This is a genomic window from Paenarthrobacter sp. NPDC089322, assembly GCF_040684895.1.
GTDB lineage: Bacteria > Actinomycetota > Actinomycetes > Actinomycetales > Micrococcaceae > Arthrobacter.
The window spans coordinates 287,575-329,775 of record NZ_JBFBGW010000004.1; the positions used below are offsets into that span (position 1 = coordinate 287,575).

41 protein-coding genes (1 of these 41 only partly in view) are annotated in these 42,201 nt (G+C 63.8%); 21 read left to right on the forward strand and 20 right to left on the reverse strand.

Annotated features, from left to right (window positions below; genetic code table 11):
- The 5 genes from AB0N65_RS06995 to AB0N65_RS07015 form a co-directional block, all read right to left on the reverse strand.
- On the reverse strand, positions 1 to 602 hold the 5' portion of the coding sequence (locus AB0N65_RS06995) for an FAD-dependent oxidoreductase (protein WP_364159496.1). Its footprint begins 508 nt before the window's first position; the window shows 602 of its 1,110 coding nt (coding positions 1–602); its start codon is at positions 600 to 602; its stop codon lies off the left edge, out of view.
- 152 nt (positions 603 to 754) lie between these two features.
- Complete coding sequence (phnE, locus tag AB0N65_RS07000) at positions 755 to 1,609, reverse strand: phosphonate ABC transporter, permease protein PhnE (protein ID WP_364159499.1); 855 nt, start codon at positions 1,607 to 1,609, stop codon at positions 755 to 757.
- Positions 1,606 to 2,382 carry a phosphonate ABC transporter ATP-binding protein gene (locus AB0N65_RS07005; protein ID WP_364159501.1) on the reverse strand — a complete coding sequence of 259 codons (777 nt, stop codon included), beginning with the start codon at positions 2,380 to 2,382 and terminating at the stop codon, positions 1,606 to 1,608. Before AB0N65_RS07005 ends, phnE begins: the two co-directional genes overlap by 4 nt.
- Complete coding sequence (locus tag AB0N65_RS07010) at positions 2,382 to 3,299, reverse strand: phosphate/phosphite/phosphonate ABC transporter substrate-binding protein (protein WP_364159503.1); 918 nt, start codon at positions 3,297 to 3,299, stop codon at positions 2,382 to 2,384. Before AB0N65_RS07010 ends, AB0N65_RS07005 begins: the two co-directional genes overlap by 1 nt.
- 38 nt (positions 3,300 to 3,337) lie before the next feature.
- Positions 3,338 to 4,537, reverse strand: a complete 1,200-nt coding sequence (locus AB0N65_RS07015; protein WP_364159505.1) for a TIGR03364 family FAD-dependent oxidoreductase — start codon at positions 4,535 to 4,537, stop codon at positions 3,338 to 3,340.
- 163 nt (positions 4,538 to 4,700) lie between these two features.
- Between AB0N65_RS07015 and AB0N65_RS07020 the strand changes: the two genes are divergently transcribed.
- The 3 genes from AB0N65_RS07020 to AB0N65_RS07030 are packed head-to-tail and all read left to right on the forward strand — an operon-like array spanning position 4,701 to position 6,657.
- The gene (locus tag AB0N65_RS07020; protein ID WP_364159507.1) at positions 4,701 to 5,468 is read left to right on the forward strand and encodes a GntR family transcriptional regulator; all 768 of its coding nucleotides are present in this window, start codon (positions 4,701 to 4,703) and stop codon (positions 5,466 to 5,468) included.
- A 27-nt stretch (positions 5,469 to 5,495) separates the two neighbouring features.
- Positions 5,496 to 6,167: a phosphonatase-like hydrolase gene (locus AB0N65_RS07025; protein WP_364159509.1), complete on the forward strand. Its 672-nt coding sequence runs from the start codon at positions 5,496 to 5,498 to the stop codon at positions 6,165 to 6,167.
- A gap of 49 nt (positions 6,168 to 6,216) precedes the next feature.
- Positions 6,217 to 6,657, forward strand: a complete 441-nt coding sequence (locus AB0N65_RS07030) for a DoxX family protein (protein WP_364159512.1) — start codon at positions 6,217 to 6,219, stop codon at positions 6,655 to 6,657.
- A 30-nt stretch (positions 6,658 to 6,687) separates the two neighbouring features.
- Here AB0N65_RS07030 and AB0N65_RS07035 read toward each other — a convergent pair whose 3' ends face one another.
- Entirely contained in the window at positions 6,688 to 7,758 is a 1,071-nt protein-coding gene (locus AB0N65_RS07035; protein ID WP_364159513.1) for a Gfo/Idh/MocA family oxidoreductase, read from the reverse strand.
- Positions 7,759 to 7,907: 149 nt separating this feature from the next.
- Here AB0N65_RS07035 and AB0N65_RS07040 point away from each other — a divergent pair, with 149 nt between their 5' ends.
- Genes AB0N65_RS07040 through AB0N65_RS07050 form a run of 3 tightly spaced genes read left to right on the forward strand, consistent with a single transcriptional unit; the run spans position 7,908 to position 10,912 of the window.
- Complete coding sequence (locus AB0N65_RS07040; protein ID WP_364159514.1) at positions 7,908 to 8,990, forward strand: biotin/lipoyl-binding protein; 1,083 nt, start codon at positions 7,908 to 7,910, stop codon at positions 8,988 to 8,990.
- A 3-nt stretch (positions 8,991 to 8,993) separates the two neighbouring features.
- A complete protein-coding gene (locus tag AB0N65_RS07045; protein ID WP_364159515.1) occupies positions 8,994 to 9,734 on the forward strand; it encodes an ABC transporter ATP-binding protein in 741 nt (246 codons plus the stop codon).
- Positions 9,731 to 10,912 (forward strand): ABC transporter permease, encoded by a 1,182-nt coding sequence (locus AB0N65_RS07050; RefSeq protein WP_364159517.1) that lies wholly within the window; start codon positions 9,731 to 9,733, stop codon positions 10,910 to 10,912. The genes AB0N65_RS07045 and AB0N65_RS07050 overlap by 4 nt, the downstream gene beginning before the upstream one ends.
- Here the strand turns inward: AB0N65_RS07050 and AB0N65_RS07055 are convergent.
- The 6 genes from AB0N65_RS07055 to AB0N65_RS07080 form a co-directional block, all read right to left on the reverse strand.
- Positions 10,890 to 11,582 (reverse strand): ABC transporter ATP-binding protein, encoded by a 693-nt coding sequence (locus tag AB0N65_RS07055; protein ID WP_364159519.1) that lies wholly within the window; start codon positions 11,580 to 11,582, stop codon positions 10,890 to 10,892. The genes AB0N65_RS07050 and AB0N65_RS07055 overlap by 23 nt on opposite strands.
- 2 nt (positions 11,583 to 11,584) lie before the next feature.
- A complete protein-coding gene (locus AB0N65_RS07060) occupies positions 11,585 to 13,039 on the reverse strand; it encodes an FtsX-like permease family protein (RefSeq protein ID WP_364159521.1) in 1,455 nt (484 codons plus the stop codon).
- Positions 13,040 to 13,253: 214 nt separating this feature from the next.
- Positions 13,254 to 14,351: a sugar-binding protein gene (locus AB0N65_RS07065; RefSeq protein WP_364159523.1), complete on the reverse strand. Its 1,098-nt coding sequence runs from the start codon at positions 14,349 to 14,351 to the stop codon at positions 13,254 to 13,256.
- 54 nt (positions 14,352 to 14,405) lie between these two features.
- Positions 14,406 to 15,674: a multiple monosaccharide ABC transporter permease gene (mmsB, locus tag AB0N65_RS07070; RefSeq protein WP_364159525.1), complete on the reverse strand. Its 1,269-nt coding sequence runs from the start codon at positions 15,672 to 15,674 to the stop codon at positions 14,406 to 14,408.
- Positions 15,675 to 15,720: 46 nt separating this feature from the next.
- On the reverse strand, positions 15,721 to 17,280 hold the full coding sequence (mmsA, locus tag AB0N65_RS07075) for a multiple monosaccharide ABC transporter ATP-binding protein (protein WP_364159527.1): 1,560 nt from the start codon (positions 17,278 to 17,280) through the stop codon (positions 15,721 to 15,723).
- 130 nt (positions 17,281 to 17,410) lie between these two features.
- The gene (locus AB0N65_RS07080; protein ID WP_364159529.1) at positions 17,411 to 18,601 is read right to left on the reverse strand and encodes an ROK family transcriptional regulator; all 1,191 of its coding nucleotides are present in this window, start codon (positions 18,599 to 18,601) and stop codon (positions 17,411 to 17,413) included.
- Positions 18,602 to 18,916: 315 nt separating this feature from the next.
- Here AB0N65_RS07080 and AB0N65_RS07085 point away from each other — a divergent pair, with 315 nt between their 5' ends.
- Positions 18,917 to 19,762 (forward strand): carbon-nitrogen hydrolase family protein, encoded by an 846-nt coding sequence (locus tag AB0N65_RS07085; protein ID WP_364159531.1) that lies wholly within the window; start codon positions 18,917 to 18,919, stop codon positions 19,760 to 19,762.
- Here the strand turns inward: AB0N65_RS07085 and AB0N65_RS07090 are convergent.
- From AB0N65_RS07090 to alr, 3 genes are all read right to left on the reverse strand, one after another.
- Positions 19,759 to 20,019 carry a hypothetical protein gene (locus AB0N65_RS07090; protein WP_364159533.1) on the reverse strand — a complete coding sequence of 87 codons (261 nt, stop codon included), beginning with the start codon at positions 20,017 to 20,019 and terminating at the stop codon, positions 19,759 to 19,761. The genes AB0N65_RS07085 and AB0N65_RS07090 overlap by 4 nt on opposite strands.
- A gap of 162 nt (positions 20,020 to 20,181) precedes the next feature.
- A complete protein-coding gene (locus tag AB0N65_RS07095) occupies positions 20,182 to 21,780 on the reverse strand; it encodes a PucR family transcriptional regulator (RefSeq protein WP_364159535.1) in 1,599 nt (532 codons plus the stop codon).
- Positions 21,770 to 23,002, reverse strand: a complete 1,233-nt coding sequence (gene alr, locus AB0N65_RS07100) for an alanine racemase (protein ID WP_364159537.1) — start codon at positions 23,000 to 23,002, stop codon at positions 21,770 to 21,772. The genes AB0N65_RS07095 and alr overlap by 11 nt, the downstream gene beginning before the upstream one ends.
- Positions 23,003 to 23,197: 195 nt before the next feature.
- On the opposite strand from alr, the gene AB0N65_RS07105 reads away from it, so the two are divergent.
- Positions 23,198 to 24,628 (forward strand): amino acid permease, encoded by a 1,431-nt coding sequence (locus AB0N65_RS07105; protein WP_364159601.1) that lies wholly within the window; start codon positions 23,198 to 23,200, stop codon positions 24,626 to 24,628.
- Positions 24,625 to 26,313 (forward strand): FAD-dependent oxidoreductase, encoded by a 1,689-nt coding sequence (locus tag AB0N65_RS07110; protein ID WP_364159539.1) that lies wholly within the window; start codon positions 24,625 to 24,627, stop codon positions 26,311 to 26,313. Before AB0N65_RS07105 ends, AB0N65_RS07110 begins: the two co-directional genes overlap by 4 nt.
- A gap of 70 nt (positions 26,314 to 26,383) precedes the next feature.
- On the opposite strand, the gene AB0N65_RS07115 is transcribed toward AB0N65_RS07110, so the two are convergent.
- From AB0N65_RS07115 to purU, 3 genes are all read right to left on the reverse strand, one after another.
- Positions 26,384 to 26,905 (reverse strand): gamma carbonic anhydrase family protein, encoded by a 522-nt coding sequence (locus AB0N65_RS07115; RefSeq protein ID WP_364159541.1) that lies wholly within the window; start codon positions 26,903 to 26,905, stop codon positions 26,384 to 26,386.
- A 72-nt stretch (positions 26,906 to 26,977) separates the two neighbouring features.
- A complete protein-coding gene (locus AB0N65_RS07120; protein WP_364159544.1) occupies positions 26,978 to 27,643 on the reverse strand; it encodes a class I SAM-dependent methyltransferase in 666 nt (221 codons plus the stop codon).
- A gap of 25 nt (positions 27,644 to 27,668) precedes the next feature.
- On the reverse strand, positions 27,669 to 28,517 hold the full coding sequence (gene purU, locus AB0N65_RS07125) for a formyltetrahydrofolate deformylase (protein ID WP_364159546.1): 849 nt from the start codon (positions 28,515 to 28,517) through the stop codon (positions 27,669 to 27,671).
- Positions 28,518 to 28,747: 230 nt separating this feature from the next.
- On the opposite strand from purU, the gene glyA reads away from it, so the two are divergent.
- From glyA to AB0N65_RS07150, 5 genes are all read left to right on the forward strand, one after another.
- Positions 28,748 to 30,049: a serine hydroxymethyltransferase gene (glyA, locus tag AB0N65_RS07130; RefSeq protein ID WP_364159603.1), complete on the forward strand. Its 1,302-nt coding sequence runs from the start codon at positions 28,748 to 28,750 to the stop codon at positions 30,047 to 30,049.
- Between the two features lie 135 nt (positions 30,050 to 30,184).
- Entirely contained in the window at positions 30,185 to 31,078 is an 894-nt protein-coding gene (locus AB0N65_RS07135; RefSeq protein WP_364159548.1) for a bifunctional methylenetetrahydrofolate dehydrogenase/methenyltetrahydrofolate cyclohydrolase, read from the forward strand.
- 150 nt (positions 31,079 to 31,228) lie between these two features.
- Complete coding sequence (locus tag AB0N65_RS07140; protein ID WP_364159550.1) at positions 31,229 to 32,158, forward strand: ABC transporter ATP-binding protein; 930 nt, start codon at positions 31,229 to 31,231, stop codon at positions 32,156 to 32,158.
- 21 nt (positions 32,159 to 32,179) lie between these two features.
- Entirely contained in the window at positions 32,180 to 33,046 is an 867-nt protein-coding gene (locus AB0N65_RS07145; RefSeq protein WP_364159552.1) for an ABC transporter permease, read from the forward strand.
- A complete protein-coding gene (locus AB0N65_RS07150) occupies positions 33,043 to 33,876 on the forward strand; it encodes an ABC transporter permease (protein WP_364159554.1) in 834 nt (277 codons plus the stop codon). Before AB0N65_RS07145 ends, AB0N65_RS07150 begins: the two co-directional genes overlap by 4 nt.
- 27 nt (positions 33,877 to 33,903) lie before the next feature.
- Here AB0N65_RS07150 and AB0N65_RS07155 read toward each other — a convergent pair whose 3' ends face one another.
- Positions 33,904 to 35,229: an MFS transporter gene (locus tag AB0N65_RS07155; protein ID WP_364159556.1), complete on the reverse strand. Its 1,326-nt coding sequence runs from the start codon at positions 35,227 to 35,229 to the stop codon at positions 33,904 to 33,906.
- A gap of 34 nt (positions 35,230 to 35,263) precedes the next feature.
- Complete coding sequence (locus AB0N65_RS07160; protein ID WP_364159558.1) at positions 35,264 to 36,388, reverse strand: C45 family peptidase; 1,125 nt, start codon at positions 36,386 to 36,388, stop codon at positions 35,264 to 35,266.
- Between the two features lie 135 nt (positions 36,389 to 36,523).
- Here AB0N65_RS07160 and AB0N65_RS07165 point away from each other — a divergent pair, with 135 nt between their 5' ends.
- The 7 genes from AB0N65_RS07165 to AB0N65_RS07195 all read left to right on the forward strand — a co-directional run bounded on the left by AB0N65_RS07165 (position 36,524) and on the right by AB0N65_RS07195 (position 42,085).
- Positions 36,524 to 37,558: a LacI family DNA-binding transcriptional regulator gene (locus AB0N65_RS07165; protein ID WP_364159560.1), complete on the forward strand. Its 1,035-nt coding sequence runs from the start codon at positions 36,524 to 36,526 to the stop codon at positions 37,556 to 37,558.
- Between the two features lie 71 nt (positions 37,559 to 37,629).
- Positions 37,630 to 38,196, forward strand: coding sequence for a hypothetical protein (locus AB0N65_RS07170; protein WP_364159562.1), 567 nt, complete (start codon positions 37,630 to 37,632; stop codon positions 38,194 to 38,196).
- Between the two features lie 10 nt (positions 38,197 to 38,206).
- Positions 38,207 to 39,040, forward strand: a complete 834-nt coding sequence (locus AB0N65_RS07175; RefSeq protein ID WP_364159564.1) for an exodeoxyribonuclease III — start codon at positions 38,207 to 38,209, stop codon at positions 39,038 to 39,040.
- A gap of 20 nt (positions 39,041 to 39,060) precedes the next feature.
- Complete coding sequence (gene trpS, locus AB0N65_RS07180; RefSeq protein WP_364159566.1) at positions 39,061 to 40,215, forward strand: tryptophan--tRNA ligase; 1,155 nt, start codon at positions 39,061 to 39,063, stop codon at positions 40,213 to 40,215.
- A gap of 4 nt (positions 40,216 to 40,219) precedes the next feature.
- Positions 40,220 to 40,897 (forward strand): 2'-5' RNA ligase family protein, encoded by a 678-nt coding sequence (locus AB0N65_RS07185; protein WP_364159568.1) that lies wholly within the window; start codon positions 40,220 to 40,222, stop codon positions 40,895 to 40,897.
- Positions 40,824 to 41,909, forward strand: coding sequence for a YihY/virulence factor BrkB family protein (locus AB0N65_RS07190; protein WP_364159570.1), 1,086 nt, complete (start codon positions 40,824 to 40,826; stop codon positions 41,907 to 41,909). Before AB0N65_RS07185 ends, AB0N65_RS07190 begins: the two co-directional genes overlap by 74 nt.
- Positions 41,910 to 41,932: 23 nt before the next feature.
- Positions 41,933 to 42,085, forward strand: a complete 153-nt coding sequence (locus AB0N65_RS07195; protein WP_364159572.1) for a hypothetical protein — start codon at positions 41,933 to 41,935, stop codon at positions 42,083 to 42,085.
- Positions 42,086 to 42,201: the final 116 nt, after the last annotated feature.

The window sequence follows — 42,201 nt, forward strand, 5'->3', positions numbered from 1 at the left end:
TTGTTGGTCCAGGCACCGGCTGTGACCACCACACGTCGCGCGGCGTATTCGACGTCTTCCGTCACCACAACCACAGACTCTCCGCCGGTGACGCGGATGGCCTGGACCGGCGTCGAGTACTTGAAGATGGCACCGCGGGCCTCGGCTGCAGTCCGAAGCGCAACCAGCGCATCGGCTGAACGGACGCGGCCGGAACCGGGCACGAAGAGCACATCGGTGCTGAAGTTCATGCCCTGCCAGCGGTCGGCGGCCTCGTTGGCCGAGATGAAGTAGCTTTCGACGCCGCGTTCTTGATGGGCTGCGTGGATCTGTTCCAGCTTGGGGAGGTTGCCGTGGTTTGCGAGCCCCACGAGGTCCAAGAGGGGAGCACCGTGCTCGGCGGCCAGTTCGTCCCAGAGGATTTTGGACTCGGCGAGCAGATCCAGGTAGTCGGCCTCCGGGTAGGCGGTGTTGAAGTTGCGGGTTGCGCCGTGGGAGGCGCCCATGTGGTGGCCTGCCTCGAAGCGCTCCAGGAGCACTACGGACTTGCCGCTGCGGGCCAGCTGCCAAGCGGCCGCCGACCCCATGGCTCCTCCGCCGACAACTACGACGTCAACCTGCATCCCTGCTCCATCCTTCGCTCGACTCGCTGCACAACCTCAGCCTCCATTCTGCCCCCACTCACCCAAGTAGGTCGCAATTGTGCGCGTTTAGACGGGGCTAAACGCGCACAATTGCGACCTAGTTGGGTGCGGGCAGGCGGGGCGGGACAGCCCTACGCAGCCAACCGCCGACGGATCCACGCCGAGAACTGGTCCACCACAATGATCAGCACCAGCACGATCAGGATGTGCGTCAGCATGGAGTCGAATTGGAATGACTTGATGGACTGGTTGATCAGGAGCCCGATGCCACCCGCGCCCACCAAGCCAAGGACCAGCGAGGACCGGACGTTCACGTCGAAGCGGTAAAGCAGCAGGCCCACAAATTGGGGGACCACCATGGGCAGCGTGGCATTGGCTACCTGCTGGATTCGGTTGGCGCCGGCAGTGCGGAGTGCTTCCTGCGGTCCGGCGTCGATCTCCTCCATGGACTCCGCCCACAGCTTCCCCATCACACCTGTGTTGTGGCAGATCAGCGCGAGCACGCCCGCGAACGGACCCAGACCGACGGCGGTAACGAAGATGAGCGCAAACACGATGTCGGGCACAGCCCTGAAGAAGGACAGCACAGCCCGGGCCGCTTGGTAGACCAACCGGTGCGGACTCGTGTTCTCGGCTGCCAGCGCGGCGAGGAGCAACGCGAACGGCACGGACAACGTGGTGCCCAGCAGGCCGATCCATAGCGTGACAAGCGTCGCTTCAAGGCCCGGCTTGAGCGTCTTTTCCCAGCTGAGGTCCGGCGGGAACGCATCGGCCACGAACGCGGCCATACCTTTCCAGCCATCCACCAGCAGCTCCGGTTTGAACTCCGTCCCTTCGATGGCCACAGCGTGAAGTCCGACGACGGCGGCCGCCACTGCCGCCGTCGTAATCCACCGCAGCGGCTTCTTCGGGCGGACAAGTGCCACGCGGGTTTTGCTGGACGGGTCCCGCCGTACGACGGCGGGGTTCAGGGTTTGGGGTGTCATGCTGCAACAGTCCTGTCTGAAACGTCCCGGTCCGGGGCGTAGAGGGTATCAAGGTGCTCGGCCGTGACCTCCGCGGACGGAAGATCAAACGTCATGGAGCCTTGGAGGAGGCCGATGGACCTGTCGGCGTAGCGCAGCGCGAGGTTGGGCTGGTGCAGGACGGCGGCAACTGCCAAGCCTTCGGAGTGCGCGAGCTCGCGCAGTAGCGCCATGACCTGCTCGGCAGCGTGCGGATCGAGCGCGGACACCGGCTCGTCAGCGAGTACGACGTCGGCCCGCTGACAGAGTGCCCGGGCTACGGCCACGCGCTGCTGCTGTCCGCCGGAAAGGCGCCCGACCCGCTCGAAGGCACGGTCCGCCAGGCCGACGCGGTCCAGGCAGTCGAGGGCTTCCTGCTGGATGTCCGCCGGGAACAGCAGGGGTGTCAGGGAACGGACGGTCGGAATCCGGGCAAGTGCCCCGGCACAAACGTTGTCCAGGGCGGTGCGCCGGGGGACGAGGTGGATTTTCTGGAAGATCATGGCCATGCGTTGGCGCAACTGCTGAAGTTCCCGTCCCTGCAAACCTTCCAAGGGAGAGCCGCCGATGCTGATGCTGCCCGCGTCAGGTTCAGTGATGCCCATGACACAGCGCAGGGTGGTGGATTTGCCGGAGCCGTTGGCGCCGAGGAACGCGACCAGTTCCCCGGCGCCTACGGAGAAGTCCACGCCGTCCAGCACGGTCCGGCCGTTGAAGGACTTACGCAAGCCCTCCACTGATAAGAGCGCCGACACTATAGATCCTTCTCTGTAAGGCTCATGGTTTCCGCCAGTTCGAACAGCGGCGTGTAGTTGTCCTTGGTGACCTCGAGCAGCGGACCGGGAGGGGTGACGTCCAGGAACTCGCCAACCTTGGCCACATCCGTGGGCTCAAGCGAAAGGAAGGCATCCTTGACGGCTTTCTTGAAGGCAGGATCGGCGTCGCCGCGGACGGTGATGGGGTCGTTCGGGATGGGGTTGGAGGTCCAGACCTGGCGGAAGTCGTCTTTCTTGAAGGTACCTTCGGCGATTGCTGTGGCCAGCGTCTGGGAGTTGATCTGGGCAGCGTCCACCTTGCCGTTGGTCAGTGCCAGCAGGGCTTCGGGGTGGCCGCCGGTGTAGTCCATTTTGAGGTCGGCATCGGCGATCCCGGCTTCCCGGAGGCCGAAGCGGGGGAGCACGTCGCCGGACGTGGAGCCGACGCTGCCGAGCGCGAGCGACTTGCCTTTGAGGTCGCCGATGGCCTGGATAGGGCTGTCTTTCGGGACCCAGATGCCTGCCGTGTATGTGCTGAGCTGCTTGTCCGCGGTGCCGAAGGACACGAGCGGTTCGGCGCCGGCCTGGGCGTCCGCGAACACGTAACCGAGGGGGCCGAACTGGCCGAGATCGAGCTTGCCGTTGCGCATGGCCAGGACCTCTGCGGCGTAGTCCTCCACCACTTGGACGCTCACAGGGCATTCGAGCTTCTTGGACAGGGCTGCTGCCAGGACATCGTAGGCGGGCTTGAGCTTGGCAGGGTCCTCGTAGGGCTCGATGCCGAACTTGATTTCACCGTTGGGGCAGGTGGCTGAGGCAGCTTCGGAGTTGGCCGACTGTGCGGAGCCGCCGCAGGCAGTCAACGCCAAAACCGAGGCGAGGGCGAGGGCGGAACCGGCGAAGAGCGTGGTTTTCATGGATTTCCTCAAGATGCGAAGGGAAGGGGATGAACGGGCTAGAACAAACGTGAGATATTGCGGTGTGCCAGGCCGAAGGACAGGGTCATGCCAACGCCGGACGTCACGGAAACCACGGTGACGCGGGGGTGGACATCGCGGACCAGGATCGGCGCGACATCGGAGGATGCATAAATGCCCTGCCACCGCTGGATGATCTCCAGCGGTTCACCGATCCTGGCGGCGATCTCGGTGTTGAGGGCGGTAGAGACCGCCTCGTCCAGGAATGGATCGGCGGTGTGGTGGTAGTGGTGCGAGTCGCCCAGGATCACGGTGCCATCCGGGCGTTGGGTAAACATGACGTTGGCGCCTATCTCCAGGAGGTCGGGACGCGTCTGCCTGACCTCGTCCCGCAAGGAAGCCGCTGCGGGCATCTCGGTGAACGCCGGGTACCGGAGCATGGACGTTGCGGTCAGGACGGCCGGAGCGAATTCGACACCGCCCGGTTTGGCCGCGAGCGACATCTGCAGGGCGCAACGCTGGATTTCATGCTCAGCCGCAAGCTCCGGGAAGAGGTAGTCCACGTCGTGGCCGACACACACAAAAACCCGCTTTGCAGTGAAGTCACCACGGGAAGTCTGCACCGTGGCCAGGTCACCGTCCCGGCTGAAGCCCAGCGCGGATGTGTTCCAGTGAAGTTCGACGCCGGGCTGCCGGCTAAGCCATTCGGCCAACTTTGCCACCGTGGTGCGGGGGTCGACGCGAAGGTCGTCCCGGAGGAAAGCGCCGCCAAGGAGATCGGGCCATGCGCTGGAAGTATCCGCGGCGGAAGCACCCGTGCCGGAGCCCAGGCGGGCGCGCGTTTCGTCGGGGGAGAGCAGTTCGACCTGTCCAGGTTCGCGCACTGCGACAAGTTCCCGGAGTACAGCAAGCTCCGCGTCAGTGCGGGCGAGGACTACGGCGCCGGCTTCTGAGGCCCAGAATCCGGCGCGCTCGGCGAACTCGAGCCAATACTTACGTGAGGTCTGGGCGAGTTCGTATAGTTCGCCCGATTGTGCGGTGATGCAGCAGTGGCCGAAGTTCCGGACGGAGGCGCCGGCCGCGTGGTGATCGCGCTCAATGATGGTGACCGTCAGGCCGTTGGCAACAGCGTGGGCGGCATGCGCCAGACCAACGATCCCGGCGCCAACAATGACGACGTCGATCGGCCGGACGGACACGCTGCCGGTGGCTGTGGAGGAGGTGCTTGGGTTGTTCACACCAATGAGACTCGCGGCTGGACGGGGCCGAATCAAGCCGGATTGGCACTTGTATATACAAGTTAATCTGAATTTAACGTCTGTTCATTTGAGTTCATTTCAAATTCATCGTGCAGCGCGGAAAACCGCCGTTTCGAACAAAACCGACTTGTATTATCAACTTGTGACTACGCAACAAAACGCTCCCCTCCACGTCCGGCTCAGCGAGGAATTCATGCGCCGGATCGCGGACGGCGACTGGCCTCCGGGTTTCCAGTTGCCCAGCGAGGCGGAGCTGTGCCGGGAATTCGGAACGTCGCGCGGACCCATCCGGCAGGCGCTCGCCTTCCTGCGCGCCGAAGGGGCCGTTACCGGTGGTCGGGGGCGTCCTCCCATGGTCCGGGCATCCGTGCCGTCGCAGTCGTTCTCCACGTTCAACTCATTTACGGAATGGGCCACCGGGATCGGCAAGAAGCCCGGCCAGCGGACCTTGGAAGTTGCGCGCCGTGAGGCCAGCCCCGAGGCTGCCGAGGCGTTGGGCCTCGAGCCTGGAACTACGGTCGTGGAGGTCCTGCGGCTCCGTTACCTGGACGACGTCCCGGCCATGATCGAGCGGACCACGTTCATCCTGGATGTGGGCCGGAAGCTGTTCGATTTCGATACCGACTCCGGTTCCATCTTCGCGTTCCTCAAGGAACAGGGAGTGGACCTGCACAGCGCCAGGCACACCATTGACGCCGTGGCCGCCAGCGACGAGGACGCCGAACTGCTCGAACAGCCCGAAGGAATCCCACTCCTGCGCGAACGCCGCGTCACCCGTTCAGCCGACGGGCAGCCCCTCGAATACTCCGAGGACCGCTACCTGCCGGCGCTGACGAACTTCACCATCGACAACACCGTGGAACGCCGGGCCGCCTTGGTCCGCATCCACACGGATTCGCATCCTCAGTGATGCTGATCCCCATAGAAGGAGCTACCCATGATCCAACTCGTTGCCTGCGACATGGCCGGAACCACCATCGACGAACACGGGGACGTCTACGTCGCCCTTGCCCGCTGCGTTGAGGAAACCGGCGCAATCACCACCCCGGAGGCCGTTCAGGAATGGATGGGCGCAGACAAGGTGGAAGCCATCACCGCACTCATCACAGCCGGCGGCGGCTCGGCGACTCCCGGCGTTGTGGACGCTGCGTTCGTGCGTTTCAAGGAATTGCTCGCCGAGTTCTACGACGCCAACCCGCCTGTTGCCCTCGCTGGCGTGGAGGATGCGTTCCGCGAACTTCGCCGCCGCGGCGTCAAGGTGGCGCTGACCACCGGCTTCTCGCGCGACGTCGCGGAACCGCTCCTTGAGCGGCTGGGTTGGAGCGTTTCCGACGACAACCTGCTGGACGCCGTCGTATGTTCTGACGAAGTGGCCGCGGGGCGTCCCGCTCCGCACATGATCCACCGCGCCATGGAACTGACCGGGGTGCAGGACGCGCGGGCGGTGATCGCTGCCGGCGACACCGTGAACGATCTGGCCGCCGCAAACAACGCAGGCGTCACCGCGGTCGGAGTGCTCACAGGAAAACTGGGCCGCGAGGAACTTGCCGCCTACCCGCACCACCACATCCTGGACGGCGTCAAGGACATCCCGGCGCTGGTCTCCTGAGCTGTTCCGCGTTTGGCGCCGCACTGGTGGGCATGGAAGATTGGATCGCGTGAAATTCCTTCACCCCTCACCCAAGTCCTCAGCCCGCGGCGTCACGATCCTGCGGGTGGTGTTCGGTGCGCTGCTTATGGTGCACGGCATCCAGAAGCTCATGGCCGGTCACGCCGCGTTCGCTGCGTCCGTCGCCGCAATGGGTGTGCAGAAGCCCGAGACCGTGGCGTGGCTCGTCATCGCCGGCGAGGCCGGACTGGGCCTGCTGCTGGTGCTCGGTGCGCTGACCCGTGTGGCAGGTTTCCTTGCGGCAATCCTGTTTGCGGGGATCTGGTTCGTAACGGAAGCGGGCAAGCCGCTGATTACGGACGCTTCCGGGGTGACCGCGGAGTTGCTCATCATCTACTTCGCAGTGTCCGTCGCGTTTGTTTTCCTCGGCCCGGGCGCTTTCTCCCTGGACCGGAAACTGGCAAAGCAGTCCGCCCGCCCAGGGCGTTAACACAGTCGGGTTAACCCACGACGGCGGCACTTACCGTGCGTCGTTGGGGTACCTGATGCCGAGCTGGGACCGCACGCCGTCGAACAAGCGCATGACGTTGATGGAGTCCTCAAGCGGCATGACGGGGCTCTCCGTGAGTCCTTGCTGCACGCACCGGGTCACTTCGCGGAGTTCGTAGGTGTAGCCGATGCCCACGACGTCGAAGCGTTCGTGCCGGGGTTCGTCCCAGCCCACCCGGATAAGCAGTTCACGGGGGTTGTTGACGGAGCCCACCGTCCGCAGGAACCCCAGACCTCCGGCCACGGTAGCCGTACGCGGTCCGTGGGCCATCAAGGACGACGTCAATTGCGCCTGGGCTCCGGTGTCGTAGCCCAGGGTCAAGGCGTTCTGGGTGTCCACGCCGTCCTCGTTCAACGTGCCAATTGCGGTGACGGACTGCGGAAATCCCAAAGTGCCGAGGGCCCAGAGCAGCGGGTAAACCGTGATGTCCAGGAGCGCGCCGCCGCCATCGTTGAGCGCCCAGATGCGGGCCGCCGGATCGTAGGGCGCGGGGAAGCCAAGATCAGCACTGACCCATTGGACGTGCCCGATTTCCCCGGACGCCGCGATCGAGAAGGCCCGCTGCATGCTCGGGAGGAAGCGGCTCCACACGGCTTCCATGAAGAACACGTTCATTTCACGTGCCAGCTTCGCCAGTTCCGCGGCTTCACGTGCGTTGATGGTGAGTGCCTTCTCGCACAGCACATGCTTGCCCGCGCGGAGTGCTGCAGAAGCGATCTGGAAGTGCTGGGCATGGGGGGTGGCTACGTACACAACGTCCACCTGCTCGTCGTCGAACAATCGCTGGTAGCCGGGAACACCGCCGTCGTCCCCGTACGCCTTGGCGAAGCCAACAGCCTGCGCGAACGCATCAGCCGCGGCCTGCGTGCGTGAACTGACGGCGTAAAGTTCCGCGTCCTCCAGCAACGACAGGTCCTGGGAAACGCTGTTGGCGATGTTCCCTGTGGACACGACTCCCCACTTCAAACGCCGTCCTGTGGCGGCTCGGGGATCCTGGTTGGTCTGGGTGGAGAGCCACGGCTTGGCGATGCGGAGAGTCATGAAAGTCATCCTCTCATTCCAGGGCGGCGGCGACACGGTAAGCATCCTGTCCACCCACCCGAATGTCCATCGACATGAGAGACCTCGCATAGGCTGGTGCAATCATCCCTCGCAGAGGTTCTGTGGGGAGTTACCGAGATGGAGCAGGGATGGGTACTTTTCGGCGCGTCGTTTTGCCGGTTGCCTGGTTGTTGGTTTTCGCGATTATCGCCGTGGCGTTGATCAAGATCGCTTTCGTGGACGGGATGGAAACAACGGGCTCAGAGCCGGCACCGCTGGCTCAAGTGGACATACCGGTTGTTCCGGCTACGCGCGCCACGGTCACCAACACGGTGGAGATCAAGGGCACCGTTCAAAGCGACCCCGCTGAAGCCATCCGCAGTACGTCCGCCGGCAAGGTCATCAAAGTGTTCGTCGAACAAGGTGCCACCGTGGCCGAAGGTGACGCCCTGTTCCAGGTCAAAGCCGAGCGGGCTGTGACTACGCCCCAGGTGTCCAAGGACGGCACGCCGCCGAAGCCCGTCTACGACTACCTCACCATCGTTGCTCCGGGCTCCGGAACGCTGCAGTCGTTGACCACGTTGATCGACCAGGAAGTCTCCGTGGGCGAAACCGTCGGCAGGATCGACCCCGGCACGTACACCGTTGCAGGCCCGGTTAATGCAGCACAGCAGTACCGCCTGCTCGGCAAGCCCGGGCCTGCGGACATCGCTCTGGTGGGTGGACCGGCGCCGTTCCAGTGCACTGAGGTGACACTCAAGAACAACGCGTCCGACGGCGGCAGCGGCTCGGGCGGTTTGGCTTCCTCTGGCGGGGCTGCTGGTATGGGGATCGGAGCTGCCGTGGCTATACCCGGGGGCGGGGGCCAGCAGCAGGAGGGCGGCACGCCAACGGGTACGTTGAGCTGCGCCATTCCTTCGGATCGGGAAGTCTTTGCAGGCCTCGGAGCCACGATGACCGTCAGTGCCGGCGTCGCCACGGATGTTGTCACCGTTCCCCTGACTTCAGTGAAGGGCAGCGTAAAAGACGGAATTGTCTGGGTGGCGGGCGCGGCTGGCGCCGTCGCCCCTGAGCAGCGCACGGTTCAGCTTGGGTTGAACGACGGATCCGTGGTTGAGGTTGTCTCCGGGCTGACGGAGGGCGAGCAAGTCCTCGAGTTCGTACCGGGCGCTCCCGCTGCGCCGGGCCCGATGATGGGCCCCGGCCAGATTGCCTACGCTCCGGCAGGCTAGGACATGGAGAACACAGCACCCACCATGGCCGACGAAACGTTGGTCAGCCTCCGGTCAGTAACCCGCTCGGTAACACTTCCTGATGAGCAGCAGTTGCACATCCTTCGGGGCATCGACCTTGAAATCCATAGCGGCGACCATACCGCCATCGTGGGTCGTTCCGGATGTGGCAAATCGACGCTGCTCAACTTGCTCGGCCTCCTGGACGTTCCTACGTCCGGTGACTTGGAATTCATGGGCCAGCCCGCGGACCGGCTAAGCGGCAACGAGCGCGCCCGCCTACGGGGTACCACCGTGGGTTTAGTGTTCCAGCAGTTCAACCTGCTGCCGGGACGAAGTGCGCTGGACAACGTGATTACCCCTTTGCTGTACGCGAAGGGTCGGGACTTCTGGCGGCGCCGGGAACTCGCCATGGACATGCTGGACCGCGTCGGCCTGGCAGCCCGGGCAAACACGATGCCCAACATGCTGTCCGGCGGCGAGCAGCAGCGTGTGGCAATCGCCCGCGCCCTGGTCCGCGGTCCCCGGCTGATTCTGGCCGACGAACCAACCGGCGCCTTGGATGTGGAGACGGGGCAGGCTGTCATGGCACTGCTGGACGCTGTTGCTACGGAAACGGCAGCAGCACTCGTCACCATTACGCACGACACCAACGTGGCCGCCTTGGCCCGCGCATGCTACCGCCTCGACGCCGGGGTCCTCAGCGGACTGAGCGTTGCTGTGGAAACGGGGGTGCACGCATGACCGGCTTCGTTTCCACGCTCGTGGAAGCCTGGCAGGAACTGCGGATCAACAAAGTGCGCATTCTCCTGGCACTCCTCGGCGTGGCCCTGTCCGTTGCTGCCCTGACGTCCGTGGTGGGTGTCGGGAACCTGGCCCGCGAAGGCTACAAGGAACAATCCGAGCGCAACGGCGGCCGCGTCGCCACCCTGTCACTAGGCGTGTACGGCGCAACCATGCCTGATCCCGTGCAGCTCGAAAAGGCCTATCAGGGCATCCAGCAGCGGTACGGCATCACCACGTCAACGCACGTCGGAAGAACCCAAGCCGGTTTTCAGTTTCCGCGCGGAGTAACCAACGTGGACATGACCATCGTGGACGTCGGATACGGGATCATTCACCGCGTTCCGCTCCTGATGGGAAGCTGGTTTGCGGCCGATGACGACCAAAGGCTCGCGCCCGCCGTCGTTGTCTCCGAAGGCTTCTACAACCAAGCAGGCCGTCCCAACCTGACGACCAATCCCACAGTCGCCATTCCCGGCGACCAGCCGGCAACCGCGGTGATCATCGGCGTCGTTCCCGACGTGTGGCCGGACTCCCCACCCGCAGCCTTCATCCTGACCAAAGCGGCGGCCATGACCGGGATGGCGCCCCAGATGTCGGAGTTCAAGATCTGGGTAGGGGAGGAGCATGCCGGCCCCCTCACTGCGGCCATCACCGCCGATCTTCAGAGCCAGTTCCCCGGATACTCGGCCCAAGCCAGCCGGATGGACTACGCAGCGCACGGCGATCCCCTGGAACCGGTCCAAATGGTCATCGGCGGCGTAGCCAGCCTGGTGCTTCTGCTCGGTGCCGTGGGAATGCTCAACATCTCCATGGTCACTGTTCGCTACAGGGTGCGCGAGATCGGCATCCGCCGCAGCTTCGGTGCCACCTCCGGCCGGATCTTCTTCGGCGTCATGATGGAGTCCGTCGTAGCCACGGCCGTGGCCGGCATCGCGGGCGTCATGCTGGCAGTCGCCGTTGTGAAGCATCCGTGGATCCAATCGAAGGTGGCGCCGTCACTCACCGAGTACCCGGCCTTTCCGATCGAAGCTGCACTCCTTGGCTTTGGTGCGGCGGTCCTTGTGGGCGCACTTGCCGGAGCCATACCAGCGCTCGTGGCGGTGCGCGTCAAGGTCATCGATGCGATCCGGTTCTGACCTCCTCCGTCAGCCTGCCTTGCTGAAGCCGGAACCGGCGTTCTGTCTTCTGTGCGAGGGTGCGGTCATGCGTGACCACCAGGATGGTGGTGTTGTGGTCGCGGCTCAGTGAGCTCAGGAGCTCGATGATGTGCTCGCCGGTCTGCTCATCCAGGTTTCCTGTGGGCTCATCGGCGAGGATCAGCTTGGGTTCGTTGGCCAACGCCCGCGCGATGGCTACACGCTGCTGTTCGCCACCGGACAAGCGGTTGGTCCGGCGCGAGTGCTTTTCAGGATCCAACTGGACCTGTTCCAGCAGGTCCTTGGCCCGCTGCAATCGTGCGGCCTTCCGAATACCGGCGAATTCCATGGGCAGCATGACGTTGTCCACGGCACTCAGGTTCGGGATCAGGTTGAACTGCTGGAACACGAACCCGATGTCCCGGCGGCGGTACTCGGTCAGTTTGCCGTCGGGCAACCCGGCCAGGCTGACGCCATCGACGACGACGTCTCCGCTGGTGGGCTTGTCCAGCGCACCCAAGAGGGACAACAGCGTGCTTTTGCCGCTGCCGCTCTTGCCCACGATGGACGCCAGAGAGCCTTTCTCCAGCTTGAAGCTGACACCGTTCACCGGCTTGATCATCCGGTCTCCGGACTTGAACTGACGGACAAGGTCCTTGACGACAATCATGGCTATTCTCCTCGGAGTACTTCGATGGGGCGGATACGGGCGGTGAGCAGCGCCGGAACCAGCGCGCCGATAATGGCGACAGCGAAGACGGCGGCGATGCCGGCGGCGATCACGCCGGGCGAGGCACTCGCTGTCACTGACGTCAACAACTGGGTAGCGCCGCCGAACGGACCACCCTGGCCGCCAGCGGGCATGCTGCCTCCGGGAACACCGCCGTTCGGCATGGCCCCCGCAAGTCCGCCGCCGCGCTGGGTGGAGGAGGCCGCCGTCGTACTTGTATTGGAACTGATCAGGGCTGAAGCGATGCCGCCGCTGGCGAACGAAGCGATAGTGGCACCCACCACGCTGCCCAGTGCGACCAGGACCAATGACTCGAGCACGAACTGCAGGCCGATGGTGCGGTTCCGGGCACCGATGGCCTTGAGCACGCCGATCTCGCGGCGGCGTTCGCGGACCAGCATCACCATGATCAGCAGGATGATGAGCCCGGCGGTGGCAAGGGCCGCGATGAAGGCCACAAACGAGATGTTCTTGACGCTGTCCAGGGAGCTGACGGCGGTTTCGAGGTTGCGCTGCCCCTGCGTGACGTCTGCTTTATCGGTTCCAAGTGCGTCCTGTACGGCGGTTTTGGTGCTTTCGACGTTCTCCATGCTGTTGACCGTGACGATCATGCTGGAAAGCTCATCAGGGGTTTCGGCCAGTGCCTGTGCCTCGGGGAGGGTCACGTAGACGGCGTTATTCCCGAAAGTAGTTCCTGCGTCGAAGATGCCCGCCACCGTGAAGGTCTTGTCCTTGATGGTGAAGGTGGAACCGACCTCCAGGCTGTTCTTCTCCGCCAGGGTGGTACCCACGAGGGCCTTAGCCTCGGCCGCTGCGTAATCACCCAAGCCGGTGCCGCTGGTGATCTCCAGTGCTTTGCCCGTGCTGTCCACCTCGGCGCCGATGCCGGTGGCCGTGATGGGCAGTGTGCGGGCGGGTTGGGTTGCGGTGCCCGTTGAACCTGCGGTGCCGTTGCTGCTATTACGGTTGCCCAGCGTACCGGCGTCGACGGCGGCCGTCAGGTTGGTGGTGACGGTTGTGGCTTGTTGGCCTCCCGGACCGAAACCCCCGCCGGGGCCGGTCTGCTGGGTGGTGACGTCCGTCGTCGTGCTTTCCGTCTGGAGCCGCAACGCCTTGGTCCCGACGACGGACGTTACGTTTGCGACAGCCGCAGCAGTCTCTGCCTCTGCGGATGTGAGCGGTTCGCCGCCGCCCTCGAATCCTTGCCCGCCCGCCGGGTTCACCGTCAGCGTGGTGCCAACGGAGGCATTGAGTTCCTGGACTTTGGCTCCCACGGCCTGGTTGGCCACAAGCATGGCCAGAGCCAGACCGATGGCCACGGCCAGCACGGCGACAACCGCCGCCGTTCTGATTTTGTTGCGGAAGGCATTGCCTACGCTTCGGGCAAGGACGCTCACGTTTCTCCTTTGGACCTGCCGGGACCGGTTGGGGCCCGGGCCCGCGCTCGCGGGCTGCAGGTCCAACACTCGTAAACGCTGCTGTGCGGCACACCAGCCGAAGCTATGTGCGGGCTGTGAAACGTTGCGGGCCGGCCTGGCAGCACAAAGCCCCGGCCCGCCTGTGGTGGCGGACCGGGGCTCCGGTGATGCGCGTGTTACTTGGTGATCGGGCCTACTTGGTGATCGGGCCCAGGACCGGATCGTCGACGTATGCCGTCTTGACGTTCGCTGCCGTCACGATCTGCGGCGGCAGGAGGTACGCCGGAACGGTCTTCACGCCGTTCTTGTAGGAGTCCTTGTCGTTGATCTCCAGTTCCTTGCCGGCCTGCAGGTCCTTCACCATGGTGATGGCGTGCTCAACAAGCTTGCGGGTGTCCTTGTTGATGGTGGAGTACTGCTCGCCGGCCATGATGGACTTGACGGACTCAACCTCGGAATCCTGGCCGGTGACCACCGGGAGCGGCTTTCCTGCGGCCTTGACGGATGTCAGGACTGCACGGGCCAGGGTGTCATTCGGCGAGAGGACGCCGTCCAGCGATGCGGTGCCATAGCTGCCGGTGAGCAGCGTATCGGCGCGACGCTGGGCGTTTTCCGCTTTCCAGCCCTGGGTTACGGCCTGCTCGAAAGCGGTCTGGCCGGAGAGAACCTTCAGGGTTCCGTCATCGATCTTCGGCTTGAGGATGCTCATGGCACCGTCAAAGAAGACCTTCGCGTTGGCGTCGTCAGGGGAGCCGGCGAAGAGCTCGATGTTGTACGGACCGTTGGGCTTCTTGGCCTGCAGGCCCTCCAGGAGCGCCTTGCCTTGCAGCTCGCCAACCTCGAAGTTGTCGTAGGCCACGTAGTAGTCGACGTTCTCGGTGTTGAGGAGCAGACGGTCGTAGGCGATGACGGTGGCGCCGGCATCCTTGGCCTGCTTGAGCTGCGTACCCAGCTGGGCGCCGTCGATGGCACCTACGATGATCACCTTGGCACCCTTGGTGACCATTGCGCTGATCTGGTTCTGCTGCTCGGAGACGCCGCCGTTGGCAAACTGGACGTCGGGCTTGAAGCCTGCGTTCGTGAGGCCGTCGTTGAACAGCTTCTCTGCGAGTACCCAGTTCTCACTGGTCTTCTGCGGAAGGGCGACACCGATGAGGGAGTCCTTGGGGAACGCTTCCCCGCCAGCCGTGCTGCCGCTGGAGCCGCTGTCCGAGCGGCCGCAGGCCGTCAGCGCCAGTGCCGCGATCGCAGCAACTGCTGCTGCCTTTCCTGCTTTACCAAACATTCGCATAACGTGGTTTCACTTTCTGTGTGGGTGGGGTGGAGCGAGTCGTGTGGAAACCGGTCAGGCTTCCTTGGAAATGACCTCTTTGGTGGACGTGGTTTCGTCCGGCTTGATGTCGTTGTTGCGCTGGAAGTTCTTCATCAGCAGTCCAGTGATGGACCGTTTGCCCTGGGACTTGTTGTAGACGTCGAAGGCAACGGCTGCCAGGAGAACCAGGCCCTTGATGATCTGAGTGAGGTCGGCGCCGACGCCCAGGAGCTGCAGGCCGTTGTTCAGGACGGCCATCACCAAACCACCCACGATCGAGCCGATCACGGTGCCGACGCCACCGGTGACTGCGGCGCCACCGATGAAGACGGCGGCGATGGCATCCAGTTCCCAACCGACGCCGTCGAACGGGCCCGAAGCGGTGGAGCGGCCCACGAAGATCATGCCTGCCAGGCCCGCAAGCACGGCCATGTTCATCATGACAAGGAAGTTGACCTTCTTGGACTGCACGCCGGACAACTCGGCCGCGTGGCGGTTGCCACCTACGGCGTAGACATGACGGCCGATAACCGTCTTGTCGGCGACGAAACCGTAGATGAGGACGAGGACTGCCAGGATCAAGCCCGGAATGGGGAATGACGTTCCGGGACGACCGGTAGCGAAAAGATAGGTGGCGTAGAGGATGGCACCGCAGATCAGCACCAGCTTGGTGACCTCAACCCAGAGTTCCGGAACGTCGGCGCCGAGCGCCTTGTTGGTGGCGCGGGCACGCAGGGACATGACCACCACGAAAGCGGCTGCCACGATGCCGATCAGCAGCGTCAGGTTGTTGAAGCCGGTATTTGGGCCAATTTCGGGCAGATAACCGGAGCCAAGGTACTGGAAATCGTTGGGAACGGGGATGGTGTTGGACTTGCCCACGAACTGGTTGAAGCCGCGGAAGAGGAGCATGCCGGCCAACGTCACGATGAATGCCGGGATCCCCACGTACGCTGTCCAGAAACCTTGCCAGGCGCCGATGATCGCTCCGAGCAGCAATCCGAACAGCACGCCGACGTACCAGGGGATGCCCCAGTCCCGGATGGCGAGGGCCACGGAAACGCCCACGAAGGCCGCCACGGAACCGACGGACAGGTCGATGTGCCCGGCAATGATGACCAGCACCATGCCGATGGCCAGGATCAGGATGTAGGAGTTGCCGTTGAACAGGTTGATCACGTTGCCGGGGGTCAGCGTGCGGCCTTCGGTAAAGATCTGGAAGAAGACGATAAGTGCCACCAGGGCGAAGATCATGCCGAACTGGCGGGTATTGCCACCAAATAGCTTCTTGAGCGCGTTCATTGTTTTGGTCCTTGGGTCAGGAAGGGTGAGTCTGGGCCAACTGGGGTCAGGCGGTCTTGCGGGAGGAGGACGTCATGAGTTTCATGAGGCTTTCCTGGCTAGCTTCGTTCTTGTCCAGGACGCCGGTGATGGCACCTTCGAAGATGGTGTAGATACGGTCGGACAGGCCCAGGAGCTCGGGAAGCTCCGAGGAGATGACAATCACTCCCTTGCCCTGGTTGGCGAGCTTTTGGATGATGCCGTAGATCTCGTACTTGGCGCCCACGTCGATGCCCCGGGTGGGTTCGTCCAGGATCAGGAGGTCGGGATCGGTGAACATCCATTTGGCCAGCACGACTTTTTGCTGGTTTCCGCCGGAAAGCTTCGCGACGCCTTCTTCAACGGACGGGGTCTTGGTGCGGAGGGACTTGCGGTATTCCTCGGCTACGGAGAATTCCTTGCGTGTGTCCACCACGGAGTACTTGCTGATCTTGTTCAGGGCCGCCGCCACAGTGGTGGTCTTGATGTCATCCAGCAGGTTCAGGCCGAGGGACTTGCGGTCTTCCGTGACGTAGCCAAGGCCGGCGTCGATCGCTTGACGGACGCTGCGCAGGTTGACCCGTTTGCCGTCCTTGTAGACCTCGCCCGAGATGTAGCGCCCGTAGGAGTGCCCGAACAGGGAACGGGCCAGCTCCGTGCGGCCTGCGCCCATCAGGCCGGCGAACCCGACGATCTCTCCGCGGCGTACGAAGAAGTTGGAGCCCTTGCAGATCAGGCGGTCCTGGACCTGTGGGTGGCCTACGGTCCAGTTCTTGACCTCGAAGAAGACCTCGCCAATCTTCGGCTCGTGGTCCGGGAAGCGGGACTCCAAGGTGCGTCCCACCATGCCCTTGATGATCCGGTCCTCATCCACGCCGTCGCGCTTGACGTTGAGCGTCTCGATGGACTTGCCGTCACGGATGATGGTGATCTCGTCCGCGATCTGTTCGATCTCGTTGAGCTTGTGGGAAATGATGATGGACGTGATGCCCTTGCCCTTGAGGCCAAGGATGAGGTCCAGCAGGTGCTGGGAGTCCGATTCGTTCAATGCTGCCGTGGGCTCGTCAAGGATCAGCAACCGCACGGACTTGTTGAGTGCCTTGGCGATTTCCACCAACTGCTGCTTGCCGACGCCGATTTCCTTGATGGGAGTGTCCGGGTCTTCACGGAGCCCGACCCTGGCCAGCAGCTCGATGGAACGCTTTCGCGCTTCTGCCCAGTCGATGACACCCCATTTGGTGGGTTCGTTGCCCAGGAAGATGTTTTCCATGATGGACAGTTCCGGGATCAGGGCCAGTTCCTGGTGGATGATCACGATTCCGGCGGCTTCGCTTGCGCGGATGTCCTTGAATTGCTGCTCTTCGGCCATGTACACGATGTCTCCCGTGTAGCTGCCGTGCGGGTACACGCCTGAAAGGACTTTCATCAGGGTGGATTTCCCGGCGCCGTTTTCACCACAGATGGCGTGAATCTCGCCGGCCTTCACCCGAAGGCTTACATTCGACAAGGCCTTCACACCGGGAAATTCCTTCGTGATGGACCGCATCTCCAAGAGGATTGGCTCATCTTGCGTGTCGAGGGTTGTCATCAGCCCTTACGCCTCCAATGCATGACTTCGTTGTCGCCCCCGCAAACGGCGGGGCTGTCTGATGAAAAAGTAAACTGGATCACCCGTCTTGTCGTCAAGACTTGAACGCATAAGCCAGCTAACGATTTCGTTACCTACCGGTAATACCTGCGTGCTGGAACACCAATGCGGCGGCGCCTAGCGCCTCTGCGCGGGCGCCGAGGGAAGACATTGCCAAGTGCGTTGTTTCGCCTACAACGGGCACGGCATGCCTGACGAGGCCTCGCCGAATAGGGTCCAGTAGGAGGGTGCCCAGCCCGGCCAGGGGACCGCCCACCACGATCACTTCAGGGTTGATCAGGTTGGACACATTCCCCAGTGCGCGCCCCACTGCCAGGCCTGCGTCGTCCACCACGCGCTGGGTGGCGGAGTCTCCCGCCAGGCAATTTCGGACAATGTCCTGCGGGGTCAGGAGCGTCTCCTGCCCGCGGCCTAGCAGCTCAATCATGGTGGTGGTGGACGCGATGGTTTCCAGGCAGCCCCGGTTCCCGCACCGGCAAACCAGCCCGTGTTCGTGGATGGTCGCATGGCCGATTTCGCCCGTGATGCCCACGTTTCCGTAATAGGGGGCACCGTTGAGGATCAGCCCCGCACCGATACCCGAACCGATCTTGAGGAACATCAGGTTTGGGACACCGCTGTGGGGGCCCCACGTCACCTCCGACAACGCACCCAGATTGGCGTCGTTGTCAACAAATACGGGGCAGTTCAGGGCTTCTTCTAGCCTGTGCAGGATGTCGATTCCCACCCACTCGGGCAGGATGGCTCCCTGTGCAACCGTCCCTGTTCGCCGGTCGATGGGGCCAGGGATACCGGCGCCGGCGCCCACCACGGCGGTAGGATCTATGCCGTTTTGTTCCAGCAGGCGGCCGAGCAACCGGACCGCTGCAGCGATGCCCTCTTCCGCTTGGTGGCCCAGGGGAAGTTCGATGAAATCCTCGGCGATGACATGGTATCCAAGGGATGCCAGCACCACCCGTAGGTGGCGGCGTCCGAAGTCGATTCCGACGGCGACAGCACCGTTGCTGTTCAGCCTCACGTTGGTTGCCCTGCGGCCGGAGCTCGTGGTTGGCTCGGTGGAGACCAAGCCAGCGTCCTGCATGATTTTCACGATGTTGGACACCGTGGCGGTGGAGAGTCCGGTCTGGCGGGACAGCTCGGCCTGCGTCGATGGCCCGTTGAGCAAGCACTCAATGATTCGCTGTTGGTTCAAGTGCCGGAGCGCGGATTGCGAACCGGGTTTTCGTGGGTGGCTCTTCGTTGAGCGCTGCATTGCGGACATGACAAGAAGCGTGCCCCAAAAGACGCATTGTAGTCAAGAAGTGAACACAAGGGGTCAATCATTCGAGACATACTCCAACGCATGACCACCCGATCCTTCGCCTTGTGGGGCATGCTCTGCGCCCCACATCGAGCGCATAGTGCGCAGCGCTGGCCCCGCAATGTGGTGCGCAAGCGGGCGACGCGGGCGAAGTGCCCCGAGCAGGCTCCCGGCAGGTCCAAATGCCCCGGCTCCTCGCAGGCCACCGTGCCTACTCTGGAATTCAAGAGAACCCGGCCACCTGCAATGGCCGGATCAGGTGAAACCAAGGTGGTAATGATGCTGCTATCCGTCCTGCAGGCAAACGCTTCTGTCCTGGACGCTGATGCCAATCTGCGGATCATCGACGATGCCGCCCGGCGGGCCTCACAAGCAGGAGCAGGACTGCTCCTTACACCGGAGCTGTTCCCCGTGGGCTACGCACCCCTGAGGCTCCACGCCGAACTCGATCCGGCCTCGCTGCCGGGCATCAAGGAGCGCCTGGCCGACATCGCGCGTCGTCACCGGATCGGGCTGGTCTATAGCCTCCCCGCGCCTGCGGAAGCCTCCGTGCAGAGCACCCACGACGACGTCGCGGAGCCAACTCCCGCTGAAGATCGGTGGAACATCTCGGCTACTTTGGTAGACGCCCACGGCGCGGAGGTGCTCAACTACGCGAAGGTCCACCTGTTCGGCGGTGAGGAGCACAAGGCGTTCGTCGCCGCCCAAGAACCTCCCGCCGTCGTGGACTTCAACGGAATCCGCACGTCGATGCTGATCTGCTATGACGTTGAGTTCCCTGAAGCCGTCCGCGCGGCGGCGAGCCGGGGCGCCGAACTGCTGCTGGTTCCCACGGCGTTGTCAGCCGGGTTCGAGAACGTGCCGCAGGTGCTGATCCGCGCACGTGCCCTCGAGAGCCAGCTCAATGTGGCGTATGCCAACCACTGCGGACATGAGGACATCTACAACTTCCTGGGCGGCAGCGTCGTGGCAGGGCCCGACGGCTCATTGCTCGCAGCGGCGGGGGAGGGGCCTGCTTTGCTGTTCGCCGAGGTGGGAACGGAAACCGTCAATTCAGCCCGCAATGAAGTCCCGTACCTGCGCGAACGCAGGCCCGAGCTGTATAAGGAGTGGGAAGGTTAGGATTGGGGGCGATTCTTGCTGCGGAGGTGGGCGACGAGTCCGATAAGCCCCAGAGTGAATAGCGCCCCCAGGATGACCGTATAGGACGCTTCAAGTTCAAAGCGCACACCGCCGTCGGCAAGATCGTGGCGCCCCAGGAACAATGAACCGGACAGCCCATGTTCGGCGGTGAGCGCTCCCACCACCAAACCGGCCGCCATCAGGACCACGGCAATTGTGGCCAGGAAACGGATGGAAAGACCCTTGCGCAACTTCATGGAAACCCCTTCGCTGGAGTGGCTCGAATGATCGAAGCCTAGACAGCGGCAGGCATCGCGGAGATGGCCCCACAGCCAATTAGGTGGGGAAGGGGGCCAAAATGAGTGGTGACACGGCCACTACCTAGATGTTCCCAGCATCGTCTAGGTGGTGGCCGGCGCCTAGGCCTCGGGTCCGGACACCAACCCCTCCACATACTGCAGCGCAACCCACAGTTCCGCACGCACTTGGGCTTTATTGAGGTCCATATCCAGCAATTCGCCCACAACGCCAATCTGCCGGCGCACGCTGTTGCGGTGCAGGCCGAGGAGTTTCGCTGACGCGTCCCAGCTTCCGTTCTCGCTGAGCCAGCCGTGCAGCACCTGCAACAGCGGGTCCCGACGTTCGGGTTCCAAGGACAACACAGGCGCCAGCATCCGCTCGGCCAGCATGGTCCCCGCGTCACGGCCTAACAGGCCTGTCACAGACCAGGTCACTTCATCCGCCCGCACACTGATGCCGGACGAGGCAACCCGGCTTCGCAACGAACTGGCCCGCTGGTAGGCGTCAGTCAGCCCGTTCAGCTCTGTAGGCTCACCTACGACCAACCTCCAGCCGAGCTTCTCGACGTCCGCAAGCAGCGAGTCGTCCACCCTCAGTCGCGTGATGGCAACGAATCCATACTCGGTGATCTCCACGAGTTTGGTATCGAACAACCGACGCCATTGCAGCAGGTCACGGACCGGGCCCTCGCCGCCAGGGCCGTCAACCTTGATGCCCTGCACTACCCGCATCTGCGCAGACCTCGTGGAGGACAGGCTTTGCGCGAGCAGGTCCTTCAGCCCATTGATGTGCTTGGTCCCGCCACTTGTCAGGGAATCTGGGTGGAGCAGCACAGCTGTGGCCAGCTGGCTCGGAGCCAACGATCCACTGGTCCTTTGCCGCACCAGCAGTTCCAACAGCCCCACCGCCGACTGCACCACGTTGTTTTGCGCGGGTGTCAATGGCACGTCCGAACCAAGGATCAACGCGCCAAGGTTTGCGTCCTTCGTGCTCCGCAGCGGATGGCCAACAACCAACGCCGAGCCCGGCTCGTCAAACCCGTCCATCTCCACGCGGGGCCCGCTGCCGGACAGTAACCGCTCCAGCATCGGTGCCAGCAGGGAATGCTCGACGCCGGTGCTGCCGCCGGCAGCGTGCCCCCGCGCGCGGACCCGCCCGTCCGCCCCGACCAGCACGGCCCACACGGGCACCCTCTGAACCAAGGCGGCGAGCAGCTCGTGTTCCGGCCTGGGTGAGAGGACTGCCCGCATGAGCTGCCGGTTGGTCTCGGCCAACTGGCGGAACACCCGGGCGTTGTCCGACTCCAGCAGCTGCGAAAACTCCAGTCCGATGGCAGCGAACGGCAGGGACTCCGGCACCTCGAACAAGGTGAGGCCATGCCGGCGGCAAGCGTCCAGCAGGACGTCGGGAACGGCGTCGAAATAGGGCTTGATGCCGAAACCAAGCGCGGCGACCTTGGCGCCCACCAGCCTCTGCACGTACGCATCCACCTTGGCCGCCGAGCCACCCTTGCCAAGGAAAGGCAGCCCTGCGGTGAGCAGGAACTCGCCCTCCGGGAGGTAAGGAGTAGGATCCTCCAACTCGCTCGGTTCAACCCAGCGCAGCAGCGAGGCGCCGCTGCCGCCGTCGTGAAGCATTTTCAACTCCGGCGGCAGCTGCTCCAGGAACTGGTCGAGCGTGACGAAACTCAGGCGGGCGCTGGCGGGCTCAGGCGACATTGCCCTGCCCGGCGGCGGCCGGCTCCTGGTAATCGGGGCACTGGTAGGCGGTAGTCGAGTAGGCACGTGGCAGCCGCGGCGCGATCCTGTTGATGATTTCGTCCCCGTGGCTGCCGATCGCGGCACCCCAATCGTCGGCGCTCGCGGCACCACTGCGGGGATCGCCGAATAGGACGGCGGTGTCCCCGACGTCGATGCCGGACGCGTCCGGGCCAAGGTCCACCATGAACTGGTCCATGCAGACCTTGCCGATCACGGGCACGCTGCGGCCGGCGATGTTCACCACCGAGCGGCCGCTGATGCCCTTGGGAATGCCATCCGCATAGCCGAGCGGGATGAGTCCGAGGTAGCGGGGTTCGTAGGTAATGGCCTGGTGCTCGTAGCTGACTCCCGTACCAGCGGGCACCTTCTTGACCATGACCAGCGGGGCGGTGACTGTCAGCGCTGGACGCAGCCCGAAGTCCGACGGATTCAGATGGTCTGCAGGGGCCAGCCCGTAAATTGCGAGGCCTGCCCGGACCATGTCGAAGTGGAATTCGGGTCGGTCCAGGATATTGGCTGAGCTGGATACGTGCCGGAGCTCCGGGCTCAGGCCAGCCTCCTGCGCTTCCCGGACGGCGTCTTCGAACTCCGCTACGGCGGCAGCATTGCCGGGGTGGGCAGGAACATCCGCCCACGCCAAGTGCGTCCAGATACCCCTCACCCGCAGGGTCCCGTCCAGCTCGGCTTGCCGGGCGTGCGCCACGAGTTCAGGCCAGTCCTCCTTGCGCGCGCCGCCGCGGCTCAGGCCGCTGTCCAGTTCCAAATGCACGACGCCGGGACGTCCCAGCCGTTCAGCGATACCAACCAGCACCTCCAGTTGGCGGACGCTCCCGAGGGACACATCGATCTCGTTTTCGAGGGCTTCGCGGATGGTGGCACTTGTCTGGGATGCCAGATAAAGCCAGGAAAGGATGGGGGCCGTGATACCGGCTTTACGCAGGGCTATGGCTTCACTGAGCTGCGCCGTCCCGAGCCAGTCTGCGCCGGATTCAACAGCAGTCCGGGCTACCTCAACGAGTCCGTGGCCATAAGCGTTGCCCTTGACCACAGCCATGAAGAAGGGTGCCTCAGACCGCTTTTTGAGGGCATGGATATTGTCTGAAATCGCGGACAGATCAACGGTGACCTGCCCGGAAAGTGCCGCCGACACCGGCGATGATGGATGTGCATTACGTCTCATGGTTGAACACTATAGGTCACTTTGCACCACAATGAGAGCTGCCTCACATGCCAATCTTGTGGAGGGGAAATCGAAAACTACTTTGAAGGGACGTCAAGGGTGACTGTGCCTGTGAACACCGAAAATCCAAGCCCGGCGAGCGTCGCCAGGCCACGCCTCGGCGCGCAGCTCTTGCGCCGCAAGCCGATCGGGCAAATGGTCAGCGAGGCCGGAAGCAGCGCCAGCGGCACTCCGCTGGTACGCAGCTTCGGCGTCCTGCAATTGACCATGATCAGCGTGGGCGCCACGCTCGGTACCGGGATCCTGGTAATCCTCGGCGAGTCGGTTCCGCTGGCAGGCCCGGCCATCTGGATCTCGTTCGTCGTCGCTGGACTCGCTGCCCTCTTCTCGGCAGTGTCCTACGCAGAGATGGCTGGACTCGTCCCCGTGGCAGGGTCCAGCTACTCGTACTCATACGCCACGATGGGCGAGGGCATGGCCTGGATCTGCGGCTGGTGCCTCGTGCTGGAATACGCAGTGTCCGTTGCCGCCGTGGCCGTCGGCGCCGGCCAGTACGTCAACGAGACCCTGGCTGCCTTCGGCCAGGTCCTGCCCGACGCCCTCTCGCAACCACCCGGCGACGGAGGCCTGGTCAACGTCCCGGCCGTTGTGATCGTAGTGCTCGCGATGATCCTGCTGGTGCGCGGGGCCCGTGAAAGTGCGTGGATCAACACGGCAATTGTGGTCATCAAGGTGGGCATCCTTGTCTTCTTCTGCGCAGTTGCTTTCACTGCCTTCAACGCCGGCAACTTCGAGCCGCTTCTGCCGATGGGCGCAGCAGGCGTTTCCGCGGCGGCATCCAGCGTCTTCTTCTCCTACATCGGTTTCGACGCCGCCTCCACCGCCGGCGAAGAGGCAAGGAACCCGAAGCGTGACCTGCCCCGGGCCATCATGCTTTCCATGGTGATCGTCACCAGCATCTACGTCCTGGTGGCAGTCGCAGCGATCGGTGCCCGCCCGTGGGGTTGGTTCGACGGCACGGAAGCCGCACTCGTCCAGATCCTGCACGAAATCACCGGCCAGCCCTGGATTGCCCTGGTGTTCTCCGCCGGCGCCGTGCTCGCCATCGCCAGCATCGTCCTGACAGTCCTCTACGGACAGACGCGGATCCTGCTCTCGATGTCCCGGGACGGGATGGTGCCTAAGATCTTTGGCCGCGTCTCCCGCCGAACCGGCACCCCCGTTGCCGGGACGCTGGTAGTGGGTACCGCCGTCGCGCTTGCTGCGGGCTTGGTCCCGCTGGGTGCGCTGGCGGATGCCACCAGTATCGGTACGCTCTTTGCCTTCGCGCTGGTGAACGCTGCCGTCATCTACCTGCGCCGCAACCGCCCTGACCTGGAGCGATGCTTCAAGGTTCCGCTGTACCCCATCACGCCCATCCTCGGAACCGTCATGTGCGGTTACCTCATGTTGAACCTCGGCGCCGACACATGGATCACGTTTGGCGTGTGGATGCTTGTGGGGGTTGCCATCTACTTCGGCTATGGACGCCGGAACTCCAAGGTAGCCGCGCTCAGCGAGCAGGACTACCGTGAACTGACCACCAGGGCCGTGAGCCCGGAAACTGTGAAAGCAGACAACGCATGACCATCGCCACCGAATTGCCCACCCCCGAGAGCCCCGCGGAGGCTCCCATCACCATGCTGAACCCGGACTTCCCGTTCAGCTACGACCACTACCTGGCGCACCCCGACGGACTCGGTACCATTCCTGAAGATCGCTACGGCACGGAAGTCGCCGTGATCGGTGCAGGACTTTCCGGCCTTGTCACCGCGTACGAACTCATGAAGCTTGGCCTCAAGCCCGTGATCTATGAAGCCGACCAGATCGGCGGACGGCTCCGGACAGCCAGCTTCCCGTCCGCGCCGGAAGTCACGGCGGACCTTGGCGGCATGCGGTTCCCCGTCTCCGGCAAAGCGTTCTACCACTACGTGGACCTGCTCGGCCTGGAAACCAGGGACTTCCCGAATCCCCTGGCACCGGTAACGTCAAGCACGGTGATCGAGTTGGCCGGCAAGAAGCACTACGCAGCCACGCCCGAAGACCTGCCACCGTTCTTCCGCGAAGTTGCCGACGCCTGGAAGGACGCCATCAAGGACGGCGCCGCCTTCACCGAGATGCAGGACGCCATCAAGGCCAGGGACACCAAACGCATCAAGGAACTCTGGAACGAGCTGCTGCCGGAACTCGATGAGCAGACCTTCTACGGGTTCATCGCGGCCAGCAAATCCTTCAAGGATGCAGGGTTTGCGCACCGTGAGGCGTTCGGCCAAGTGGGCTTCGGAACCGGCGGCTGGGACACCGACTTCCCCAACTCCATCCTGGAAATTCTCCGCGTGGTCTACACGGACGCCGACGACCAGCACCGGCTCATCGCGGGAGGAGCGCAAAGGCTCCCCGAGGCACTGTGGAACCACGCGCCGTCGAACCTTAAGCACTGGCCGGCCGGCACCTCGCTGGCGTCGCTGCACTCCGGCACTCCGCGCGGAGCCGTGGACAGCATCCGCCGCGCGGACAATGGCGACCTCCTGGTCCGTGAAAGCTGGGGCCGCGAAGCGTCGTACCAGGCCGTCGTGACGACCTGCCAATCATGGCTCCTGTCCACGCGGATCCACACCGAGGAGGCGCTGTTCCCGGCGGAGCTGTGGACGGCGATCGAGCGCTCGCACTACATGCAGTCGTCCAAGACGTTCGTGATGGTGGACCGGCCCTTCTGGAAGGACATCGATCCCGCGACCGGGCGCGAAGTTTTGTCGATGACCCTCACAGACCGCCTCAACCGGGCCACGTACCTGCTCGACGACGGTCCGGACAAGCCCGCGGTCATTCTCTTGTCCTACACATGGAACGACGACGCCTTGAAGTGGCTTGCCCTCACCGCCGACGAGCGCGTCAAGCTGATGCTCCACTCGCTGGAGCAGATCTACCCCGGCGTGGACATTGCCAGCCACATCGTGGGGCAGCCGATTACCGTGTCCTGGGAAGCGGACCCCAACTTCATGGGCGCTTTCAAGGCCAACCTGCCGGGCCATTACCGGTACCAGCAGCGCCTGTTCACGCACTTCAAGCAGGACAAGCTGCCGGAGAGCCAGCGTGGGATCTTCCTGGCCGGGGACGACGTCTCCTTCACGGCCGGCTGGGCTGAGGGCGCTGTAACCACGGGCCTGAACGCCGTGTGGGGCGTGGTGAACCACCTGGGTGGATCATCTGCTGTTGGAAACCCGGGTCCGGGCGAGTTGCTGGACGAGCTCGGCCCGATTTCCCTGGACTAACTCGTTGCGGGGCCTGCTCTGCGCGCCAACCACTCGGTGGGGATGAAGAGCAGGCCCCGCATTCGCGTTTCTACGCCCCGTGCATCTCCCTGTGCGCCGCAGCGAGCTCCCTGTAGTGGGCAGCGTTGCGTTTCACACCCTCGAACTCCTCATCCGTGAGCTCACGCCGGACCTTGGCCGGCACTCCAGCTACCAGGGAGCGCGGGGGAATCACGGTGCCCTCCAGGACCACGGCGCCTGCAGCGATCAAGGAACCCGAGCCAATCACCGCGCCGTTGAGGATCGTGGCGCTCATTCCAATGAGGCAGTCGTCCTCCACAGTGCAGCCATGGACCACTGCGCTGTGTCCCACTGAAACGCGCTCGCCGACCGTGCAGGGAAAGCCGGGGTCTGCGTGCAGGACCACGTTGTCCTGGAGGTTGGAGCCCGCGCCCAAGCTGATCGCGGCGGTATCGGCCCGGACGGAGACGCCATAGAACGCGCTCGAGTCCTCAGCCAAAGTGGCCTTGCCGATGATCGAAGCCGTGGGTGCCACGAAGGCGGTGTCATGGATGGCCGGAGTATCCCCGGCGAAAGTGTAAGAGGGAGCCATGAGCCCAGCTTAGTTCCCAACTAGGTCGCAGTTGTGCGCGTTATGACGGCTCAAAACGTGCACTAATGCGACCTAGTTGGGATGAGGGGTGCGGAGGATAAGGAACTGGTAGTGCTGGGTCCAGTTGCCCGCCCCCGGCCCTGACTCAACGCCGACGCCCTCCGGCCACGTCCGGAAATGCTCGACCGTGCCGTGCTCCCCGAAGATCCGGCGCACGGTGTCGTCGCTGCGGCGACTGAAGAAACGCCGCGGTTCCTCCAGGTCCTCGGGATTGTGCACTTCCACGTCTTCGCCGGACCACAGCCCGACGGCGACCGGCGCGCCAGGCGCGCTGACCCGCACAAGTTGAGTGACGACGTCGTGAATCCTGCTGTTGGGGACATGCAGCAGGGTGCTCATGGTCCACACTGCCTCAAACGAGGCATCAGCGAACGGAAGGCTGCGGCCGCTGGCCACCGAACAATCAAGCCCGTGAGCCCTGGCCACGTGGACGCTTTCCTCAGACAAATCCACGCCTGTGTAGTGCAAACCAGCGCGCACGAATTCCACGCCTTCAACACCGGTGCCGCAACCGAGTTCCAGCAACGAATGCCTTTGCTCGGTCTTCAAGAGCCGGACGAACCACTCACGGCATTCGACGCGGGGCGGAGTCAGCGAACGGGTGTTGGGTACGCCGGCGTGCCGGTCATAGTAGACGGCCAGGTCTGCCTCATGGTCGGCTTCCGGGAGCCCTTGCATACCCCCAGCGTAGATCTGCCGGAACCTAGTTGAACACCACGGTCCGCGTGCCATCCAAAAGCACGCGGTGCTCGGCGTGCCACTGCACCGCCTGGGCGAGCGTGCGCCCTTCCACGTCGCGGCCCATCTGGACGAACTGGGCTGCGGTCCGGGCGTGGTCCACCCGGATGACTTCCTGCTCGATGATCGGCCCCTCGTCGAGGTCGGCTGTGACGTAGTGCGCCGTGGCGCCGATGATCTTCACGCCGCGCGCGTGGGCCTGGTGGTACGGCTTGGCACCCTTGAAGGATGGAAGGAAGGAGTGGTGGATATTGATGGCCTTGCCGTTCAACTCCGTGCACAGCTCGTTGGAGAGGACCTGCATGTAGCGGGCGAGGACGGTCAGCTCGACGTCATGCTCGGCGATGAGCTTCAGGAGCCGGGCCTCAGCCTGCGGCTTGGTCTCCGCTGTGACGGGAATGTGGTGGAACGGGATCCCGTAGAACTCGGCCAGCTCCTCCAAGTCGCGGTGATTGGAGACAATGGCGGGCACCTCGATGGGCAAAGTACCGGAGCGCTGCTGGAACAGGAGGTCATTGAGGCAGTGTGCGTCCTTGGAGCACATGATGATGGTCCGGACTTTCTTGCCCACGGGGTTGATCTCCCACGTCATGCCGAACGATTCGGCTACCGGCCGCAGCGCGGCTGCCAGTTCCGCCTGTGGGCTCGACGTCGTTGCCTCCACGCGCATGAAGAAGTTACCGGTGGTGGGGCTTCCGTACTGCTGCGAATCGGCAATGTTGCAACCAGCCCCCAGAAGGGCTCCCGCAACGGCATGAACAATGCCGGGGCGGTCGGGGCAGGAAAGGGTCACAACAAATGCGGAGTCAGTCACACGACCAAGCCTACCTGCGCCGCGTTGTTGTACTGTTAACGGGTCGCAACTGGCGTTGGGTGGACTACCACCAGGGAGCGGCAATCACGAAGACCACGGATCGTACGCCTGGGCCGAGGGTCATGTCTTACCGCTGCATGCACGTGACCGATGCCTCCCGTAATCAAGGGGACGAGGGAATGCCGCTGCCGGTAGCCTGACCTGTAGCACCACCGTTGCCTAGCCAGGAGATTTCCGTGTCTACCACCACAACTTCCGCGTCTGTCAGCAACCAGTCGCTCGCCGAACTCGATCCCGAAATTGCAGCAGTCCTCGACCAGGAACTTGGCCGCCAGCGCGGGACCCTGGAAATGATCGCGTCCGAGAACTTCGCGCCCCGCGCCGTCATGGAAGCCCAGGGCTCCGTTCTGACCAACAAGTACGCCGAGGGCTACCCGGGCAAGCGCTACTACGGCGGCTGCGAATACGTCGACGTCGCCGAGCAGCTCGCCATCGACCGCGTCAAGGCCCTCTTCGGTGCCGAGTACGCCAACGTCCAGCCGCACTCCGGTGCGCAGGCCAACGCCGCAGCACTGTCCGCCATGATCACCCCGGGCGACAAGATCCTCGGCCTCTCCCTGGCACACGGTGGCCACCTGACCCACGGCATGAAGCTGAACTTCTCCGGCAAGCTCTACAACGTAGCTGCCTACCAGGTTGAAGAAGACACTTTCCGCGTGGACATGGACAAGCTCCGCGAGCAGGCCATTGCTGAGAAGCCGCAGGTCATCATCGCCGGCTGGTCCGCCTACCCGCGCCACCTCGACTTCGCAGCCTTCCGCTCCATCGCCGACGAAGTTGGCGCGCTCCTCTGGACGGACATGGCACACTTCGCCGGCCTGGTAGCAGCCGGCCTGCACCCGAGCCCGGTCCCGCACTCGGACGTCGTGACGTCCACGGTGCACAAGACCCTCGCAGGGCCGCGCTCCGGCGTGATCCTTGCCAAGGAAGAGTGGGCCAGGAAGCTCAACTCCAACGTTTTCCCGGGCCAGCAGGGCGGTCCGCTCATGCACGTCATCGCCGCGAAGGCCGTTGCCTTCAAGATCGCCGGCAGCGAAGAATTCAAGGAGCGCCAGGAGCGCGTCCTCGAGGGCGCCAAGATCATCGCTGACCGCCTGAACCAGGCCGACGTTGCCGAGGCAGGCGTCTCCGTCCTCACCGGCGGCACCGACGTCCACCTGGTCCTCGTGGACCTCCGCAACTCGCAGCTGGACGGCCAGCAGGCCGAGGACCTCCTGCACTCCGTGGGGATCACCGTGAACCGCAACGCTGTTCCGTTCGACCCCCGCCCGCCCATGGTCACCTCCGGCCTACGCATCGGTACGCCCGCCCTGGCTACCCGCGGATTCGGTGCCGCAGAGTTCACCGAGGTCGCTGAGATCATTGCCACCGCGCTGAAGGCCGGCACCGCTGCGGACGTCGAAGCCCTGCAGGCCCGCGTCGACAAGCTCGCTGCCGACTTCCCGCTGTACCCGCAGCACGAGCAGTGGTAAACAGCCTCTCCCAAGCTGAACAAGCAACACCCGGGCACTGAACCGGAGTCAACGGGATCCGCCGCCATACCTCCGGCGGCGGGTCCCGTTGGCATGAGCCTCCTCATAGGTCACCCACCAGAAAGAGCAGATGGAATGACACAGTCCACCGCACAGATCCTTGACGGCAAGGCCACCGCCGCAGCCATCAAGGCCGAACTGACCGAACGCGTTTCCGTCCTCGCCGCCAAGGGAATTGTCCCTGGCCTGGGCACCATCCTGGTGGGCTCCGATCCGGGCAGCACCTGGTACGTCGGCGGCAAGCACAAGGACTGCGCTGAAGTGGGCATTCAGTCCATCCGTCGGGACCTCCCGGAGGACATCTCCCAGGAAGAGCTCCTCAAAGTGGTCCAGGAGCTTAACGAGAACCCTGAATGCACCGGCTACATCGTCCAGCTGCCCCTGCCCAAGCACATCGACCAGGACGTCATCCTGGAAGCCATGGATCCGGAAAAGGACGCCGACGGCCTGCACCCGATGAACCTGGGCCGTTTGGTGGCAAACGTCAGCGGCGAGATGAAGTCTCCGCTGCCCTGCACGCCCAAGGGATGCGTGGAGCTGATGCGCCGCCACGGCATTGAGCTGAAGGGCAAGCGGGTGCTCGTCGTGGGCCGCGGCGTCACCATTGGGCGTCCGATTGGCCTCCTGCTCACCCGCAGGGAAGTCAACGCCACGGTCATTCTTGCCCATACCGGAACGGTGGACCTGCCCGCGGAACTCAAGCAGGCCGACGTCGTGATTGCCGCAGCAGGCGTGCCGCACATGATCAAGGCCGAGGACCTCAAGCCGGGCGCAATCGTGCTCGACGTCGGCGTCAGCCGCGTGGACGACGGCAACGGCAAGGCTGTGGTCACCGGAGACGTGGACCCGGCAGCTGCCGACGTCGCCGCCTGGTTGTCCCCGAACCCGGGCGGTGTTGGTCCGATGACGCGCGCGATGCTGCTGGCCAACGTGGTGGAGACAGCTGAACGCCAGGCCGGGATGGCCTAGTCCCTTACCAAACATGAAGTGAGAGGGCTCTTGCAAGAAATTCTGCAAGAGCCCTTTCACATGTCAGGGGGCGCTATTAGTGTGCTGAGGGTGCACAATGAAGCAATCGGCTCTGCGACGCAAGCTGCATCGTCGCAATCCGGCTTGGCCATGAACCCACCCATTGTCATCAGCGCGCGCAACCTCACCAAGACCTATGGCGAGCTCACAGCCGTGGACAACATCTCCTTCGACGTCCCGGCAGGGGAGTCCTTTGGCCTGCTGGGACCCAATGGTGCCGGCAAGTCCACCACCATGAAGATGATCGGCGGGGTCTCGCAGCGCACGTCCGGGACGCTGAACATCATGGGACTGGACCCCGAATCGCACGGTCCGGAGGTACGGGCGCACCTGGGCGTCGTGCCGCAGCAGGACAACCTCGACGAAGAACTCAAGGTCCGCGAAAACCTGATCGTATATGGCCGCTACTTTGGCCTGCCGCTGAGCTACCTGCGCCCCAAGGCCGATGAATTGCTTGAGTTCGCCCAGCTCACCGATAAAGCGAAATCCAAGGTGGACGCTCTGTCCGGCGGCATGAAGCGGCGCCTGACCATCGCCCGTTCACTCATCAATGAGCCCCGCATCCTCCTCCTCGACGAACCCACCACGGGACTGGATCCCCAAGCCCGCCACATCCTGTGGGACCGCCTCTTCCGGCTGAAGGAAAGCGGCGTCACCCTGATCCTCACTACGCACTACATGGACGAGGCCGAGCAACTCTGCGACCGCCTCATCGTGGTGGACAAGGGCAAGATCATGGCTGAAGGGTCACCCGCCAGCCTCATCCGCGAGCATTCGTCGCGCGAGGTACTTGAGCTCCGGTTCGGTTCCGAGCGGAACGGGACTATCGGCGTCGAGCTCCAAGGCATCGGCGAGCGGCTCGAAACGCTGCCGGACCGCGTCCTCATCTACGCACACGACGGCGAAGCGGCGCTGGAGCAGGTCTCCGCGCGCGGGCTACGGCCGCTGACGTCGCTGGTGCGCCGCTCTTCGTTGGAGGACGTGTTCCTTCGGTTGACCGGCAGGAGCCTCGTTGATTAGGGGAACAGTTGATATGGGGGAATGTTGACTGACGCTACGAACGGGCCAATCACGACGGCGGATCCGCCGTTGCGGGCCCATTCACCTGCCGTCTCGGCCGCCAGGGCGCGACGCTGGGGTTCATTCTTCTACGCCGAGCAGGTGCTGCGGGTGATGCGCAACTACGGCTGGACCGTGGTGCTCTACAGCGTGGGGCAGCCAGTGGCGTACCTCTTTGCCATGGGCGTGGGCCTGGCTAGCCTGGTGGACGCCAACAGCCAAGCGACCTTTGGCGGCGTGAGCTACCTCGAATTCGTAGCCCCCGCGCTGCTGGTGTCCGCGGCTGTCATGACTGCATCCGCGGAGTTCTCGTACCCGATCATGGACGGGTTCAAGTGGCGACGCGTGTTCTACGGACCGCACGCCTCGCCCCTGGTGCCGCAGCAGATCGCGAGCGGGCACATTATGGCCAGCACGCTGAGGTTCCTGCTGCAGTCGGTGGTCTACTTTGCCGTGGTGGCCATGTTCGGAGCCTCGCCGGGGCCATGGGGTTGGGTGTCGGCGATAGTCGCGACGGTGGCCGCGTTGTCCTTCGGTTTGCCCCTCATGGCGTACGCCTCCAGCATCACGCAGGACAAAGGGCAGTTCGCGCTGGTGCAGCGGTTCATTGTGATGCCGTTGTTCCTGTTTTCGGGGACGTTCTTTCCGCTGGACTCGCTGCCGCTGGCCGTGCGCTGGATCGGCTGGCTGTCCCCGGTGTGGCACGGCACGGAGTTGGGGCGGGTCTTCACGTATGGCATGGACGAGAACCCCTTGCTGACCATCGTTCATGTGGTCTTCCTGGTAGCGACGGCAACGGCCGGCTGGATCCTGACCCGGCGCCAATTCGTGAAGAGGATGGGATCGTGAGCATCCCGACGGGCGGGCACAGCGCTACGGACGTGGCCCGGCAACGGAAGTTCGGTTCCCTGTACTCCCGGAACGCCAAGGCGGTGGTGGCCCGCGGCCTCACGGCAGCGAAGTCCAGCACTTGGCTTGTGATGGTCTCCGGTTTCTTTGAACCGGTGCTGTTCCTGCTGGCCATGGGCGTGGGCATGGGCTCGATCGTGGGCACCGTGCAAGGCCCAGGTGGCCAGGACATCAGCTACGCGGCCTACATCGCCCCGGCCCTGTTGGCGGTCTCGGCCATGAACGGCGCCATCTACGACTCCACCTGGAACGTCTTCTTCAAAATGAACTTCGCCAAGCTGTACCAGGGAATGCTGTACACCTCGCTGGGCCCGCTGGACGTTGCCATGGGAGAGATTTTCCTGGCCTTACTGCGTGGGCTTCTCTACGCCACAGGATTCACGGCGGTCATGGGCGTGATGGGGCTGTTGACGACGTGGTGGGCCATTTTGGTCATCCCGGCGTCCGTGCTGATCGCCTTTGGTTTCGCGAGCTTCGGCATGGGCATCACGAGTTTCATGAAGACGTTCCAGCAGATGGACTGGATCAACTTCTTCCTGCTCCCGATGTTCCTGTTCAGCGCCACGTTCTACCCGCTCAGTGTCTACCCGCAGCCCATCCAATGGTTTATTCAGGCCATGCCTTTGTGGCACGGGGTGGAACTGCTCCGGCAGATCAGCGTGGGTTCGTTCAGCCCGGCCACTGCCATCCATGTGGGCTACTACCTGGTGATGATCGCCCTGGGCATCATGCTGACCACGGGACGGCTGCGCCAGCTGTTCCTGAAATAGGAACGGCCGGCGCAGCCGTCGCCGCCCCTAGCTGTTCTCGATCTCCTCCATGGTCAGCTTGGCGTTGTCGCGGAGGCCCCAGGAACACAGCCCCAGCACTGCCAGCGCAGCCACCGTGTAAATGACGACGCCGATCGGGTCACCGTTGGTGGCGATCAGCAACGCCGTCGCAATTGTTGCGGCGGTTCCTCCACCAAGCGCCGAGCCGATCTGGTAGCTGGCCGAGATGGCCGAGTACCGCGATGACGCCGGGAACTGTTCGCCGAGGAATGCGGGCAGCGGCCCTTGGGGCACGGTGTTGAGCGCACCGCCCAGCGTGAACATGAACAGCGCCAGCCAGCCGATGTGTGTCTCGATGGCGGGGAAGAACGCCAGGAAGTAGATGATGAGCATCACCGCGCCGCCCACCATCACGGGCTTCCGGCCGATCCTGTCCGAGAGAACGGCGGCGAGCGGAGCGGAAACCACGCTGGCAACCGCACCCCATAGCTGGAACTGGAGCGATTCGCTGCCCGTGTAGCCCTTCTGCAGCACGTAGGACATGAGGAACACCGTGGCAACGTACGTGAACGTGTTGTAGCCGTAGCTGACACCGATTGACATCAGGATCTGGCGGGGATGCGACTTGATGGCGGCAAGGAGGGGGATGCGGGGCGCCTCCGTGCCGGAAGGACGTTCGTCTTGGGGGAGTGTCAACCGGGCAATCAAACCAGCTACTACCAGCAGGCCGCCGATCCAGAAGGGGATCCGCCAGGCGAACCCTGCCACGTCGCCTCCTGCCACGGAATCAGTCAGCGAGAAAACGCCCGAACCCATCAGCACACCCAGGCCGATGCCCATGCTCGTGAAGCTTCCCCAGAAACCACGGCGGCCTGCGGGAGCGGCTTCGATGCCCACCAACGCGGCCCCGCCCCATTCACCTCCGGCGGAGAAACCCTGGACCAGCCGCAACGTAATCAGGAGGATGGGTGCTGCCGCGCCCATCGTGTCCGCACCCGGCAGGCAGCCAATAAGGAAAGTGCTGCCGCCCATCAGCAGGAGCGTGAGGATCAGGATCTTGCGGCGGCCCAGGCGGTCACCGAAGTGTCCAAGGACGATGCCACCCAAGGGCCTTGCAAGGAAGCCGGCGCCGAAGGAAGCGAAGGCCACCAACGTTCCAGTGAGTGGGTCCAGGTCAGGGAAGAAGACCTGGGGAAACACCAAGGCCGCTGCGAGGCCGTAAATCGTGAAGTCATAGAACTCCAGAGCTGTGCCAAAGCATGAAACGAAGAACGTACGCGCTGCGGACACGGGGCGTTTGGCCTGCGGGTCGTCCGGTTCCAGCGCGACATTGGGCTGAAGTGATGGTGGCAAGGAAGTGCCTTTCGTTGGGGTTTTTGGTTGGGGATCAGAAGGTGTGGAATCCGCTGGCGGCGGCATCGGCAGGGTTGGCCGCCGCGTACGCAAGCAAACCGTCGCCGGCGTCGATGCTGACGGTCAGCAACGTCTGCCACTGCTCGTGCCGGGGGACCGAGGCGTCGGGATGGAAGCACACCACGGACGCCGCCCCCTCGGACGAACAGAACTGCTTGGCCCGGTCGGCCACCCCGTGGCCGGCCAGGTCCGCCCGCACGGCCGCGAGGTGCGCCAACCGCTGCGGCGACAACGCGCCGTCGTCAATCGCGTCGCCTTGCGCCAGGACCGGATCAAGGAAGTGGTTGGTGTGAAGCAGCCAGCCGTCGCTGCCGGCATGTACGACGGCGGTGCCGGCGGGAGAGACCTCGATGCTGACGGCCCCCGGTGGGCTGCTTTGGGGTGTGGTTGCTTGGGTGACGACGTTCGCCGGAGTTTCACTGCCCGCTGTGAACACGGTGAAGACCGTGGAAGCACTCACCCTCGCAGACGACGCGATGGCGATGGCTTGAGTGATGCTGGACGCTTCATCAAGGATGCGGCGGGCTACGGCATGGACGGGAACACCTGCTGAGTCGTTGTCACTGGCGTGGGCAAGGATGTTGAAGTGCAGGCCGAGCCCTTCGCTGTTGACGCCGATCTTGCCAAGCGTCCCGAACTCCGTGAAGGACTTGGTAGTCCAGCCCGGGTTCGGAGTCACTGCCAGGAGCAAGCCATCCGGGGTGAGGTCGTGATGCCAATCCCACGTTTGCAGTGTTTGCGGGACGCCTCCAGCGGCAGGGGCGTAGACCGCCGTCGAGCATTCATGCCCGCCCGCCTTCTTCGGAGCGGCGACCAGAATCTCCGTCCGGGCATTGACCACACTCAGTTCCCACGTGGTGAGGCCGGCGCCGGCGGCCCAGCCTTCTGCCTCTTCGGCCAATGCCGGGCTCCAATTCCGGAGGGCCTCGTGGCTCCCTTCGGCGATGGTGCGGACTTTTTGGCCCGCTACGCCCAGGGTTGCGAAGAAATCGCTGTACAGCCGGGCTGTGCGGCGTGTTTGCTCCGCCCAGGTGCGGCCGATGTCCAGGCCGCGCTCGCGGGGGTCGAGCGCTATGGACATGTGACGGTGAAGCTGCATGGGTTTCCTTAGATGAGGTGGATCACGAATGTGACGCTCAAAGTACGGAACAAAAACGTTTTTGTGTAGCCCGCGCCAAAGTTTTACTGTTGGTTTTCGAAACCCGCCGTCACCGATGCCGGAAGGAACACCATCATGAGCCGCGGAATCCAGTCACGTGAACTTCAACAAGGCGCCACCATCTGGGACGTTGCCCGCAAGGCAGGTGTCTCCATCACCACGGTTTCCCACTCCCTCAACGGGAAAGGGGCCATCAGCGCCGCCACCCGGGAACGCGTGCGGGGGGTGGCTGCGGAGATGGGATACGTCGCTGATGCCATGGCACGCGGATTGCGCAGTTCCCGCATGAACGCCATCGGGCTGGTGTTCCGTTCCCTGGACAGCCTGGGCAACTACGGGCCGAACGGTGTTGATGTGTTCATGAAACTCGCCGGCGCCGCGGCGGCGGAGACCCTCAACCGCAACCTTGGACTCATGCTCGTACCGGACCTCTCGAAAGGGCCCTTGCCGCCCTTTTCCATGTCGTTGGACGGCTATATCGTCTTCGCCCCGCACGTGAACGATCCCGTGGTGGCTCTCCTGGAGAAGCGTGGAATTCCCTATGTCACCTGGGATCGCGACCCCGGACGGCCCGGCTTCCGGAACTGGGTGGCACATGATGACGCTGCCTCCACGCGCCGCGTCATGGACCATTTGGCGTCGGCGGGAGCCGGGAGCATCGCATACGTCGGGGGCACCGATGCGAACGCGTGGAACCTTGACTGCGAAGCCGCCTACGTGTCTTGGTGCGAGGAGACTGGCCGGGAACCCCGCGTGCATCACGTGCCGGAGCGGGCCGGAGTTGAAGGCGGCCGGGAAGCCGGCAGCACGCTGTGGGAGGAAGGTGTGCCGGATGCCGTGTTTTGCCTCACCGGCAGGCATGCCTCCGGCGTGGCGCAGGAGATGCAGGAACGTGGTGTGGAGATACCGCGGGACCTCTTGGTGTGCACCGGCTCGGATTCAGAGCACAGCAGGCAGAACCAGCCGCCGATCTCCGCCCTTGACGTGGACATTCCCGCGGCTGCCGCTGCCTTGGTCCAAAGTCTTTGCAATCTCATGGAGGGAACATCCGGGACTGAGCCCATCCTGTTGGATGCCCGGTTCATCCAACGGGAATCAACCACCCCCTGACGGAGCCCAACGGTGTTCGCCGTCCGTGGAAGCGGGCACGGGCACCTCCGCAGGTTTGCGACAATTGGTACATGCAATCTCTCGGTGACCCGCACCCGTCCACGTCCTCTTCCGGCAGGGGCCTCTTCAAGGGCTTCCGCATCGGCGGCTTGGGGATGACTGTCGTCATGATCGCCTTCCTGGTAGCCGTAATCTTCGCGGCCAACCAGAACGACGTCGTGGGCTGGGTAGTTGCAGTGGTTTCCTTCGGCTGGCTCGCCTTGGCGGCGTTCGTCGTCTTCAGCATCCAGCGCGCCGCGAAGCGGGCGGGCGCCAAGTTGACCGAGGCGCAAAATGCGTTTGCAGCAGCCGCCGGCCGCGCGCCGTCGTCGTCCTCCGCTGACGTGGGCGGCACTCGTGTGGTGGCCGAACGCAGCCGCGCCGACGACGTCCGCGACCTCAAGCTGGACCACTCTTTCAAAATCGTCCAGGTGCAGGTCCGCGTTGTGGAAGAGGAGCGCGCCAAGGGCGCCGCAGCCAACCAGGACACCATCAACCGCGCCTTGGAAACCATCGCCATCACGTCCACCAACGCCAGGGACATGATCAAGTCCTCCGGGGGCTCGGACGAGCCCGTGGCCGGCACCATCATCGACTAGAGTAGAGCGGGTGAGTACGGCATTGAAGAAGGACTTCCTTCGCGTAGCGTCAGTCAACGTCAATGGCCTCCGGGCCGCCTACAAAAAAGGCATGGCGGAATGGCTGGAGCCACGCGGGGTAGACATCCTCTGCCTCCAGGAAGTCCGTGCACCTGACGACGTCGTCAACTCGCTGATCGGTGAAGGCTGGTACATCCTCCATGCCGAAGCTGAGGCGAAGGGGCGTGCAGGTGTGGCCATCGCCTCCCGTGAGGAGCCAACAGCCACGCGCGTTGGCAACGGCGATGAATACTTTGATGCAGCAGGACGCTGGGTAGAAGCCGACTTTTCCCTGCGGAACGCGGCCGGTGAAGCCACCACGTTGACGGCGGTGAGCGCGTATGTCCACTCCGGGGAGGCCGGCACACCCAAGCAGGACGACAAGTACCGCTTCCTCGACGCGATGACCACGCGTCTCCCCGAGCTCGCCAAGCACAGTGATCACGCACTTGTGGTGGGAGACCTCAACGTCGGCCACACTGAACTCGACATCAAGAACTGGAAGGGCAACGTCAAGCGTGCCGGCTTCCTTCCGGAGGAGCGGGCGTACTTTGACCACTTCTTCGGTGAAGAAATCGGATGGAGGGATGTCCACAGGGGCCTGGCAGGAAACGTCGCCGGCCCCTACACCTGGTGGTCCCAGCGCGGCAAGGCCTTTGACACCGACACAGGCTGGCGCATCGACTACCACCTGGCCACCCCCGGACTTGCCGCAGCCGCTTTCTCGGCCGTTGTGGACCGGGCGCCTTCGTGGGACACCCGCTTCTCCGACCATGCACCGCTGGTAGTTGACTACCGGCTCTAAGCTTGACGAAAGTTTTCCCAATGACTACTGCTGAAACAGACGCTGCCGTACTGCCCACCGTGAGTTCCGTGAGCTCCACCAAGCTCGCAGTCGGTGCCAAGCACCGTGTCCTCTCCGGCATGCAGCCCTCTGCGGACTCCCTGCACCTCGGCAACTACCTCGGGGCCCTGGTGAACTGGGTCCGCATGCAGGACGAGTACGACGCCGTGTTCTTCATTCCGGACCTGCATGCCATCACCGTTCCGCAGGATCCCGCCGAGCTCGCCCGCCGCACACGGGTCACTGCCGCGCAGTACATTGCAGGCGGCGTGGATGTTCAGAAATGCACCCTGTTCGTCCAGTCCCAGGTTCCCGAGCATGCACAACTCGCGTGGGTCCTGAACTGCATCACCGGTATGGGTGAAGCGGGCCGGATGACCCAGTTCAAGGACAAGGCGCAGAAGCAGGGTTCGGACCACGCCAGCGTTGGCTTGTTCACCTATCCCATCCTGCAGGCCGCCGATATTCTGCTTTACCAGCCGCACGGCGTACCCGTTGGTGAAGACCAGAGGCAGCACGTGGAACTCAGCCGGGACCTCGCCAACCGCTTCAACAGCCGGTTCGGGGAGACGTTCCAGGTTCCCGAGGCCTTCATCCAGAAGGAATCGGCCAAGATCTACGACCTCCAGAACCCTACGGCCAAGATGTCCAAGTCCGCCGAGTCCCCTGCGGGCCTGATCAACCTGCTGGACGACCCCAAGACCGTGGCCAAGCGCATCAAGTCCGCAGTGACCGATACCGAGACCGAGATCCGCTACGACCGCGAGAACAAGCCGGGCGTCTCCAATCTGCTGACCATCTACTCCGCCATCAGCGGCACACCGGTGGAAAAGATCGTGGCCGACTACCAGGGCAAGATGTACGGGCACCTGAAGGTAGACCTTGCCGAACTGGTTTCCGGACACTTGGCGCCCATCCGTGAGCGGGCCAATGAGCTCCTGGCGGATCCTGCGGAACTGGACCGTCTCCTGGCCCACGGAGCGGACAAAGCCCGTGAGATTGCTTCCGCTACGCTGGCGGACGTGTACTCCAAGGTCGGCTTCCTGCCGTACCGTGGCGCTGCGTACCGCGTCGGCGCCAACCTCAGCGATGCCAAGCCCGGCGACCACAAGCCCGGCGACCAGGGAGGCCGCTAACCCCATGTGCGCCGCTGGCCAGCTCAACGTCAAGACCGACGCCCGACACGGCGCCGGTCCGGACGATTCCCGCCAGCCGGCTGTCACCGGCACCGATTGTGGTGCCGGTGACGTCATGTGCGTGGGTGTGATCCTGGGCTTCCCGCCGGAGATCGCGCAGGAATTGCAGGAGTGGCGCGCATCCTTCGGCGACCCCATGGCAGAAGTCATTCCTGCGCACATCACGCTCATCACCACCACTCCCACCCAGGATTGGGCCGCAACCCGGAACCATGTGCGTGAAGTCGCCCGCACGCAGGAGCCCTTCACCATCACGATCTCCGGCACCGGCTCCTTCCGTCCGGTCTCACCCGTGGTCTTCGTCAATGTAGAAGAGGGCTTCGAAGAGTGCGTGCAGCTGCACGAAAAACTCCAGACGGGTCCCCTCGAGCGGCTACTTCCCTTCCCCTACCATCCACACGTCACCGTGGCACACGACGTCGCCCAGGAAAACCTGGATGAGGCCGAAACGGTCCTCAGAGATTACCGGGCCACCTTCCCTGTGGTTAGCATGGGACTTTACGAGCACGACACCAATGGAATTTGGCAGCTACGGGAAGAGCTCGACTTTGGCGGCGACATTGACCAAACGCAGCAGGCGGAATCAACGTCCTCAGGCGGACAGTCCTCCACTGCCAACTGAGCTTGCCAAGCTCAAGCTGCAACTGCTGCACAAACGGCAGGATTGGGGCCACGCCAAACGGGCCGGTGAAGGCTTGCCGAAGAAGGCCGGAGCGCTCCTTGCCCTCCTGCTCGCCAGGCTCTCCACCAACCGCGCCATGCGCTCGTTCCAGCACTACACACGTCAGCACGGACCCCTGCTGAGCGCGGGCATTGGCTTCAACATGTTCTTCTCCGTCACGGGCCTCCTCACTACCGGCTTTGCCATCGCGGGCATTGTCCTTGGCGGCAACCCGGTCCTCGTGGACGCGGTTATCAGCAGTGTGGCGGCTGCGGCCCCGGGGCTCCTCCAAGTGAATGGCGGCGAGGGCCTGGTTGATCCGCAGACCCTGCTCAATCCGTCCGGTCTTGGCTGGACTGCGGTGATCGCGGCGGCTGTCACCATCTTCACTTCCCTCGGGTGGATAGCGAGTGTGAGGGAGGGCCTTCGCGGCGTCATGGACGCCGATCCCCTCCAACGCAGTCCGATCCTCCAAAAACTCGTCGACGCCGGAACGCTCCTGCTCCTCGGCGTGATCCTCGTGGTCAGCGCCGGTGCCTCGCTGGTTTTTGGTACGGCTGCGGACTGGCTCATCGATCTGTTGAGGCTGGATGAGGCGGTAGCGGCGCCGGTGGCTGCCGTCGTCAAGATCGTGGTTCCCCTGCTGTTGAACTGCGCGACGGCGGCAGTTCTGTTCCACATTGCTGGTGGACTTAAGTTGGGGCGCCAAGCCTTCTTCGAGGGTGTGGTGCTGGCCGGCGTCGGAACCACGGTGCTGCAGTTTTTCAGCACGGAACTCCTTGCCCGGGCGGGGAACAATCCTGTCCTGGCATCGTTTGCGATCATCATCGGCCTCCTGATCTGGTTCAACCTCGTGAGCCAGGCCTACCTCGTGTCGGCTTCATGGTCCGCCATCCGTGAAGCAGATCTTCAAGCGGGGGAGACCCCCCGCAAAAAGGTCCTCGGTTCACGCCGGGCCACGCCTCAGACGTAGCGGTTCCCGGCCATGGAGGTGCCATGAATACCCAACTCTGGATCGCGTGCCTGCTAGGAGCGGCCGCAGGTCTCATCGTTGGCCAGCTCATCTTCAATTCACCCTTCGTCGGGATCCTGTTGGGCCTCGGCTTGGGGGCCCTGGTCGGAGCGGCGACGGGGCCCCGGCGGGAATAGCCCCAACTGGGTCGCAGCAGAGCGACTCTTCTATGGTTGTCAACGTAGCGACGGTTCGAGGCTGTTGGCGTTGAGTGTGCGGTAGATCCGTCGGGCGAGGTAGCGTTTGACGCACC

Excerpts from the sequence above, each read along its gene's own strand:
- AB0N65_RS07195 (WP_364159572.1), top strand. The coding sequence starts at position 41,933 with ATGAATACCCAACTCTGGATCGCGTGCCTGCTAGGAGCGGCCGCAGGT.
- trpS (WP_364159566.1), top strand. The coding sequence starts at position 39,061 with ATGACTACTGCTGAAACAGACGCTGCCGTACTGCCCACCGTGAGTTCC.
- AB0N65_RS07120 (WP_364159544.1), bottom strand. The coding sequence starts at position 27,643 with ATGCAAGGGCTCCCGGAAGCCGACCATGAGGCAGACCTGGCCGTCTAC.
- phnE (WP_364159499.1), bottom strand. The coding sequence starts at position 1,609 with ATGACACCCCAAACCCTGAACCCCGCCGTCGTACGGCGGGACCCGTCC.
- AB0N65_RS07045 (WP_364159515.1), top strand. The coding sequence starts at position 8,994 with ATGGAGAACACAGCACCCACCATGGCCGACGAAACGTTGGTCAGCCTC.
- AB0N65_RS07080 (WP_364159529.1), bottom strand. The coding sequence starts at position 18,601 with ATGTCCGCAATGCAGCGCTCAACGAAGAGCCACCCACGAAAACCCGGT.
- AB0N65_RS07115 (WP_364159541.1), bottom strand. The coding sequence starts at position 26,905 with ATGGCTCCCTCTTACACTTTCGCCGGGGATACTCCGGCCATCCATGAC.
- AB0N65_RS07085 (WP_364159531.1), top strand. The coding sequence starts at position 18,917 with ATGATGCTGCTATCCGTCCTGCAGGCAAACGCTTCTGTCCTGGACGCT.
- alr (WP_364159537.1), bottom strand. The coding sequence starts at position 23,002 with ATGAGACGTAATGCACATCCATCATCGCCGGTGTCGGCGGCACTTTCC.
- AB0N65_RS07110 (WP_364159539.1), top strand. The coding sequence starts at position 24,625 with ATGACCATCGCCACCGAATTGCCCACCCCCGAGAGCCCCGCGGAGGCT.
- AB0N65_RS07160 (WP_364159558.1), bottom strand. The coding sequence starts at position 36,388 with ATGCAGCTTCACCGTCACATGTCCATAGCGCTCGACCCCCGCGAGCGC.
- AB0N65_RS07145 (WP_364159552.1), top strand. The coding sequence starts at position 32,180 with ATGTTGACTGACGCTACGAACGGGCCAATCACGACGGCGGATCCGCCG.
- AB0N65_RS07185 (WP_364159568.1), top strand. The coding sequence starts at position 40,220 with ATGTGCGCCGCTGGCCAGCTCAACGTCAAGACCGACGCCCGACACGGC.
- AB0N65_RS07105 (WP_364159601.1), top strand. The coding sequence starts at position 23,198 with ATGGTCAGCGAGGCCGGAAGCAGCGCCAGCGGCACTCCGCTGGTACGC.
- AB0N65_RS07010 (WP_364159503.1), bottom strand. The coding sequence starts at position 3,299 with ATGAAAACCACGCTCTTCGCCGGTTCCGCCCTCGCCCTCGCCTCGGTT.
- AB0N65_RS07025 (WP_364159509.1), top strand. The coding sequence starts at position 5,496 with ATGATCCAACTCGTTGCCTGCGACATGGCCGGAACCACCATCGACGAA.
- AB0N65_RS07095 (WP_364159535.1), bottom strand. The coding sequence starts at position 21,780 with ATGTCGCCTGAGCCCGCCAGCGCCCGCCTGAGTTTCGTCACGCTCGAC.
- AB0N65_RS07035 (WP_364159513.1), bottom strand. The coding sequence starts at position 7,758 with ATGACTCTCCGCATCGCCAAGCCGTGGCTCTCCACCCAGACCAACCAG.
- mmsB (WP_364159525.1), bottom strand. The coding sequence starts at position 15,674 with ATGAACGCGCTCAAGAAGCTATTTGGTGGCAATACCCGCCAGTTCGGC.
- AB0N65_RS07040 (WP_364159514.1), top strand. The coding sequence starts at position 7,908 with ATGGGTACTTTTCGGCGCGTCGTTTTGCCGGTTGCCTGGTTGTTGGTT.
- AB0N65_RS07140 (WP_364159550.1), top strand. The coding sequence starts at position 31,229 with ATGAACCCACCCATTGTCATCAGCGCGCGCAACCTCACCAAGACCTAT.
- AB0N65_RS07050 (WP_364159517.1), top strand. The coding sequence starts at position 9,731 with ATGACCGGCTTCGTTTCCACGCTCGTGGAAGCCTGGCAGGAACTGCGG.
- AB0N65_RS07165 (WP_364159560.1), top strand. The coding sequence starts at position 36,524 with ATGAGCCGCGGAATCCAGTCACGTGAACTTCAACAAGGCGCCACCATC.
- AB0N65_RS07065 (WP_364159523.1), bottom strand. The coding sequence starts at position 14,351 with ATGCGAATGTTTGGTAAAGCAGGAAAGGCAGCAGCAGTTGCTGCGATC.
- AB0N65_RS07170 (WP_364159562.1), top strand. The coding sequence starts at position 37,630 with ATGCAATCTCTCGGTGACCCGCACCCGTCCACGTCCTCTTCCGGCAGG.
- AB0N65_RS07090 (WP_364159533.1), bottom strand. The coding sequence starts at position 20,019 with ATGAAGTTGCGCAAGGGTCTTTCCATCCGTTTCCTGGCCACAATTGCC.
- mmsA (WP_364159527.1), bottom strand. The coding sequence starts at position 17,280 with ATGACAACCCTCGACACGCAAGATGAGCCAATCCTCTTGGAGATGCGG.
- AB0N65_RS07135 (WP_364159548.1), top strand. The coding sequence starts at position 30,185 with ATGACACAGTCCACCGCACAGATCCTTGACGGCAAGGCCACCGCCGCA.
- AB0N65_RS07055 (WP_364159519.1), bottom strand. The coding sequence starts at position 11,582 with ATGATTGTCGTCAAGGACCTTGTCCGTCAGTTCAAGTCCGGAGACCGG.